This is a genomic window from Roseateles oligotrophus, from assembly GCF_025717515.1.
Taxonomy (GTDB): Bacteria; Pseudomonadota; Gammaproteobacteria; order Burkholderiales; family Burkholderiaceae_C; genus Paucibacter_A; species Paucibacter_A oligotrophus.
The window spans coordinates 568,804-623,760 of record NZ_JAJIRN010000003.1 but is presented as its reverse complement, the minus strand read 5'-3'; the positions used below and the strand labels follow the sequence as shown (position 1 = coordinate 623,760).

Sequence of the window (54,957 nt, the reverse complement as noted above, 5' to 3'; positions counted from 1 at the left end):
TTGCTGCCCGAACTGGCCAGCCTGACGGACTTGATCGACCTGTCGGAAGATGCCGCGGGCCCGCATTACCAAGCCGCCATTGAGGCCGCCGGCCGAGACAAACAAATTGACGGCGTGCTGGCCATCTATTCACCCAAGCCGGGCGCCGACACCACCGCCGTCGCCCGTGCGCTGGCCGATATGAAGCGCAACCTCAGCAAACCTCTATTGGCCTGCTGGATGGGGGATGCCTCGGTGGGCGCTGCCCGCAACACGCTGAACGAAGCCTCGATACCCAGTTTTCGCACGCCCGAGGCGGCCGTCGGCGCCTTCGGCAATATTGCGTCCTTCTATCAAAACCAGAAGCTCTTGCAGCAAACGCCGCCGCCACTGTCGACCTTGGCCAAGCCCGATATCGAGGCCGCCCGCTTGGTGATCGAAAGCGTGTTGGCCGAGCGCCGCAAGGTGCTGACCGAGATGGAATCCAAGACCCTGCTGTCGGCCTTCCAGATTCCCGTCACTCACACCATCCTGGCGCGCTCGGCCAACGAGGCAATGATGATCGCCACCCAGCTCGGCTACCCCGTCGCGTTGAAGGTCGACTCACCAGACATAACGCACAAATCAGATGTACTCGGGGTGGTACTGAATCTGAGCCACGGCGCCGCCGTCAAAGAAGCCTATACCGACATGATGGAGCGCGTCGCACGCTTGGCGCCGCAGGCGCGCATCAACGGCGTGACCGTGCAAAAAATGGCCACCGCCAAGCGTGGCCGCGAAATCTATATCGGCCTGGTGACGGACGACCCGTTCGGCCCGGTGATCGTGTTTGGCGCCGGCGGCACCATGGTCGAACTGCTCAACGACCGCGCGATGGAATTGCCACCGTTGAACCAATACCTGGCTCGCCGCCTGATCGAACGCTCGCGCGTGGCCGAGACCTTGGGCGAATGGCGCGGCGCCAGTGCGGTCGACATGGACGCGCTGGAGCAATTGCTGCTGCGGGTGTCCGAAATGGTGTGCGAACTGCCGCAGCTGCGCGAGATGGACATCAACCCCATCATCGTCGACGAGTCCGGCGCCGTCGCGGTGGATGCGCGCATCGTCATCGACAGCACGCCGCTGTCGATCGGCGCCGGCGCTGGGCCGGCCTCACAACGCTATGGCCATCTTGCCATCCTGCCCTACCCGGCCCGCCACGAGCAGGTGTGGCCGATGCGCGGCGGCGGCGAATACACGGTGCGGCCGATCCGGCCCGACGACGCACAGATGCTGCAGGCCTTGGTTCACAGCCTCTCGGCCGAGAGCCGCTACTTCCGCTTCATCTCATCGATGACCGAGTTGCCGCCGGCCATGCTGGCGCGTTTCAGCCTGATCGACTATGACCGTGAAATGGCCCTGGTGGCGGTGTTCAAGCAACGCAGTACGGACGCCAAGGGCAATCCGGTGGAGACCGAACGCGTCATCGGCGTGTCGCGCTACATCACCAACCCCGACCAGTCGAGCTGCGAATTTTCCTTGGTGGTGGCCGATGACTTCAGCGGCAAGGGGCTGGGCTCACGCCTGATGGAAAGCATCATGGATGTGGCGCGCGAAAAGGGTCTGAACGAGATCAACGGCATCGTGCTGGCCAAAAATCCCGGCATGCTCAAGCTGATGAAGAGCCTGGGTTTTGCCATCAAGCCATTTGACGAAGACCCGGATTTCAAGTGGGTCACACATGGCCTGTAAAGCCCGGCTTCAAGCGCTCAAACCGCTTCGCCCAGCGCCGGCGCCACCAAGGGCAACAAGATCTCGAAGTGGGTGCCCCGCCCGATTCGACTGCTGACCGAGATGCTGCCGCCGAGCAGATTTCGCACGATGTTGTAGCTGATATGCAGGCCCAGGCCACTGCCGCCTTGGCCCAGCCGGGTGGTGAAGAAAGGCTCAAAGATCTTGCTCAGATGCTCGGCCGCAATGCCGTGGCCATCGTCATCGAAGCTCAGGAGTACCTGCTGCGCACCCTGCGCATGAGCGCTCAGCCGCATCTTGCCGCCTTGCCTGCCGTCGAAGCCGTGCAGCGTGGCATTGATGATGAGGTTGCTGATCACCTGCCCCAATGGGCCGGGGTAGCTGTCGAGTGCCAGGTCCTCGTCAACCTCCATCGTCAAGCTATGGCCGGCCCGCGTCAGAACATGCGCCAAGGTCAGCGCGACCTCCTCGCAAGTTTGCTGCAGGCTGAAGGGGCGGCGGCGGTCCGAGGTCTGGTCAACTGCTAACTGCTTGAACCCGCTGACCAGCTCGGCCGCTTTTTCAAGGCTGCGCATCAACAGGCTGCTGGATTCCTGGGTGCTGCGGCAGTACTGCTCCAATTGCGACTTGCGCAAGCCCCCTTGAGCGAGTTCCGTCAAAAAGTCCTGACTGCTGTCCCTCAGCGTGCTCGCCACCAGCAGGCTATTGCCGATCGGCGTATTCAGCTCATGCGCGACTCCGGCCACCAGCGAACCCAGCGCCGCCAGCTTCTCGCGCTCGATCAAATCTCGCTGCATCTGGCGCAGCTCCATCAAGGCCGCATGGGTCTGCTGCTGGGCGGCTTCGGTGAGGGCGTAGGCGGCGGCGTTGTCCAGAGCGATCGCTCCATAGGCACATAGCGCCTTGAAGATAAAGCGCTCGCGGTCACCATAGGCATGCGGGTGCGTCGACTGAATCGACATCACGCCCAGCAGCCTGTCGCCAGCAAGCAAGGGGCCAAATAGCAGGCTCAGGGTGACCAAGGTACCCGGGACCAGACTCGCGCCATCGCTGCCCTCGGATTCAAGATTGATCAGCAGCTCCTCGCGATCACGGGCGCAGCGGGCGAGTACCGAATCGCCGTCCATCACGAGTATCTTGGGTTCCAGCTGCTCGCCGCCTTCAACACCATAGGCCAATGCCAATTGCCCCGGCCCTGCCATCCCTGCGGGCGGTGGCTCCGCCATGAACACCACAAAGCTGGCCGCATCCAGCAACTGATCGACATGCCGGTACAAGGTCTGAAAAATGCTCTCGGCCTGCAAACAAGCGGTTATTTCACGCCCCATCACGCCGAGAATTTCCAGCGTAGTGGTGGTCTCCCGCAAAGCCTCGGCCGCTTGCTGGTGCAACACCGTTTCTGCCTGCGCTTGCTCCAACTCATGTTTGACTTGCATCGCCACCGCACGCTGTTGCACGGCGACGGTCTGCACCTTGCGGTAGGCACTCTGCGCCGCCAGACCATATTCGTAGGCAGATTTGTAGTTGCCGGCCTTGGCCTCGGCCGCCGCCAATTGCTGCCACAAATCGGGTGCCGGTTCATAGCCCTTGATGGTGGCGGCCAACGCCTCCGCTCGCCGCAAATAATGCAGGGCGAGCGAGGGCTCATGCATATCGTCAGGGTAAGGCAGGCCGGCGTCATCCGGCATTTGCGCCAAGACCTGCAGCGCCTTCATCTCGCCCAGCACATCACCCAAGGTGGCAGCCAAACCCAAAGCGGCCATGGCCGCTTCGCCGGCCGCCTGTTTGTGGCCGACCTTCAGCAAGGCCGCGGCCCGGCTGCACTGCACCAGCAAGAGCAAATCGGGACTCAACTTCAGGTCAAGCTGGGCCGCCAGATCGGTGAAGGCCTGCGCCGCGCTCGCATAGCGGCCATCGGCGAGTTCCAAGTCCGCCAGGTCGATCATGATCTGAGCCTGGTTGCGAGAACCGGGCAGCAAGGCCATTTGCTTGGTGCTCTCCAGCAAGAAGGTGCGCGCCTCGGCATAGCGACCCAACTGCCGCATTGCCGTGCCGATCTTGCCCAGACACAAGCCCAGACTGACCGGCCAGCCGAGCTCGCGCGCCAGCAGCAGATCACGCTCATGCATGGCCAAGGCGGTATCCAAATCACCCAGGCGTAAAAACGACTCGGCCGCATTGCTGCCCGCCACCAAGGCCCGCCGCAACTGGCCAATGTCCAGCGCGATCTCATGGGCTCGCAAAAAATGTTTGATCGAAGCTGCGGGATCGCCGGCCATGGCTGCGCACAGGCCCCTTGTGCTGCTGAGCCAAAAAGCAACCGGCAACTGGCCCTGCTGATCGAGCGGAAAGGTCTCAAGCGCTGCCGCCACCGCCACCGGGTCCGAGAACACAGCCATGGTCAGACGACGAGCTTGCAAAGCATCTTGCCGAGCTTTGTCACCGGCAGCCAGATAGACCGCCTGCGCAGCGTCCAGGATGAGCTTGATCTGCCCATGCTGACCGCTGTCCTCCAGCACCTGCCCCTGCAGCCAATAAGCATCCCCCAGGCCCACCATGTCCTGGCAAGTCTCGAACTGCGCCGCCGCATCCAGCGCCATCTGCAGCGCCACCTCAAGCTCGGCAGCCAACTGTTTGGTTTCGGCGCGCACCAGCAGCAGACGTGCGGCAAGGCGGATCTTTTCCACTGCTTGCGCCGGCTCCACCGATGCCTGAAGGCATCGTTCACCCTCCTCGACCCAGTACATCGCCTGCCGGCTGTTGCTTTGGCGCCAGTACCAAGCCAGCGCTACCAAGGTTCGCGCACGCGCGATGCCCGATTGGCTGGGCAACTGCTGCTCCAGCGCGAGCAATTCAATTTTTGGCAGGAACAGTTCCATTGGACGGACCTATCGATTCCCCCTCGCTCTAGCCCTAGTGTCGAATGACGATCGAAGCCTCAAGCCAGGAGCAGGGCCTGAACATAGCAGATTCAAGCCGCAGATATTCAGCCTTTGTCTTCGCCAAAGCTCGGCTCCCGTCAACTTTGCCGCGCTGCCTCGGCGCTTTGCTCGGGCCGAACATGCAAGTAGCCACGAGGCCGCCCGGTCGAGGCATCCTGCGCCGCCATCGCCCGCCACAACAGCTCAAGAGGCAGCCAATGGGGTGGATATTTGAAGCGCGCCACATCAAGCAGCAAGACCAGATCGCGCGCTGCGTGATAGCCGCCAATGGGTGAAAAATGGCCATCTCCGGTCTGGCCCAGCAGGGCACGCGAGTAGGACGCGATCAAGGCCACGCCACTCGGCTGCTCGCTCACTTGGCGCACGCTGGCGCGGAATTGCGCGATGCCGGCATCGGCATCAAGGTCAACATGCCGGGCATCAACCAGCAAACCGTTGCAACGCCCCATCTCGGCCAGACGATCCAGCGTGACGCCTTCTTTTTCGATCACGCTGAGTTGCTCGCAGCAATCGGCCATATCTTCGCTGAACCAGCGCCAGACGCCCTTCCACAAGCGCTTCGGGTCGACCTCCAGCGCGTTCAGCACCATCACCAGGCTGCTGATACCGCAAAAGCTCGGCTCCACCTGGGTATGAAACTGTTCGGCCAAAGGGAAGTAACTCTCCATGTCACCGGCCAACAAGGCCTCGCGGAACAGCAGGCGCCCGGCCGCTGACGACAGCGCAATCAGCTCGGCCGGCAAGGGGCGCCGATAGTGGCCTTCTGGCACCAAATCCGGCGCGAGACTTTTTCTACAAGGCAATTCAGGCTCCTTTTTTGGACCAGGCCGCTGGCGCGCGAGTTGAACCGCAAGCGGCGGGTGAACAATCCCCCTCCGCCCGTCGTGGCCGGAAGTCCAGCACCATGCCGCTAGCGGCCAACTCCAGCTGACAGCAGGCCAGCAGGCTGGCGCGCAGCAGCTTGCGGCCACGACTGGCGCGGCTCTTGACGGCCGACAGCGAGATCTGCATGTCGTCGGCCAGCGACTGCAAGGACCTGCCCTCAAAATCGGTCGCCAGCAAGGTGTCGCGGTAAAGCGCGGGCAGTCGCTTGGTCACCGGCAGCAGGCAGGCGGCCAAGGCCTGGCCGGCCAACTCGGCGTCGGCATCGTCGCTGCCTTCGTCCACCAAGTCCTCGGGCAGCTCATCCATGATGCGCCTACTGCGGTAATGATCGATCACCGCATTGCGGGCAATGGCGTACAGCCAGGCCGACATATTGCTTGGCACCGCGCCCTTCTGCCCGGCTGCCAAGGCCTTCAGAAACACCTCATGCAGCAAGTCCTCGGCCGTCGCGGCGTCGCCGACCTTGCCTCGCAAATAGGCCAGCAAGGCCCGGCGCAGCGATTGATAGGTCTCGGCAATATCTTGCTCGGCGATGGGCGCAATAGTCATGGAATGCTTGTCTCGGTGAACTGGAAGCTTGGACACGAAGGCTAAGACGGGCAAGTTTAAAAAAAGTTGCAACCTTTTTGCGCGGCCATCGTCTAAATACAGGAGCGGCCCCCAAAACCTTCCTTCCACCCCCTCGAAAGACCAAGCCATGAATGACATCAGCACAGCAGCAAACCCGGCTTCACTGCCGATCGCCATCATCGGCGCCGGCCCGGTCGGCTTGGCCGCGGCAGCCCAATTCATACAGCGTGGCTTGCCGGTGGCCATTTTCGAGGCCAGCGCCTCGGTGGGCGGCAACCTGCAGAACTACCGCCATGTGCGCCTATTCTCGCCCTGGCAATACAACATCGACCCGAGCGCCGCAGCCTTGCTGGCCGGCACGGGCTGGCTGCGGCCCGATGCGGCCGATTTGCCGACCGCTGGCGAGTTGGTCGACGACTATCTGCTGCCGCTGAGCCGTTTGCCTGCCATCGACGCCAAGCTGCGCTTGAACAGCCGGGTGCTGGCCGTCTCGCGCCTCGGTTTCGACAAGGTCAAGACCCGCGGTCGCGAGGCCGCACCCTTTGTCCTGCGCGTCGCCGGCCCGGCGGGCGAAAGCGAGATCCAGGCAAGGGCGGTGATCGACGCCTCGGGCACCTGGTCGCAGCCGAATCCGCTCGGCGCCCATGGCTTGCCGGCGCTGGGTGAACATGCCTTCGCCGAGCGCATTGACTACGGCATGCCCGATGTGCTGGGCGAGCAGCGCGGCCGCTATGCCGGCATCAAAGTGCTGGTGGTCGGCGCCGGCCATTCGGCCATCGGCAACCTGATCAATCTGGCGACGCTGGCCGAGCAGGAGGAGCAGACCCGGATAGTTTGGGCGCTGCGAGGCCATGAGCTCGGCAAACTCTTTGGCGGCGGCGAAAACGACGGCCTGGCGGCACGCGGCGCGCTCGGCCAGCGCCTGCGTCAACTGCTTGAGCGGGGACGACTCGAGTTGCACCAGGGCTTTCAGGTGCACAGCATTGGCGAGCTCAATGGAGGCATGCGCGTGATGCCGCTGGACGCCGGCCTCGCGCCGATCGACGGCATAGATCGCATCATCGCGGCCACCGGCGCTCGCCCCGATCTGAGCCTGACGGCCGAGCTGCGCACTCGCCATGACGCCTGGCTGGAAAGCACCGAATTGCTGGCACCGCTGATCGACCCGAATGAGCATAGCTGCGGCACGGTACGGCCCCATGGGCACCGCGAGCTGGCCCATCCCGAGCCGGGTTTCTATGCCATTGGCGCCAAGAGTTATGGCCGCGCGCCCAATTTTCTGATGGCCACCGGCTACGAGCAGGCGCGCTCGGTGGCGGCAGCCTTGGCCGGCGATCTGGCGGCGGCCGACGAGGTGCGGCTGGAGCTGCCCCAAACAGGGGTCTGCTCGAGCCGCCCCGCCGGTGCAGCCAAGGCTGCCGCGGCACCCTGTTGCGGCACCAGCGCGGCGGTGGCCGCCGCCCCGTCCCGCTGCGGCCCGGCGGCGGCTCGCGCAAGCTGCTGCGGCTGAACGGCTGCCGGTCAAGACGGCCGCCACAATATGCGTGGCACCACTCCTTCTTTCACCTTCGCATTCGGACCCCGTTTTGACCGATGACTCCACCTACCGGCCCGGCCTTGTCGGCTGGCTCTCGCTCGCTCAGTTGATCAACTGGGGCAGCATCTTCTACACCTTTGCGCTGCTGATGGGGCCGGTTGAAAGCGAGTTGGGCCTCAGCCGGGTCGAGGTCTCGCTGGCTTTCAGCATCGCCATCCTGGCCGAAGGATTGCTGGCCTATCCGGTCGGCCGCTGGATAGAGCGGGGCCTTGAGCGGAGGGTGATGACCGGCGGGTCACTGCTGGCCGCCGCCTGCTTGGCGCTGCACAGCCTGGTGAATTCCCAGCTGGGTTTCTACGCAGTTTGGGCCGGTCTGGGCGCGGCCATGGCAATGGTGCTCTACACGCCGGTGTTTGCCGTGGTGACGCGGCGCTTTCCCGCCGACTACCGGCGCGCCATCATCACGATGACCTTTCTGGGCGGCCTGGCCAGCACCGTCTTCATCCCCTTGAGCGCGGCCCTGATTGCGCAGCTGAGTTGGCGGCCCGCGCTGCTCTGTTTGGCGGCTCTGCACCTGTTGGTATGCGCGCCGCTGCACGCATTGGCGCTGCGCAATGCGCCGGCCAAAGCCTTGCGGGCCGCCGGCGAAGCGACAGCAGGGTTAACGCCCAATTTACGCAGCACCATGCGCGGCAAACCCTTCTTGCTGGTGGCCGCCTTTATGGTGCTGATGACCGCCGTATCGACCGCCTTGCCGGCCCACATGATCAGTCTCTTGCGCGAGCGTGGTCTGAGCGAGGCCTGGGTCATCGCCGTGCCCGCCAGCCTGGGCGCGTTCCAGGTTCTTGGGCGCTTGTTTCTATTCTTCTTCGAGCGCCATTTCGATTTGCATCTGGCCAATCGGCTGATCCCCGCGCTGATCCCGCTCGGCTTGCTGGTGCTGCTTGGCGCACCATTGCTGGCGCCAGATCAGAGTTGGTTGATGCTGCTCTTTGTCTTGCTGTTCGGCGTCGGCAACGGCATGCTGACCATCGTCAAGGGCACTGCCTTCGCGCAATACGTCAACCGCGATCAAGTGGCGCGTTTGAATGGCGCCTTGGGTCTGCCGCTGGCCTTGGCGCGCGCCGCCGCCCCGCTATTGCTGGCCGGGCTATGGACCCAGCAAGCGGGCTATAGCTATGGCCTGTGGCTGCTATTTTTCGCCGCCTCACTGGGAGTGGCGGCGCTGCACCGGGCGGCAGAAAAAACGGCCGAGCACCGAGGCGGGTGATCGACCGATTTACGCAAGCGGGGCCGGAACGGCCGCCGCATTACAGACTTACTTCTTGGCGGCCTTAGCTGCAGGCTTGGCTGCTGGCTTGGCTGCGGCCTTGGCGGCTGGCTTGGCAGCGGCCTTGGCCGGGGCGGCTGCGACCTTGGCGGCCTTGCGGGCAGCGGCCTTTGGATCAACGGCGGCCTTGAAACCTGCGCCTGGAGTGAACTTGGGCAGCTTGGCGGCAGCGATCTTGATCTTGTCGCCGGTGCTTGGATTCACACCGGTGCGGGCCGCGCGAGCATGCTGTTTGAAGGAACCAAAGCCGGGGATAGCCACGGCGCCGCCCTTTTTCACGGTACTAACCACAGCATCAAGCAGGGTCTCGAGGATGCGACCGGCTTCAGCCTTGGTCAGTTCATGCTTGGCGGCCAGGTGTGCAATCAGTTCGGTTTTGTTCATTCCGGAATCTCGTCTTTTGGTTGAGCCCGACGATCTCGGGCGGCGCCATTTTCACCTAAACCGAGCGATTGCCGATGGGGAGCGGCATAAAAGGCGCTGATAAGGCAAAAAAAGTCCGCGCCGCCTCCTCCTGAATCTATATCGCCCCACCTCAAACGCCGGCAATCAAGTAAGCTGCGGCGGTAATCGGGCGCGAGCCTCAAAGCAGACGCCCCTCGAAATCAACCAGATAGTGCCCATGAAACAGGCCATAAACACCGGCGCAGATGATTGGCTGAATCAACTCGACTGCTCGGCGTTGGACTTGCTCGACGCCTTGCCGTCGCTGGTCTGGATCCTCGATACGCAGCTTCGCCCCCGATTTGCCTCCGCGGCGCTGCTGCGTTATGCCGGTTGCACCCGGGCCGAGCTGCGCAGCCTCGGTGGACAAGCGCTCGTGCACCCGCATGACTGGTCCGGTTTTGAGCAGGCCTGCCGCCAACATTTGTTCGCCGAGGATCCGCGACCATTCACGCGCGACTACCGCCTGAGAGCCGCAGACGGCAGCTACCGCTGGCATCTGCTGCAGGCCGATCTGGCGCCGGTGGGCCGAGTCGGCTCGGAGCGCATGCTGCTGGGCACAAACAGCGACATTGACGAGCGCAAACGGATCGAGGCGCGCTTGCAAGACACCGATGACCTCTGGAAGCTCGCCCTGGAAAGCAATGGCGACGGCGTCTGGGACTGGTATGTGCAAAGCGGGGTCGAGCTGTATTCGGCCCGCTACCTGCAAATTTACGGTTATACCGAGACCGACGTCCGACCGACCCCCGCCGAGTTCGATGCCCGCACGCATCCCGATGATCTGGCGAAAATGCAGGCCGACCGCGAAGCACATTTCTCCGGCCGAGTAAGCAGTTACAGCAATGAACACCGCGTCCGCTGCAAAGATGGCAGCTGGAAGTGGATCCACAGCCGAGGCATGGTGATCAGCCGCGATGAACAGGGGCAACCTCTTCGCATGGTGGGTACGCACACCGACATCAGTCACCGCAAGGCAGCCGAGGCGCTGATCTGGCAGCAGGCTCATTTCGACCCCTTGACGGGCCTGCCCAATCGGCGCAGCCTGCGCGAACGACTCGAGCAGCAATTGCTGGAGGCCCAGCAGCGCGGCGGCGGGCTTGCGGTGCTCTTCATCGATCTCGACCATTTCAAAGAAGTCAACGACACGCTCGGCCATGACATGGGCGACACGCTCTTGATTGAAGCAGGCGCACGCATCAGCACTTGCCTGCGCCCCGGGGACACGGTCGCGCGGATGGGCGGCGATGAATTCACGGTGCTACTGAACTCAGACGGTAGCGCCGCGCAGCTTGAGCCCCAGGCACGCGAAGTAGCCCGGCAAATCATTGCATCGCTGGCCAGCGTGTTCCAGTTGGGCAATGAACGGGTCTTCGTCTCGGCCAGCATAGGCGTCAGTCATTACCCCAGCGATGGCGTGCAAATCGAGGCGCTGTTCAAGCACGCTGATCAGGCCTTGTATGCAGCAAAAGCCGCCGGGCGCAACCGCTTGGGCTACTTCACGCCCGAGTTGCAAGAGGCAGCCCAGAACCGCATGCGACTCGGCAATGACTTGCGCGATGCGCTGAGCCTGCAGCAATTCTTCATTGAGTACCAAGCGATTGTCGACCTCGCCAGCGGGCATATCCACAAGGCCGAAGCCTTGCTGCGCTGGCGTCACCCGCGCCAGGGCGTGATCGGCCCGACCATCTTTATTCCGCTGGCCGAGGCCAGCGGAATAATCATCGAGATTGGTGAATGGGTGTTTCGGCAGGCCGCAAACCAGGTCAAGCAGTGGCGTGCCCGGTTTGACCAGAATTTTCAGATCAGCGTCAACAAATCGCCGGTGCAGTTTCGCAGCGAGATCGGCAACACGCCGGCGAGCGTCAGCTGGGCCGAAGCGATGACGGGGCTGGGCTTGGCGGGAGAGGCCCTGACGATAGAGATTACCGAAGGCCTGCTGCTTGAAGCCGACACCGAGGTGGAGTCCAATCTAGCCGCGCTGCACGCTGCCGGCTTTCAGGTTTCCCTGGATGATTTCGGCACTGGCTTCTCATCACTCGCCTATCTGCAGAAGTATTCGATTGACCTGCTGAAGATCGATCAGCGTTTTGTACGTCATCTGCACGCCGATGCCAAAGACTTTGCGCTGTGTTCGGCCATCATCACCATGGCCCACGCGTTGGGGATGAAGGTGGTTGCCGAAGGCGTCGAGACGATCGAGCAGCGAGATCTGCTGATCGCAGCCGGTTGCGATTACGCCCAGGGCTATTTGTTCGGCAGGCCTATGCCGGCCGAGGCGTTTGAGGCCTTGCTGGCAAGACCTGACCCTTGAGCAAGCACGCAAGGCCCTTGCTTCCCGAGCCCCAAACGCAAAAGGCCAGCACTTGCGTGCTGGCCTTTCTTGTTTGGTGCCCAGGAGAGGACTCGAACCTCCACGGAGTTACCCGCTAGTACCTGAAACTAGTGCGTCTACCAATTCCGCCACCTGGGCAAGGTGTCTTCTTGAGAAGAGGCCGGACTATAGCATCAGTTTTCGGGGAATCGAGACAAGACTCATAAAACCGACCAAAACTCCGCCAGGCCCGGCCTCATGCGCGCCGAAAACCAAGCCGGGCCGCTTGCCACGCTTTGCCGCCAAACCCGTTGACGATCAAGCCAGTCAGAATCAACAACAGCGCAGCCAATTTGTAAGCCGGCAGAGCCTCATCGAAGATCAGCATCGCGCTCAACATGCCAAACACCGGCACCAGCAAGGCCAGCGGCGCAACGCTCGAGACCGGATACTTTCGGAGCAGATGGTTCCAAATCGCATAGCCGAAGAGTGTGGTCGGATAAACCTGAAATGCAATCGAGAACAGCGCCATCCGATCAATGCTCGCCAAGGACAAGACTATTTTTTCGGGCCCGGAAAACAACCAGGACAAGAGCAGCAAGGGCAGTGGAGCGGCCAGACTGGCCCAGACGATGAAGCCGAACATCTGGCTCGACTTCGTGCCCGACTTCTTTACGGTCACATTGGCGAATGCCCAAGCGAGTGCGCCCAGCAGCACCAGACTCAGGCCCAGCAAGCTGCCCCGACCCTCGGTATGCCAGGCAATCAGCGCAACGCCCGCAAAGGCCAGCGTCGTGCCTGCGATCAAGGGGGCTGCGAGCTTTTCTCGGAAGAACATGATGCCGCCGGCCATGCTGAAAAACACCGCAAGCTGCAACACGACCGAGGCCAACCCTGCGCTCAGGCCGAAATAGATACCGGCATACACCAGGCCCCATTGCAAGACCCCGAAGAACAAGCCGTAGATCGCCAGATAGCCCCAATGCACGGCGGGGCGAGGAACGAAGAAGACCGCCGGCAAGGCACATAGCGCGAAGCGCAGCGCGGCCAGTAGAAACGGGTCCATGCTGCCCAAGCCCAACTTGACGATGGAGAAGTTCAGGCCCCAGATGGCGGTCACCAACAGGGCCAAGGCAAGTTCAATAGCTTTCATCTGCGGCTTTCTTTTCATTTCCACCGTGCAGCAAACGGCCTCGCCATGCTATGGTCGATTGGACCGAACAGAGCAATCCAATTGACGAGCACTGGACTTGAACAAGCAGATCAACTTGCCACGGCAACTGCGCACCGCAATGCGCAGCGGCTTCAATGCCGCTCCACGCTATGCCTTGCTGGCCGACGCGTTGCGGGGCTTGATCCTGAGCGGCGATCTGCTGCCCGGCGACCGTTTGCCGACGGAGCGCAGCCTGACGGTCGATCTGAGCCTGAGCCGCAGCACCATCGTGGCGGCCTACTCGCGCCTCGCCGAGGGCGGCTGGATCACAGCGCGCCAGGGTCAAGGCACATCGGTCAGCAGCGGGCCGCCCGGCCATATCGCTTCCGCCAAACGGCATACCCGCATGGGCAGCCCCGCATTGGCACGCCCCCGCGCTGCCGATCTGCTGCCCTGGATCGATTTTTCGCTGGCGACCGCCGTGCCCGATCCGGCTTGGCTAATGCCCAGTGACAGCGGCATGCGCCTGATCTTGCGCGAGGGCGCCTACCAGCCCGAAGGCATGCTGGCCCTGCGCAAACGCATCGCGGCGCGCTACTGCGCCCAGGGCCTGCCGACGACGCCGGAGCAGTTGCTGGTGTGCACCGGCGCGCAACAAGCGATCAGCCTGCTGGCCCTGCAATACCTTGGGGCGGGCGATCTCGTCTTGCTCGAGGACCCCAACTACTTTGGCGCGGTTGATGTTTTCCGAGCCAGTGGCGCGCGCCTGCTCGGCGTGCCGGTGCGCCCTCGGGGCGCCCATGCGCAGGGTTTTATCGATACGTTGGAGCGACTGCGGCCCAAGCTGAGCTATGTCTGCCCCGGCCTGCACAATCCGACCGGAACCACTTGGTCGGCCAGCGCCTGCGCCCGCTTGGGCCGCGCCGCAGCGCGCAGCGGCAGTCTGTTGCTGCTCGACGATTCGCTCGCCGACCTGCATTTCAATAGCGCGCCAAGGCCGCTGCTGCCGGCCCCGGGTGCTGCGGTCATACACATTGGCAGCCTGTCTAAAACGCTCTGGGCGGGTCTGCGGATTGGCTGGCTGCGTGCGCCCACTGCCGCCCTCTACGAGCAACTGCGCCGAGCCAAGGTTTGCGCCGACATCGCCAGCAGCAGCTTGTCCGGCGCCATCGCTTGCGACCTATTCGACCGCCTGGACGCGCTGATAGCCCCGCGTCGCTCCGGCCTGCAAGAGCAAAGTCAGGCCATGCTGCAAGCACTGCATGAGCATCTGCCCGATTGGCAGGCGCGCGCGCCGGAGGGTGGCCTGTTCCTGTGGGTCAAGCTGCCGGCGCATGGGCCGCGCGCGGGCGAGCTGGTCGCGCGCGCCGAAACACTCAATGTTCGCCTGACGCCGGGCAGCGCCTTGGCCGTGGATGGGGGCGGCGATGATCACCTTCGGCTCGCCTTCACGCTGCCCTCGACCTTGGCGACCGAGGGTATCAGGCGATTGGCCGCGCTGGCCTAGACATCAAACCTAACGCCTTGCGCCAATGGTAAATCGCGCGAGTAGTTGATGGTGTTGGTGGTCCGGCGCATATAGGCGCGCCAAGCATCGGAGCCCGATTCGCGGCCGCCGCCGGTTTCCTTCTCGCCGCCGAAAGCACCGCCGATCTCGGCCCCCGAGGTGCCGATATTGACGTTGGCAATGCCGCAGTCGGAGCCGCCCGCCGCCATGAAGATTTCAGCCTCGCGCAGATCATTGGTGAAGATGGCCGATGACAAACCCTGCGGCACATCGTTTTGCAAGGCAATGGCTTCTTCCAGGCTCTGGTACTTCAGCACATACAAGATCGGCGCGAAGGTCTCCTGCTTGACCACCGCCGTTTGCGCCGGCATGACGGCCAGCGCCGGCCGCGCATACCAGGCTTGCGGATAGGCTTGCGCCAGGGCACGGCCGCCTCCATGCACCTCGCCGCCCTGCTCGCGCGCGGCGGCCAAAGCCGATTCCATCGCAGCAAATGCGGCGCCATCGATCAGCGGCCCGATCAGTGCGCCCGCCTCAAGCGGATTGCCGACAAGCAAGGACGCTCGAGCCCGCTCCAGCCTCGCCAGCAGTTCGGCATGAATGCTGGCGTGAATGATGACGCGCCGCGTCGTCGTGCAACGCTGGCCGGCTGTGCCATAGGCGCCGAACAAGATGCCGCGCAGGGCCAGATCCAGGTCGGCTGAGGGGGCGACGATGATGGCGTTATTGCCGCCTAGCTCCAACAGGCAGCGGCCAAAGCGCGCCGCCACGCGGGGCCCGACGGCGCGCCCCATGCGCGTCGAACCGGTGGCCGAAACCAAGGCCACGCGGGCGTCATCGGCCATCGCCTCGCCGAGCGCCGCCCCGCCATTCAACACTTGAGACAAATGCGCCGGCGCGCTGCCGAACTTCGCCACCGCTCGCTCGAACAAGGCCTGCGTCGCCAAGGCCGTCAGCGGCGTTTTCTCGCTCGGCTTCCAGACGCAGCTATTGCCGCAGACCAGCGCCAGCGCGGCGTTCCAGGCCCATACCGCGACCGGAAAGTTGAAGGCCGAGATGATGCCGACGACGCCCAGCGGCAACCATTGCTCCATCATCCGGTGGCCGGGTCGCTCGGAGGCAATTGTGAGCCCGTGCAGCTGACGACTTAGCCCCACGGCGAAGTCGCAGATGTCTATCATCTCCTGCACCTCACCCAAGCCCTCGCTCGTGACCTTGCCGGCTTCGATCGCCACCAAGGCAGCCAACTCGCTTTTGTGGGCGCGCAACTCGGCGCCGAACAGCCGCACCAATTCACCGCGGCGCGGTGCCGGCAGATGGCGCCATTCTTGCTGGGCTTGCAGGGCACAGCCGACCGCCACATGCATAGCGGCAGCGCTGGCCTCTTGGACCAAGCCGATCCGGGCACCATCGATCGGCGAGTGCACCGGCAGCGTGCCCTCGGTGTAGGAGGCGCCGGCGATGCCCAGCGTGGTCAGGAGGTTTTTGCAGGTTTCATTCATGCGCAGATTCTCGCAAGTCTTTTGATTCGCCACTGGGCCAGGTCAGTCGATCTTGCGCAGCGCTTCAAGAACGTTTTGTCGGGCCCGCTCTATTGCCTGTCACCGGCGAGCTTGATCGCCAGCGGCACAGGTAATTCGGCCCTGAAGTCCACCGTGAAGACGGCCTGCGGCCCCTCGCCCACCTGTAGCTTGCCGCCCATCTGACCGGCCAGATCGCCCACCAGTTGCAGGCCCAAGGACCGACTGCGCCTGAGCTCCAAATCGGCGGGAAAGCCGAGCCCGTTGTCGCTCAGTCGCAATCGCCAATGCCGTTCTTCTTCCAAGGGGTTCAGCGAAATGCAGATCTCGCCGCAGCGGCCTTCGGGGAAGCCATGCTTGAGGCTGTTGGACAGCAGTTCATTGATCAACATGGCGCAGGGCGTGGCCTGATCCAGCCCGATCAGCACCGAACCCAACTCGAGCCGCAATTGAACCGCTCCCGGCGTCAGCTGCTGCATTTTCAAGGCGTCTGCGGCGATTTCCCGCACATAGCTGCCCAGGTCGATGGCCGCGAACGTGCCCTTGCGGTAAATGGTTTCATGCAACAAGGCCATGGCGCGCACCCGGCCCTGCATGTCTTGCAGCACGGTCTTGGTCGGCGCATGTTTGCTGCGCCCGCTCTCCAGACGAAGCAGGCTGCTGATGACCTGCAAATTGTTTTTGACCCGGTGATGGACCTCGAGCAGCAGCGCATTTTTCTCTCTGAGCGAGGTTTCCAAATCTTGTTGCGCCTGTATGCGTTCGGTGACATCGCATGTCAGCACCACCAGCGCCTCGGGTTCGCCCGGCAACGCTGCCTTGCGTGCCACCGAAAGCCCGAACCAGCGCAAGCCCTCGCTCGACACCAGCGCCATTTCGCGGCCATAAGAAAAGCCACGGCTAAGTGCCTCTTGCAACGCCGCGCTCAACTGCCCGACGCTCTCGGCAGGCAGCAGCTCATCGAGCGTGCAGGCAATGATTGAGCCCCGCCCCGGCGGCGCCAACAGCATCGCGTCCACATGTGCCGGCGTATGGTGCTCAAGCACGCGGCCCGTCAGGTCCACCTCGAAGACCTGATGAGGCACCGCCGCCAGCGTCGCCTGCAGCCGACCATGCAAGGCGTCGAGCTCGAGGTAAGGGCGTTCGATCGCAGCCACCACGACCGCCTTGTACAAGAACAGATAGGAGACGATTTTGTAGAGGTGCCCCATTAGATTGAAGCCATCGGTGACATCACCGTAGAGCGTGAAAAAAAACTCGCTCATGGCCATCGCGAGCACCACGCCGAGAAAAGCCGGCGCGTTAACCATCGACGGGCTGCTCATACGCCGCAACAACAGCGCGGCGGTGAGCAGATTGATGGCGATCAGCGTGTACTCAAAACCCAGCTTGAAGGCGCTCAAGCCCTGGCCGACGATGAAGGTGCGGGGCATCCATTCGGGTCGAAACAGAAACACCCCGTGGACCACGCCCACCCAGCCAATCAGCGCCAGCAAGATGGCATAGCGGCCTGCCTTGGTGGCCGGCGCGGGCCAGCGGCGGGCGGCCACCGCCAGCAAAGCCAAGGCCGCCATGCTGCGGGCGGCTAGCCAGAAATTGATGGCTTTTTCGGCGCCATTGGGCGTCACAAAGTCGGGCATACCGGCATACGACAACATATGCGCGAGATCAAGCAGGCCGACGCCGAGGAAGGCACAGGCCAACAGGAATAGATTGCCGGAAGCCCGACCGGCACTGTATGCATTCCAGGCTGTCGCGAAGACCAAACCCGCGACACAGATTGCGGCCGTTTCAAGCATGGTGTGGATCGGCGGGTAGCCCGCCAGACCCTTGAACATCTGCTGCGAGGGCGCAAGCCAGCATAGAAGCAGTAGCGCCGACAGCACCGCCAGCGCCAGCCCATGCTTGCGCAACTCACGATGGAGACTGGGGTGAATATAGTCAGAGAACACCATTGCTTGGGCCTTGCTCACTGGTCGTTCGTTCAGGTTCACACTGTTTGGCATGAACGCTCAGTGGCCAAGCGAAAATAGAACAGCAGCTGCTAACTGATACTCAAAGCGCATCAGCCATCCTGGTTGATCTTCGCGATCAGTTCCCGCAACACCGTATCGGCACGGTCATTGTCGATTTGGCAGGTACCGGCCGCGTGATGGCCGCCGCCACCATATTCAAGCATCAGCTCCCCCACATTGCTGCGGCTGCTGCGATCCAGGATCGATTTGCCGGTAGCGAAGACGGTGTTCTGCTTTTGCACGCCCCACAACACATGGATGGAGATATTGGTCTGCGGGTACATCGCATAGATCATGAAACGATTGGTTGCCCAAATGGTTTCTTCGCGGCGCAGGTCCAGTACCGCCAGCTTGCCATGCACGGTCGTGCAACGGCCGATCTGCTCCTTGGCGCGGGCCGTTTGTTCGAAGTACAACTCGACCCGCTCCTTCACATCGGGCAGGGCCAGAATTTCGTCGATGTCGTGGTCGGCGCAGTACTTGATCAGATCCATCATCAACGTGTAATTGCTGATGCGGAAGTCACGAAACCGACCCAGCCCGGTGCGCGAGTCCATCAGATAGTTCAAGAGCGGCCAATCGCTCGGATTGAGGATTTCCTCGCGGCTGAACTGCGCCGAATCGGCCTTGTCAACGGCGTCCATCATTGCGTCGCTGATGCGGGGGAAGGTCGCCTTGCCGCCGTAATGGTCATAGACCACGCGCGCCGCCGACGGGGCATCGGCCAAGATGATGTGGTTCGGGCGCTCGCCGGTATTGCGGACCGTCTCCGACTCGTGATGATCAAAGACCAAATGCGCTGCCGCCACATAGGGCAGATTGGTGGTGATGTCGCGTCCGGTAATCGGCACCTTGCCGTCTTGCATGTCCTTGGGATGGACGAACAAAATGTCGTCAATCAGTTGCAACTCATTCAGCAGCACGGCGCAAACGAGTCCGTCAAAGTCGCTGCGGGTGACGAGGCGAAACTTCTGCTTGGCTGATTCCATGGAACGCTCCGGCTTCAATAAGAGGTGCAAGACTTGCCCCTATGCCTGCAATGATAGGCAAAGCTGCCTGCCTGCGGAAACAAAACTTTCTGATCTTGGTCAAGGTAGCAGAATCGGGCGCAGCTGATTCGCGTGGTGCGCCAGTCAATAGCTGTGCACCAAAAGCAAGCGTTAGGTGTCCGGCAGCGCCCAAAAAAGAAGCCCCAGGCACAAGGCCTGAGGCTTAAATCCACCCAGGGGCGGTGGAGGAGACAACCGTAGTTGGTTAGCTTTAGCAGATTCCGTGCCAACTCTGCATTACTGAGCGAAGCTTGGCGGCCCACCGGGCTTTGAAACCCCTCAAACCGCCAAGCCGAAGGGATCGTCGATCGAGTGCGCCGGCTGGCTGAACCAGCGTGGCCCGGCGGCGGTCATATAGACATGGTCCTCATGCCTAATTCCGAATTCGCCCGGCATGCAAATCATCGGCTCGTTGCTGAAGCACATGCCTTCGGCCAGCGGAGTTTCATCGTTATCGACCAGGTAGGGCCACTCATGGATATCGAGGCCGCAACCATGGCCGGTGCGGTGCGGCAGGCCGGGCAGTTCATAGCCCGGGCCTAAGCCTGCGGCTTTGATAACCGCTCGCGCGGCGCGGTCGACGTCTCGGCACGGGGTGCCCAATTGCGCGGCCGCAAACGCTGCGGCCTGTGCCGCTTTTTCCAGCACCCAGATCTCGCGCTGGCGCGCGGTCGGCTCGCCATAGACATAGGTGCGCGTGATGTCCGACATATAGCCATGCACCAGGCAGCCGGTGTCGATCAACACCACATCGCCGTCGCGCAGGGTCTGCGCGTCCTTGACCCCGTGCGGGAAGGAACTGGCCACGCCGAACAGCACGATGCAAAAGTAAGAGCCGCGCGCCCCAACTTTGCGATGCGCCTCAGCGATGAAGGACTCGACCTCGGTCGTCGTGATGCCCGCCCTCAGCATGCTCGCTGTGGCACGGTGCACGGCCATGGTCATATCGTGGGCTCGCTGCATCAAGGCGATCTCGGCGCCTGACTTGCGCATCCGACAAGCGGCGGTGATCGGTTTGGCATTCACCCAAGGCAGGCCCTCGCGCTGCAGGCCGTCGATCACAAACAAGGGCGTGTCCTCGCTGATAGCCAAGCGAGACGCGCTGTCCATTCCCGCCTGCGTCAACACGCGTCGGCACAGCGCATAAGGGCTTTCATGCTCCTGCCAAACATGCAACTGGCCCGGCAGTTGCATGTACTCTCGCAGCGTGCCCTCCTCAAACGCCGGGGCAACATACTGCGGCTCGCCCTCGGCCGGGATGATCAAGCCGACCAAGCGTTCGCTCGGGTACCAAACGGTACCGCTGAAGTAACGCATATTCGTGCCGGCATGGGCATACAGCGCGCCAAGCCCCTGCTCACGCAACAAGGCCTGTGCAGCAGCCACGCGGGCGCGGTACTCGGCCAGCGCAATCGGTTCAGCGCCGTCCATCATGTCGCTCAAACCCGCCAAGGCGTCCTCGGCACTCTTTCCACCAACACCAATTGTCATCACGCACTCCGTTAAATATATTTGAATAATATCTTAATTGAGTAAGCCAACATCGCGTACAAAGCGAGGCTGCGGCAGCGTCGCCGCTCGGAGAGATTTTGATGCTCGAATTGGTCTTGGGTCTGTTGATTTTTTTGGGTGTGCACTCGGTACGCATCTTCGCCAATGATTGGCGCAGTGCGCAGCTGCGGCAGCGCGGTGAGGCGACGTGGAAGCTAGGCTATACGGTGCTGTCCATCCTCGGTTTTGCTTTGATTGTTTGGGGATACGGCTTGGCGCGGCAGAGTCCGCAGATCTTGTGGGTCACGCCCAAAGGCATGAATCATCTGGCCGCGCTGCTGACGCTGATTGCCTTCGTCATGCTGGCCGCCGCCTATGTGCCGCGCAACGCGATCAAAACCAAGTTGCGTCACCCGATGGTGCTGGGCATCAAGGTCTGGGCATTGGCGCACCTGTTGGCCAACAACAATCTGGCCGACTTGCTGCTGTTTGGTGGCTTTTTGGTCTGGGCCGTGCTGTGCTTTCGGGCCGCCCGCCAGCGTGATCGCGCCAATCCGCCCGCCCTGCTGGCGGCCAGTTCCAGCGGCACCGCAGTAGCGATCGGGATAGGCGCGCTGGCTTGGGCAGGCTTCGCGTTTTGGGGTCACGCGGCCTTGATTGGCGTCCGTCCGATGGGCTGATGGGGGCTGGAACATTCCAACAAGGTCGCGGAACCCGCCTTGAATACGCCCTCGAGGTTCAGGCTGCTGACGCAGCGGTCACCATTTATCCGGACAAGACGCCAAGGAGGCGGTCCAGCTCGCGCAACAAGAAGCCAGCCCGCTCGGGCGAAACTTCCATGATGCCGAGGGGTGGCGACGTTTAAGATCAGCCGATAAAGGGAGCACAGTCATGGCAGAGGTCTTCGGTCTGGACGCTTACTCGCCCAGAGAGATAGCCGAGCGGGTCAACGAGTTCTGCGTCGTCAAGGCGCGGCTGCCGCTGCTAACGCTGTTGCTGCTCGGCATGCTGGCCGGCGCATTCATCGGTCTGGGTGGATTGGTGTACACGCTGGTGCTCAGCGACCCGACGCTCGGCTTTGCGGCCTCGCGGCTCTTGGGCGGGCTGGGGTTTTCGCTCGGGCTGATCTTGGTCACGGTGGCCGGGGCCGAGCTCTTTACCGGCAACAACTTGCTGGCAATGGCCTGGGCCAGCGGCCGGGTCAGCACGAGGCAGGTGCTGCGCAATTGGCTGGCGGTGTCGATTGCCAATTTTGCCGGCGCGGCGGGCTTGGCCATGCTGGTGTTCCTGTCCGGGCACGGCGCCCTGAATGGCGGCGCCGTGGCCGAAACAGCGATACGCATAGCCACCAACAAGGCCGCATTGCCTTGGAGCGAGGCCTTTTTTCGGGGCGTGCTTTGCAATATATTGGTCTGCATGGCGGTATGGATGGCGCTGGCCGGCCGCAGCGTGACCGACAAGGTGCTGGCCATCGTGTTCCCGATCAGCGCCTTCGTGGCGGCGGGCTTCGAGCATTCAATCGCCAATATGTACTTCTTTCCGCTCGCGATGGCGCTCGGTGCGCCACTGGCCTGGGCCGACTTGTTCCGCAACTTGCTTCCCGTCGTGCTGGGCAATTTGGCCGGAGGCACGCTGCTGGTGGCCGGCGTCTACTGGGTGATCTATTTGCGGGGAACGCGGCGGCCAGCGGGTTGAAGGCGTTCCAGTTGCTTGCTTGTCATTGCGGCGGGGATGCAGCCCTCTGCCGCATTCCGCCATAAGGCCCGGAGTCCTTGAGGCCAAAGCGGCGCAGATCGTTCTGCGCGGTAAGCGGCAGGTTGGCCTCAAAGGCCGCGTAACTGAGGTCGATCGCAAAACGTTTGAGCAGCCCGCCCGGTTTGGGTGCGGTCATTGCGCCGGCTCAATTCTTTTCAGGATCGGCGCTCCAAACTGCTTTCAGTTCGCATCGACCCAGGTGACTCAGGGTCGGTATTGGGTGAGGCCAGTTCAGCCGGTTTAGCAACTTTGCTTGCCATCCGGTCATCCGCCGCATCAACTGTCTCGGAGGCATGCTCGTGATCAACATCATCTTCACCGACCTGAGCCGCTGCAAAGACGCACGGAACTATGTGCGTCAGAAGCTGACTGCCGCATTCGAAGGGTTGCCTACCGCCGATCTTGAACGTTTGACCTCGGCCGCATGTGCCCCTGGGCACTCGGCGGCCCTGCCGCTGCTGCCGCGCGAGGGGCAGCAGCGGCTGACCGAAGCCCAGCAGCGCTCGGTGGCGCGCAAGGTGCGCCTGTTCACCGCCGCTGTCGACCGCTTGAGTCCGCTGCTGGATGATGAAACTCGGCGCGCCGACGACTTCTGCACCTACCTCGCACATGACTCCGGCCACTACCCGAAGGGCACCCCCGTGCTGGTGCGCGACACCAGTCAAGCAACGATCTGCTATGTATTCGAGAAAGCTTCGGTGGATGCGGGTACGGGGGCGGTGTCCTATCACACGATGCCCATGCTGATGGCCACCCTGGATCAGACGCCAGAAGTTGAACGCCATGTCAGCAGCTGGATGCAGGCCAACTTCGCTTCCGCCACCGCGCCTTCGGCCGAGCAAGTGCTCGGCGGTTTAGCCAAGGGCTTGGTGGGGCTGCTGCCAGGGGCCTACGGCAAGATTGGCGCCGCGCTTCTAGGTTTCTTGATTCCCTCGGGTGGTGGCATCGACTACAAGCAGTTGCTGGATGATTTTGGCACCATCATTCGCGATGCCAACCGGCGCCAGACGCTGTCGGAGCAGGGCGGGGTGCTCAACGGTGTGGTCGGCTATATCAACGGCAATTACGCGCCACAGCGCGACAGCGGCCGTTCGAGCAAGGCGGAATTATTTGCCCTTCTCAACCCGCAGTTGGCTGACATTTACAAGGTAATCGGCGTGCTTAAGCAACCCGAGTTCGAGCAGGGCGGCATCTCGACATTCGTGAGCGCAGTCACGCACAAATACCTCGTTTACCAAGAGATGGCGCTGCAAGATCCGAGCGTGAAGCATCCAATGGCCTCGTCGAAAGCCATTTCGATCAGCCACGATGCGGTCGAAGATGTGCGCCACGCCACCCGCGTGCTCGACGCCTTGCTGACGCAGGCCGACGCCGATCTGGCCGCGTGGATCGGCCAGATCTCGGGCATCAAGATTCGCATCACAGATTGCCCGAAGAGCGAGTGGTTCTTCGAAGACTACAAGAGCGGCTACCACAGCCAGTATTTTCAGCAATCTGGCTGCAAGGATGACCCGCATGCGCGCGCTGAAGCTGCGCGTGCCGACTATATTGCCACCGTCCGACGCAATTTCCGCGCCCAGCACCAGGATCAATTGCCATGGATGCGCGAGGTGGTGCAGCAGTGGCAGACGATGATTGAGCAACCCTTGCCGCTGAAGTAAGCATCCGTCACCCGGCTTTATGACCTGCCGACATCCGCTACACAACCGGTGTCATCTTAAGTTATGTCGCTTCTAGGCTGGCAGCAGTCGCTCGATTTTGGTGAGCAAACAACCGCTGCAGTCGAAACCGGCCATTGAGCATTTCGTTGGACGAATGTCTGCAGCACGCCTTCATCGGGCAGCAGTTTTCCCTGTTTAGTTTCACAGGCTTTAGCGGCTCTTTTGGTACGACTCAAGACAACTATTCGCACATTACCGTCGATGGTTTTGAACGCTCCAAGCTGGACTTCTCCCATCTGGCCTTCTCCCATCTGGCCACTGATGGCACCCTGCGGGTGGCCGTAACAGCCGTGCCGGAGCCACAAACCTACGCCCTGATGCTCGCCGGTCTTGGCCTCATTGCTGGTGCGACTCGCCGTCGTAGCAAGCAGAATTGATCGCTGGCTTCGGCCTCAAGACAAAGCCGGCTCAAGTGGCCGGTTTTTTTTTGGGCGGGTGTGAGTTGTATGACTGCTCCGGGCACCGAGTTGCTACGCGGGCAGTGACCTCGAAATGTCCGGGCCTGCTCCAAGCCGACAGTTCGAACAGGCGCCGCAAAGCTGACGTTCGGTTCGCCGACCGTTTTGGTCAACGTCGGCTTACGGGCGATGTTGCGGCCTCACGCTCCAGGTCAGCTGCTGTCATTCGGATACGCAGTGAGTGGCGCCAGCACGGTGCCCATTGCTGTCGCTCATTTCGCGAGATCGCCCGACGATAGCCGGCTGGCAGTTGCCCTTCGATTTTGGCAAGTCGACGACCGTTGCTGCCGACACCGGCCATTGAGCATTTCGTTAGACGGATGTCTGCTGTAAAGCCCGAAGCTGACGATCGACGAATTCGCGGCGCAAGAGGCATCGCGGTGCTGTCACATGCGCTTGCGCGCGATGCGGTGAACGCGGGGCGCTTGGTTCCGGTGCTGCAGGGGTGGGCCCTGCCGCCGCTGCCGGTGCATGCCGTGATGTCCTCGCGTCTACAGCCGGCCAGCGTGCGAGCCTTTGTCGATTTCCTCGCGGCACGGCTGTCCTTGGTCTGACCGAATCGCCTACCCAAGCGAGTTGGATCACAGCACATGATTCCAGATCCACGAACGCGCGGATCTGTTGCTTGAGACATCTTGACGTCGGCCTGGTATTCGGGATTGAGAACTCTCCGAATTGCGAGAGCCCGATCTGTGTTTGAATTCATCATCTGCTTGCTGTCGGAGCGTTTGACATGAATTCTGCTGCTGACTCACCATGTGTCGATGACCTGCTGATACAGGTTCACGGGGCTCTGGCTGACTACGATTTCGAGCGAGTGACGGCCTTGCTTGATCAACTTCACATGCAGGCTCACAGCCCAATTCAGGCCTTGCGTCTCAAGCTCTTGGGGGTGGCCGCAAAGACGGGCGGCAAGGAGCGTTCCAGCGTCGATCAGTTCACCGAACTCCATGAACTCCAGGCGAAGGTCAGAGAATCCGGTAATGCAAAGGCCGCAGTTGACGCTTGTTTGGTGTTGGTTCGACTGAAGATGGCCTATGGCATGTACGCCGCTGCAGTCGTGGATTGCGTCGAAGCGGTTGAACTTTGCCTTCGGCATCAACTCACAGAACTGCTCGATTACGCGGTTCGAGCTCAAAGCTTGGTACTGAGTCTAGCCGGCCTTCATGCCAAGGCCAAGGTGCTCGCCCTGCATTGGTTGGACCACCAACCCGCCTTGGCCGATCATGCGCTATGCAGGCTGTGGGGCTCACTGGGAACCGCTGAATACCATCACGCCAACGAACAGCAATGCATGCAGGCACGACTTCGGTCGATCAATGCCCATCAGCGCACGTTGGCCATTGCCAAAGCCATTGGCGATCGCAGGTTGACCAACAACGCACTGGGAAATTTGTGCATTGCTCACACGCTGGCTGGGCACCTGGAGGCTGCCGAGCAATATTTGAGTGAGTCGCGGCAGTTGGGTATCGCCCCTGTTGTGTCGATATTTTCTAATGGCAACGAAACTATTTGGGACGCTTATATAGAAGCCCTCTTGATGTTTGCCAGGGGGCGAATCTCGGCCGGCAAGTTGCTTCTGACACACGCTTGCATGGAGGCTGAATCCAAACGCAAGGAATGCCTTGAGCCTTTGATCAAGATCTATGAACTGCTGCTGCAGCATCCAGATCCGGTTCAGGCGGGCCAGGACGTCCGTGCCTGGGCCGCCGAGTTGGCGCGCTTGCACGAACAGCGATCAACACTGCAGATGGAAGTGGTGGCGCGGGGTTTCGAGGGGATGGTGCAGTCGGCCGAAATTGCCGGGCAAAACCGGGCGCTTCGCCAGCACGGCGACGAGTTGACGCGGGAGCTTGCTGGGCGCAATCAGGTCTTGAGTGAAACCGTCGCGGAGTTGAGCGCGCAAGGCTTGCGACGAGAGCGCGCCGAGGCCGCTTTGCAACAAGCCCACGACGAGTTGGAGCTGCGCGTGGTGCAACGTACCGAGCAGTTGCACGAAGCTCGGCTCGGTTTGGCCAGGGCTGAGCGGATGGCATCCTTGTCGCGTTTGGTATCCGGGGTTGCGCATCGCCTCAACACGCCACTTGGCAATGCTCGCATGGCGGTCAGTTGCGTCGGCGCTGCTAACGCCCAATTCAAGCAAAGAATGACCAAACCGATGACGCGCCATGAACTGGCCGAATTTGTGGAGTCCGGCAGCCAGGCCGCAGCCTTGGCGGAAAGTTCCTTGGCGCGAGCGACCGAGCTGATGACGGTATTCAAGCAGGTCTCGACCCTGGAACATGTGGAATCGGCCAGTGCCTTTGATCCGGCCGCCTTGGTTCGAGATGCGGCGCTGTTGGCCGGCGAATATGTGGGGACGAAGAAGGTCGAGATCCACTTCGACATGCCGGCCCTGCCTGTTTGCCAAGGCTATCCGCAAATGTTGTTGCAGGTGTTGAAGCAACTCTTGGTCAATGCGCTGGTCTATGGCCAAAAACCCGGAGAAGACGGCGGAGTTTGGGTTGCCGTACGAGCCGATTCAGGATCGCTATGCATCAGCGTCAGAGACCAAGGGCCGGGCATTTCAGCGGCCAAGATGGAGTGTATTTTCGAGCCCTTCAACAGCGATCTGAGCGGCGTCGGCTTGGGTCTGGGCCTGCATATTGCCCGCAATCTTGTCACCGACCTGAGTCAGGGTAGCTTGACGGTAAGCAGCACTCCAGGCCAAGGTGCTTGCTTTACCTTGCAAGTGCCACTGAATGCAGTCTGAATGGCCGGGGGGGCGAACTGACACCTTGAAGTTCGCCACATTATTTTTTGGGTGGGCAGTTCAATTGCGAAGCGGGCCCGGTCCTTGCAGACTTGACGGGCTCATTCAGGACGTACCCCGGGGGGGCTCAGCGCGCCTTCGCGGCAGGCGTAGGCCTGCTGCGAAGCCGCCCGGCCATACGAAGCCCGTCGCGAGCGTTCAAGCCCATCAGCGTGAGGTTGATCGCGCCAGCGATCAGTTCGATGGCCTGGACGACGTAAAAAGTCGTGTCGAACGTACCGGCTGAAGCCCAGCGGTTCAGCACGACCGCGCACGGCACCAGCACCAGCAGTCCGTTGGCGGCGATGAAGGGCATGCGCTTCTTCTTGCTGTCGACAAGACGCCCCTTGCGCGATTTGGCGAGAAACATGCCGCTGCCGCCTGCCACCGCCATCAGCGAGACCATGATCCACAGGCCCGGCGTGACGATGAGCGACTTCAGCTGCGCCACTGCAGCGTAGGAGCCAAACAGCTCGGTGAGGATGGTGGAAATGAAGAAAGTGGCAATGCACAGCGGGGCGAGCAGCCCCGCGATCATGTGGGCACGTTTGGGCATGACAGTTCTTTCGGCAGGGGTGCGAATCAAGCCGCGCAAAGATTGGGTACGGCGACTTTGGCGAAGAGGTGCGGCTGCGCGACCGCGCTCGACGGGTAGGCCGCCAGCGCGCTGACAAAGTCCGGGTGCGTGAACGCATCGCGGAAGCTTTCCACTGACTCCCAAACGGCGTAGTTCATGAACATGTGGCTGCCGCCGATGGCTCGGTGCAACTGCGTGGATAGGAATCCCGGCTGCTGCTTCATCCAGTTTGCATCTTTCTCCCAAGCGGACATCAATGCCGGGATGTCGGCCTCGGCCACGCTGAACAGGTTCACGAGGACGACCGGGTCGGCCGTGCTCTGTAATTGTTGGTCGATTGGGCATGCGGGGTCGAGCGGACGAAGATTCAGCATGGCTTGCTTCCGAAATGTGGTTGATGCCTGAACTTTAAGAGGCGCGCCCTGGCCTGCCTAGATCGAAGGCCGAGACACACTGTTTGGCGATCGTTGACAATCGCGAGTCATTTGACCGGAGTTTTCTGATGGACCGATTCGATGCCATGCGCGCATTCGTGCAGGTGGTGGAAAGCGGCAGTTACACCAAGGCGGCCCTCCAGCTGAACTTGCACAAGGCGACTGTCAGCCAGCAGATTCAGCAGCTCGAAGACAAGCTCGGCACGCGACTACTCACCCGCACCACCCGCTCAGTCACACCGACAGAAGAGGGCATGGCGTACTACTTGCATGCGTGCACCATCCTGCAACAGGTGGACGAGATGGAGTCGCAGTTGCGTAAGGGCTCCAGCTCACCAGCGGGGCACTTGCGCGTTGACGTGCCCGTTGCCATGGGGCGGCTGATCTTTGCGCCCGAGATTCGCGGATTTCTCGAACGCTACCCCAAGGTCACGATCGAGCTGGGGTGCACCGATCGGGCCGTCGATTTGGTGCAGGAAGGGGTGGACTGCGCGCTGCGCGGTGGCCAGTTGCCGGACTCGCGACTGGCGGCACGCCGCGTCGGCGATTTGCGCTTTACCCTGTGTGCCGCGCCGCGCTACATCGAGCAGCACGGGTTGCCGAGCACACCCGAGGACCTGGCCCGCCACCATCAGGTCGGGTATGTGCTCGCGTCGACCGGCAAGGTGCGCCCCGTGACCTTGATGCGTGAAGGCATAAAAGTGGAATTCGATGTGCCTGTGCGCCTTCAAACCACGGACAGCGCGGCAGCCTTGAGTGCGGGCCTGGATGGGCTGGGCATCGTTGTGCTGGCCGAATTCGTAGCCAGTCACTACCTGACCAGCGGCGCCCTGGTGCGGGTCCTGCCGGACTGGAAATGCCCGTCGCTTCCACTGCACCTTGTGACGCCCACCACTCGCAAGCGCGCCGCGCGCGTGCAAGCCTTTATGGAGTGGGCGCATGCCCTGCTGCTTCGGCGCCTGGGCTCGCAACTAGACTCCCACTGAAGCTGCGCAATAACAATGATGGCGCCCAGCTTTCGGGCTGCATAGCGGCTGATTCTGATTTAACCTTGAAGCGGCCTGGGCCGCATGGGTGTTGCTTTGGGCAATAGCTCCTGGGGTTGTAGGTGGGCGCAAGCGCCAAGCGCCAAGCCGCCACAGCGGCTGCGGGCTGCTTTGGCAGGCTCGATACAAAACGAAACGAAGCGATACCGCCGTGAAAACACCGCCTGAGTCAGACGCTGGAGACTGCAATCCTCATCAACGCATTACGGAGTCTCTCCTCATGAAGTTCTACCAAAAACGTTTCTTCAAGCGCGGCTTGCTGGCTTTGACCGGCGTCGGCCTGATCGCCTTTGGCGCCTCGGCCTTTGCGCATCGCATGGGCTCTTGCCGCCACGGCGTTGATGCCACCGAGTGCCGAGCCCAGATCGTCGCCAAGGTGGGTGCGAAGCTGGAACTGGATGCCAATCAAAAACAGCAGCTGGACAAGCTGGCCCAGACCCTGCAAGCCCAGCGCGAGGCCATGATGGGCGCCAAGGGCGAATCCCGCCAGGCGGTTCAAGCTCTGGTGGCCGGCCCCAAATTTGACCAGGCGGCGGCCCAAGCCCTGCTGGACAGCAAGACGGCGGCCGTGCACGAAAAGGGCCCGGCCCTGATCGCCGCGATGGCGGGTTTTTACGACTCTCTGCGGCCCGAGCAGCAAGAAAAGCTGCGTGGTTTCATGAATCGCCATCATGGTCATGCCTGAGGGCGGGCGGGGCACAATGAGTCAGATTCTTCGCTGCTGAAACACCATGCCCCATCTGCTCCTGATCGACGATGACCAAGCCCTGGGCCCGCCGCTGGCCCAGTATCTGGCTCGGTTTGACTTCAGCCTGGAGCAGGCGCTCAAACCCAGCCTGGGCCTGCAAGCCCTGCAGACACAGGCCTTTGACGCGCTGATTCTGGATGGCATGCTGCCCGAGATGGACGGCTTTGAGCTGTGCAAGCGCATACGCGCAGGAGACTGGGCCTTCCGTCACATCCCTATCTTGATGCTGACGGCGCGGGGTGATCTGACCGACAAGGTGGTGGGTCTGGAGTTGGGGGCGGACGACTACCTGGCCAAGCCTTTCGAACCGCGCGAACTGGCGGCTAGGCTGCAAACCATTTTGCGCCGAGCCGTGCCGGCACAAGTGCCGCAGACTGTGCCAACGCCTATGCATGTGCAACGTTTTGAAGGCCTGGAAATTGACAGCCTGCGCCGCGAGGTGCGACGTGGCGGCACGGTGCTGGACCTCACTGGCACCGAATTCGAGCTGCTGCTACTACTGGCTCGTGAGCCTGGCCGCGTCTTGCACCGGGACGACATCCTCAACCAGCTGCGCGGCCAGGACGCCGATCTCTACACCCGCGCGGTGGACATTCTGGTTAGCCGTCTGCGCCGCAAGCTGGAGCCGCTCGACGCCATCAAGACCCTGCGTAATGTGGGCTACAGCTTTGCCCTGGCAGCTTTGCCTACATGAAGACTCCCACCGCTGTTTTGAAGACCAAGCGCCTGCGCCACCGGCTGGGCGCCCGCATGGTGCTGGTCTTTGTGCTGCTTGCCGCGCTGAGCAGCCTGATTCTGATCAGCGGCGTTCGCCAGCTCTTGGACCAAGGCTGGCGCAGCTGGGTTCAGCCCTTGATGAGCGACTATGTCGACCGGGTGGTGCTGAACCTGGGTTCGCCGCCCCAGATCGAGCGCGCTCGTGCGCTGACCCAGCGCCTGCCGCTGGAGGTGTCGATTCGCGGGCCGGTGGTGAACTGGAGCTCGCAGCAAGACCGGTCGGATGGGGCGCTCGGGTCGCCCAACTTCGACCCCTGGCAGAGTCGCCATAACGCCTGGGCCGAGCAGCTCAGCCGCCGCAGCGCGGATGGGCATGAGGTACGCATCGGCCTGTCCCGCCTAGCCTGGAATCAGCATCCCAGCCGCAAGGCTTGGTGGATGTTGGGGGGGCTATTGCTGGTGACTTCCTTGGCTTACGCCAGCGTGCGCTGGATGCTGCGCCCCTTGCAAGCCATGGCCCAGGGCGCCGAGGCCTTTGGGCGAGGCGAGTTTGAGCACCGCATCCCCATCATGCAAGGTTTGAAGGGCCCGCGCCACCTCGACGAGCTGGGTGACCTGGCCCTACGTTTCAACCAGATGGCGGCCGACATCCAGCAGATGCTAGACGGCAAACGCGCCTTGCTGCTGGCCATCAGCCATGAATTGCGCAGCCCCCTGACCCGGGCGCGCCTGAACGCCGAGCTGGTGGAGCCCGGCCCGGCCCAGCAGGCCTTGTTGAATGATTTGGGTGTGATGGGCGAGCTGATCAGCGATTTGTTGGAAAGCGAGCGACTGGGCGCTGGGCACAAAGCCTTGCAACTGCAGACTGTCGATTTGAACGCCCTGGCCCGCGAGGTAGTTGGGCGTCAGCCCTGCCCGGTGGAGCTGTCCTTGGCGAAGGACTTGCCCACGCTGCAGCTGGACCCCATGCGCATCCAGTTGCTGCTGCGCAATCTACTGGACAACGCCGCCCGCCATCAGCGGCCGGAGCTGAGCCCCTTGCAGCTGAGCACGCGGGTCAGCGAGCAGGGTGTGGAGATGCGGGTGCGCGACCAGGGCCCGGGCGTGGCGCCTGACTTGCTGCATCAGCTAGGCCAGCCCTTTTATCGCACCGATGCAGCGCGCAGCCGCAGCGAGGGCGGCGCCGGACTGGGTCTGAGCCTGTGTCGTTTGATTTCCCTGGCCCATGGTGGGCAGCTGCACTTTGCCAATGCGGAGCCTGGCCTAGCGGTGACCCTGGTTCTGCCAATTTCCACAGTCCCCCCATTGTTTGCTGACGTTGCGCGTTAGAGCATCATCAAGAATGTGCAGCGCGGGAACGAAATCCTATCCCGCGCTAACTGCAAAACCGGTAGGAGCCCTCGATGGGGACGGTCAATGCGAGCCAAGGCGGCCCGCACGGGCCGGGAGTGCGCCCCTCTACTCAACACCGACGTGCAGGTCTTCGGCCTATTCAGGTGGGCAACATAGTGAAATCCCGAACACCAACAATGGCAATAGAGACAGCAGGACTCCAACTGAAAGCTCGACACTTCGAGCAGCTGACGTTCAAGGCGGGTTGACGGGGCCACCTACCGCCTCCAGGCTGGATGACCGCATCGTCATCGACACCGGTCATTGGAGCCGCAGAGCTGCAAGGTGAGCCAATGACGGCTTGATGACTCTCACCGTAAACCCAGCTCACGGCCGCGAAGGGCGGCACCCGCTGCATCGCAGTAGGTCAGATATCCCGCAGTCAGTCTGGTGAGGCGACATTGCGACTACAGATACCGCAAGACTTAACCGCCTAGAGTGGGATTCAGCACCTTGCCTGCTTTGGACGCCATTTGGGGCGGGAGATTGCCCAATGGTCAAATCGAGGTATTTCTTGAACCAAAGAATTCCTGCGCCGTCACAAGACTCGTCACAAACCTCGTCACAGTGACGACATGGTCGCAAAAAAGCCCTCTCAAGGAGGGCTTTTCTTTATATTGGTTGCGGGGGCAGGATTTGAACCTACGACCTTCGGGTTATGAGCCCGACGAGCTACCAGACTGCTCCACCCCGCGCCAGATATGGTGTTCCGGGCGATCTCGCCACAGCGAGCCCGAAAGGAAAGTGGTCATTCAGACCGGCGACAACTTCCCAAATTTTTGGTTGCGGGGGCAGGATTTGAACCTACGACCTTTGGGTTATGAGCCCAACGAGCTACCAGACTGCTCCACCCCGCGACTGAAGCTAGCAGTATAGCCGACTTTTTACGTTACTGTCAAAGACCCGCAACACTCAAAGAGGAAAGGAAGCGCTGCGCGTCTTGGAACCCGATCACCCTTGCCTCCCCAAGCTCTTTACCCGATGCATCAAAGAAGATCGTCCCCGGTGGACCGAACAGCTTGAAACGCTTGAGTAAAGCCCGATCAGCGGCGCTGTTGGCTGTAACGTCTGCCTTCAGCAATAAGGCCCCCGTCAGACGAACCCGAACCGCCGGGTCGGCGAAGGTAAACCTCTCCATTTCCTTGCATGAAACACACCAATCGGCATAAAAATCGAGCATCACCGGTCGGCCAGCTTGCGCGAGTATTGCATCCAATTCAGCAACGGTTTCGACGCGCTTGAACACCAACCCGGTTGCAGGCGCCTCAGGCAATGGCCCCGCCTCAGCCCTCAGGAGTCCGGACAATGGCTTCAGGGTGTCCGTGCCTCCGCTAGCTGCGCCGACTACTTGCAAGAGGCCGTAACTTACTGCAATCAATGCAGCAGTTTTCCGCAACCATGTTCGAGGACGATGAATGGCATGCGGCGCTTGAAACAATCCCAACATAGCAGCGATACCAATCAGCAGACCGCCCCACGCCAATTGAGCCAATGCAGCAGGCAACACCGGCTGCACAGTCCAAAGTGCGACACCCAACAACAGCATGCCAAAAAAGTGCTTCACTCCGTCCATCCATGCCCCCGCTCTAGGCAGCAAACTGCCCGCAGAGATACCCAACAAAAGCAGAGGCACGCTCATACCGCCGGCCAAAGCAAACAAAGCGCTACCACCAAGCACGACATCGCGAGTCTGGCTTAAATACACCAATGCGCCCGCCAGGGGAGCCGCCACGCAAGGGCTAACAATCAGCGCAGAAACGCCCCCCATGACAAACACACCGAGCAGGTGCCCAGCTGGCAATTTTTGGGATGCCTGCGACAAGCCGCCCGTCAGGCCGCCCGGCAAGCTCAGCTCATAAGCACCAAACATCGACAGTGAAAACAGCACCAGCGCCAAGGCAAAGGCCGCCAACACCCAGGGTTTTTGCAGAACAGCAGCCAAGCCTTCGCCTGCCAAGCCCGCCGCCACACCCAGGGCGGTGTAAACGAGAGCCATGCCCAGCGAATAGCTAAGCGCCAGCATAAATCCACGACTCCGAGTTGTTTTCTTTCCGGATTCGCCCACAATGATGGAAGAAAGTATCGGCAGCATGGGTAACACACAGGGTGTCAACGAAAGCAGCAAGCCGGCAAGGAAAAAGACTCCTACTACGGTCCAAAAACGCCCGGTCTTCAAGGCTGCATCCAAGCGGCCCATTTCGGTCGAGGCAGACACAGTCGGCTCAGTGGGCTCGGACGGCGATGAACCAGGCTCTCTTTGAACGCTATCTACAGCAGATTTTTCGCCGACTTCACTCTGTATTCGCGAGATGGATGGCCCCGAAGCACCAGCATCAAGCCGCACATTAAAGTTAGCGGTGATTGGCGGATAGCACAGGCCCTTGTCGGCGCAGCCCTGGCCTGTTACGGCCAGCTTAAAGCTACCATCGGCCTGCTGAACAGGTATCGAAGCAGTCAGTGCGTCCCGGTGTATCTCCACCTCCTTTTGAAATGTCTCGTCAAACTTGACCTTTCCCTTGGGCACAACAGGTTCGCCCAAGGTGGCTCCTTGGGCCGCGACCTTGAATTGTTCGCGATACATATAGTAGCCAGGGGCGATCTCGAAGCGCGCCTGCAAGGTCTGTCCATCCAAAGCAACAAGTGCCAACTTGAATGCTTGCTCAGGCTCAAGGAAGTCGTCAGCCCAAACCGACGGTAACGGATTTAGCAAACAAAGGAGGGAGATTGCGAAGAAGGTCGCTGACCGAAGGAGTCGTGGCATATGCAGGGTAAGTAGAAGCGATTGACCTTGAGACAAACAAACACTACAGAAAACGGGACAAAGCGTAACTGCAAATTCTGAGAGCGCTACCGGGGCCTGAGCAAACAAGCAATTGCACGGCAAAAACAGGCGAAAAAAAGGCCAGCAAAAGCTGGCCCTCCTACTGAATTGCTTTAGCTGCTCGCAGCCCAGCAAGTCAATCTATTTACTCAACAGCCTCGCCTGCGGTCTCGCCTTCGGCACGATCAACCAACTCGACAAAAGCCATAGGTGCGTTATCGCCAACACGGAAACCCATTTTCAGGATACGTGTATAGCCGCCCGGCCGGGCCAAGAAACGGGGCCCCAGTTCGTTGAACAGCTTGGTAACGATGTCGCGATCGCGCAGGCGATCAAATGCCAAACGACGATTTGCCAATGTAGGAACCTTGGCCAAAGTGATCAAGGGCTCGACGACGCGGCGGAGTTCCTTGGCCTTGGGGACGGTAGTCTTAATGGCTTCGTGTTGCAGCAACGAAACGCACATATTACGCAACATTGCCTTACGGTGAGCGCTGGTACGGTTCAGCTTACGGAGTCCGTTACGGTGACGCATGGTGCTTATCCTTTCTTTGATTAATCGCCAGTGGCCGTATCAGGTACCACCGGGTGCACCGGACGACGCAATGAAACAGCGCCGTCCTATTTCTTACAAACTAATTAACGCTTATCAAGCCCTTGTGGGGGCCAGTTTTCGAGTCGAGCGCCCAGCGTCAAGCCACGCGAGGCCAGCACTTCTTTGATCTCATTGAGCGATTTGCGGCCCAAGTTTGGAGTCTTCAGAAGTTCCGTCTCGGTACGCTGGATCAGGTCGCCGATGTAATAGATGTTTTCGGCCTTCAAGCAATTGGCCGAACGCACCGTCAACTCAAGCTCATCGACAGGACGCAACAGAATTGGATCGAACGAAGAGCTGCGCTGAGGCTGCTGCGTATCGAACATATCGCCCACATCGGTGCCTTGCAATTGAGCAAACACCGCCAGTTGTTCGACCAAAATTTTGGCCGAAGCACGGATCGCTTCCTCCGGCGAAATAGCGCCGTTGGTTTCGATTTCCATGACCAACTTATCCAGATCGGTGCGCTGCTCAACACGCGCATTCTCGACTGCATAACTGACTCGGCGGACGGGAGCAAACGAAGCATCCAGCACAATACGACCAATCGACTTGGTCGGCTCGTCGCCATAGCGGCGCATCGAACCTGGTACATAGCCCCGGCCCTTCTCGACCTTGATCTGCATATCCAGCTTGCCGCCTTGCGACAGATGCGCAATGACGTGGTCAGGATTGATGATCTCAACGTCGTGCGGAGTCTGGATGTCAGCAGCGGTCACAGGACCTTCGCCTTCCTTGCGCAGCACCAGCGTGACTTCTTCGCGGTTATGCAGGCGGAAAACCACGCCCTTCAGGTTCAGCATGATGTGAACGACATCTTCCTGAACACCATCAATGGCCGAGTACTCGTGCAGCACGCCAGCGATGGTCACTTCTGTCGGCGCATAACCCACCATCGACGACAACAGCACCCGACGCAGAGCATTGCCCAGCGTGTGGCCATAGCCACGCTCGAAAGGCTCCAAGGTCACCTTGGCACGGTGGCCGCCGAGCGGCTCCACATTGATGGATTTGGGTTTGAGCAGATTGGTTTGCATGAAGTCTTTCTTTCAATACCCTCGGTTCGTTACACCGATAAGGCTGAGGGACCAACCGGGCGTCGCCACGATTGGGCCGACCCAGACGAGGGAAAGCCGACCACACCCAGAGAGGGGGCTGCCGGCAACTGCAAAACGATTAACGCGAGTACAACTCGACGATCAACGATTCGTTGATCTCAGCGCCGAACTCATCACGGTCAGGCGCCTTCTTGAAGACACCTTCCAACTTCGCAGTGTCAACGGTCACCCAGGCTGGCAGGCCGATCGATTCAGCCAACTTGACCGCGTCGATGATGCGCAATTGCTTCTTAGCCTTCTCGCGGACGGAGACGTTGTCACCGGCCTTGACCATGTAGGAAGCGATGTTGACCACGGCGCCATTCACGGTAATACCTTTGTGCGAAACCAACTGGCGGGCTTCAGCACGGGTCGAGCCGTAGCCCATCCGGTACACGACGTTGTCCAGACGCGACTCGAGCAGCGACAACAAGTTGGTACCGGTCGAGCCCTTGCGGCGCTCGGCTTCAGCGAAGTAACGGCGGAACTGGCGCTCCAAAATGCCGTACATGCGCTTGACCTTCTGCTTCTCACGCAGCTGCAGACCGAAGTCCGACGTACGCTGGCCAGAGGTGCGGCCATGTTGGCCTGGCTTGGAATCAAACTTCGCCTTGTCCCCGATGGCGCGACGTGCGCTCTTCAGGAACAGGTCCGTGCCTTCGCGACGGGAGAGTTTGCACTTGGGGCCTAGATAACGTGCCACTTTAGATGTCCTTTTTCATTCTGACGCACGGCCCGTCGGCGCATGCGCGAGTCTGGCCCAGTTGTTGTCGGCTCAGACGGTGGTGTTGAAGAACGCCATTGCAAGAATGGCATTCAACGAAACGGCCGGCGCGGCACTTTCGTGCCCGCCGGCGCGGGGTAACTCGTGATTATCGCATCATTCGCATCTTTGGCAAAAGCCTTAGATACGGCGACGTTTCTGTGGGCGGCAACCGTTGTGCGGAACCGGAGTCACATCAGAGATCGAATTGATCCGGATGCCGAGAGCACCCAGTGCACGAACCGACGACTCACGGCCAGGACCAGGTCCCTTGATCTTGACATCAAGATTCTTGATGCCTTGATCTTGAGCCGCGCGTCCGGCTACTTCTGCCGCGACCTGAGCGGCGAAGGGAGTCGACTTACGCGAACCCTTGAAGCCCTGACCGCCACTGGAAGCCCAGGACAGCGCGCCGCCCTGACGGTCAGTGATCGTAATGATCGTATTGTTGAACGACGCGTGAACGTGAGCGATGCCATCGGCAACGTTCTTACGAACCTTCTTACGGACGCGTTGTGCAGCCGAGTTATTGGGTGCTTTTGCCATCTTGATCTTCTTTCTGTGCTAGCCGCAGATCACTTTTTACCCGTAGCAGCCGACTTGCGCGGGCCTTTACGAGTGCGAGCGTTCGTACGGGTGCGCTGACCGCGCATAGGCAAACCACGACGATGACGGAAACCACGGTAGCAACCGAGATCCATCAAACGCTTGATGTTGATAGACATCTCGCGGCGCAGGTCGCCCTCGATGGTCATCAAACCCACTGTTTCACGAATCTTTTCGAGATCGGAATCGGTGAGGTCTTTGACCTTCTTGTCGAATGGAATACCGCAAGAAGTACAGATCTTCTGTGCCGTCGTACGGCCTACGCCGTAGATGGATGTCAGACCGATTTCTGTGTGCTTATGCGGCGGAATGTTAATACCAGCAATGCGTGCCATGTGGTTCCTCTAAATCGCTCGTGTCGTGCTGCAATCAGCCCTGGCGCTGTTTGTGGCGGGGATCTGTACAGATCACACGCACCACGCCCTTGCGGCGGATGATCTTGCAATTGCGGCACATCTGCTTGACGGATGCCGAAACTTTCATGGTCTACTCCTTGACCTACAAAAATGCGCTCAATGCGCGTAACCGGGGAATAGAAATGCTCACTTCGCCCGGAACACGATGCGAGCACGACTCAAGTCGTACGGGGTTAATTCAACGGTGACTTTGTCGCCGGGCAAAATGCGAATGTAGTGCATACGCATCTTTCCGGAGATGTGGCCGAGAACGACATGCCCGTTCTCCAGCTTCACACGAAACGTGGCATTGGGCAGATTCTCGAGAATCTCACCTTGCATTTGAATGACGTCGTCTTTCGCCATGCCTTCGTTTCTGTTCTGATGGATCTTGGTTGAACAATGGTTCAGCTTTTCAGCTGGCCTTGAAATTTGCCTTCTTCAGCAGTGAATCGTACTGCTGACTCATCACGTAAGACTGCACTTGAGCCCAGAAGTCCATGGTGACCACAACAATGATCAACAAAGATGTACCGCCAAAATAGAACGGAACGTTGTACTTCAAGGTCAAAAACTCTGGCAACAAACACACACCTGTGATGTAGATGGCGCCAGCCAATGTCAAACGGGACAATATCTTGTCAATATGCTTTGCAGTCTGCTCACCTGGACGAATACCGGGAATGAACGCGCCACTCTTCTTCAGGTTGTCTGCGGTCTCGCGGCTGTTGAAAACAAGCGCGGTATAGAAGAAGCAGAAGAACACGATAGCACTGGCGTAGAGCAACACATATATAGGCTGCCCCGGGCTCACCATACCAGCGAGGTCTTTCAACCAGCGAAGGCTATCACCCGTCGCAAACCAGCTAACCACGGTCGTGGGAAGCAGAATTATTGACGAAGCGAAGATAGGCGGGATTACTCCCGACATATTCAATTTCAGCGGCAAGTGTGAGCTCTGACCACCATAAACCTTGTTCCCAACCTGCCGCTTGGCGTAGTTCACCAAGATTTTCCGTTGACCACGCTCAACGAACACCACCAAATAGGTGACGGCCACGACCACAGCAACGATAAACAGCGAAGAAACGGGGCCCATAGCGCCGGTCCGAACCAACTCAAGCAAACCACCAATTGCGCCAGGCAAACCAGAAGCGATACCGCCAAAGATCAGGATCGAAATCCCGTTACCCAATCCACGCTCGGTAATTTGTTCACCCAACCACATCAAGAACATCGTTCCAGCCACCAGGCTCGACACCGCCGTGAGACGGAAGCCAAAACCCGGGTTGATCACCAAGCCGGCGGAACTCTCCAAGGCAAGAGCAATGCTCAAGGATTGAAAGAGTGCCAAACCCAACGTGCCGTAACGCGTGTACTGTGTAATCTTGCGACGCCCGGACTCACCTTCCTTCTTCAACGACTCCAAGGTCGGCACCACATACGTCATCAACTGAATAACGATGGAGGCCGAAATGTAAGGCGTAATGCCAAGCGCGAAGACGGTAAAGCGCGACAGCGCACCGCCAGAGAACATATTGAACAGACTCAGGATGCCACCCTCCTGACCCTTGAAGAACTGCTGCAACTGAGCCGGATCGATACCTGGGACAGGGATATGAGCCCCTATCCGAAACACCACCAGCGCCAGTAACAGAAACACAAGCCGACGACGCAAGTCGCCGAACTTGCCGCTCTTGGCCAGTTGGTTTGCGTTGGTAGCCACTGTGCCTAGTTCCTGCTAATTAGGCGACCGAGCCGCCAGCGGCTTCAATCGCTGCCTTGGCGCCGACAGTCGCGCCGACACCCTTGAGTGTCACCTTGCGGCTGATCGAACCAGACAGAATCACTTTGACATTCTTAGCCAGCTCAGGCACGAGGCCCACGGCCTTCAAAGTCAGCATGTCGACTTCGTCTGCCACCAGCGCCTGAAGGTCGTCGAGGTTGATCTCGGCGTTGAACTTCAAGGTTTGCGACTTAAAGCCGCGCTTTGGCAGTCGACGCTGCAAAGGCATTTGACCGCCTTCGAAGCCGACCTTGTGGTAGCCGCCAGCACGGGACTTTTGCCCCTTGTGACCACGACCCGCTGTCTTACCAATGCCGGAACCGATGCCACGGCCCACACGGCGCTTATAGTGCGTCGCGCCGGCTGCGGGCTTGATGGAATTTAATTGCATCTTCTTGTCCTCAGTTCGTGGAAGTGCTTAGAGCACTTGCACGAGGTAGGCGATCTTATTGATCATGCCGCGAACCGCAGGCGTGTCTTCCAACACGCTGGTGCTGTTCATCCTGCGCAGGCCCAGGCCCACTACCGTAGCGCGGTGCGAAGTCCGCGTACCGATCGGGCTGCGAACCAGCTTGACCGTCAGAGTTTTCTTTTCAGACATATGTGTCTCCAGTCCGGCTTCAGTTGAAGATGTCTTCAACGTTCTTGCCGCGCTTGGCTGCAACTTGTGCGGCCGTCGTGGAACGCTTCAAAGCGTCCAACGTGGCACGAACCAAGTTGTACGGATTGGTCGAACCGTGGCTCTTCGTCACGATGTCGGTCACGCCCATCACTTCAAAGACAGCGCGCATTGGGCCGCCTGCAATCACGCCGGTACCAGGCTGAGCCGGAACCATCATGACGCGCGAAGCACCATGCTCGCCCACCACGTTGTGGTGAATGGAACCGTTGCGCAGGTCAACTTTGACCATATTGCGACGTGCGGACTCCATCGCCTTTTGCACGGCGACAGGCACTTCCTTGGCCTTACCTTTACCCATGCCAATACGGCCTGCGCCATCACCGACCACCGTCAGCGCTGCGAAGCTAAGCGTGCGACCGCCCTTCACAACCTTGGTGACGCGGTTGATCGCGATCATCTTCTCTTTCAGGCCGTCGTCATTTGCTTCGGCCTGGACGCGGGGTTGAAACTTTGCCATTTCGAAATCCTTTTAGCGTCAGAACTGCAAACCAGCTTCACGAGCTGCTTCGGCAAGAGCCTTGACCCGACCGTGATAGGCAAAGCCTGCACGATCAAAGGCAACTTTCTCAACACCAGCTGCTTTCGCCTTTTCGGCGATACGCTTGCCAATCAAAGTAGCCGCAGCTACGTTGCCACCCTTGCCCGAGCCGCCGAGTTGCTCGCGAACAGCCTTTTCGGCTGTCGAGGCGCTGGCCAGGACACGAGTGCCGTCGTCTGAAATGACGCTGGCGTAGATGTGAAGGTTGGATCGGAACACCGACAAGCGCACGACGCGCTGGACTGCAATCCGAGCACGGGTCTGACGCGAGCGACGGATGCGCTGTTCTTTTTTGGTCAACATTGCGCTGCTCCTTACTTCTTCTTGGTCTCTTTGATGGAGACCTTTTCGCCGGTATAGCGGATGCCCTTGCCCTTATAGGGCTCTGGCGGACGGAAGGCGCGCACTTCAGCGGCCAACTGACCCACCACTTGGCGATCCACACCCTTGATCAGAATTTCCGTCTGGGTTGGGCACTCAACCTTGATGCCTTCAGGCATGTCTTTCACCACGGGGTGAGAGAAGCCGATTTGCAGGTTGAGCTTTTGACCCGTGGCTTGCGCCCGGAAACCCACGCCGACCAGACTCAGCTTGCGCTCGAAACCCTTGCTCACGCCGTTGACCATATTGGCCACCAGCGCGCGCACGGTGCCGCTCATAGCGCCAGCTGCAGTCGAATCGTCGGATGGAGCGAAAGACAGTTTGCCGCCTTCGCTCGTGATTTTGACAAGCGCATTCATTGGACGCACGAGTGTGCCCAGACTGCCCTTAACGCTGATCTTGTCAGCTGTAACGGTTACGTCCACACCCTGAGGGATGGCGACCGGCATTTTTCCTACGCGGGACATTGTTTGTCTCTCCTTGCGCTTAGGCGACGTAGCAAAGCACTTCGCCGCCGATACCGGCTTGACGTGCTTTACGGTCGGTCATCACACCTTGCGGCGTAGTGACGATCGCCACACCCAGGCCATTCATGACCTGTGGAATATCGTGACGGCCCTTGTAGATGCGCAGGCCGGGACGGCTCACGCGCTCGATGCGCTCGATCACCGGCTTACCGGCGTAGTACTTCAGCGCGATCTCCAACTCTGGACGGGCGGCTTCGCCACGTACAGCGAAACTGTCGATATAACCTTCGTCCTTGAGGACTTTGGCGATCGCCACTTTCAATTTTGAGGAAGGCATCACGACGTTGACCTTCTCGACGCTCTGGGCGTTTCGAATGCGGGTCAACATGTCGGCGATAGGATCACTCATGCTCATTTGCGATATCTCCTAATCGTGCCGATTACCAGCTGGCCTTGACGACACCAGGGATGTCGCCTTTGAAGGCCAGCTCACGAATTTTGTTACGGCCCAAGCCGAACTTGCGGAACGTACCGCGGGGACGACCAGTCAACGCGCAGCGATTACGCTGACGAGTTGGATAGGCGTTGCGAGGGAGCTTTTGCAGCTCCAAGCGCGCCAAGTAACGCTCTTCGTCAGACTTCTTAGCGTCGTTGATGATGGCCTTCAGATTCGCGTACTTTGTCGCGAATTTGGCAACCAGCGCATCGCGCTTCAGTTCACGTTGGATGAGAGAAGTTTTAGCCACAAGTCACCTCAGTTCTTGAACGGAAACTTGAATGCTGCCAACAAGGCCTTGCACTCATCGTCCGTCTTGGCAGAGGTGGTGATGCTGATGTTCAGCCCACGCAGCGCATCCACCTTGTCGTAATCGATCTCGGGGAAGATGATTTGTTCTTTGACGCCGATGTTGTAGTTACCGCGGCCGTCGAACGAGCGACCGGAGATACCCCGGAAGTCACGCACACGCGGCAAGGCGATCGTTACAAAACGGTCCAAGAACTCATACATCTGAACGCCACGCAGCGTCACCATGCAACCGATAGGCACTGAGTCACGGATCTTGAAACCCGCGATCGCCTTTTTCGACTTGGTAACAACCGGCTTTTGACCAGCAATTTTTGTCAGGTCACTGACAGCGTGATCCATAACCTTCTTGTCAGCGACGGCCTCGCTCACACCCATATTGAGTGTGATCTTGGTGATGCGCGGCACCTGCATGACCGACGTGTAACCAAACTTCTCAGTCAGGCCGGGCACAACTTTTTCGCGATAAAACTCTTGCAAACGAGCCATGTTGAACCCCTTAGGCCTTGATCTCTTCGCCGGTCGACTTAAAGACGCGCACCTTCTTGCCATCGGCGAGCAACTTAATGCCCACACGATCGGCTTTACCGGATGCAGCGTTGAAAATCGCCACGTTGGATTGATGGATAGGCATCGTCTTATCGACCACGCCGCCAGTAGTACCCTTCATTGGGTTTGGCTTGACGTGCTTCTTGACCATATTCACACCGTCAACAACGATGTGATCAGCGTCAATACGCTGCGCTACTGCGCCGCGTTTGCCCTTGTCGCGACCGGTCAAAACAATGACCTCGTCGCCTTTGCGAATCTTGTTCATGGCAATACCTTTTACTGTGGCCGCGCTCAGAGCACTTCAGGCGCCAGCGACACGATCTTCATAAACCGCTCGGTACGCAATTCACGCGTCACGGGGCCGAAGATGCGGGTGCCGATTGGCTCCAGCTTGGCGTTCAGCAGCACAGCAGCATTGCCGTCGAACTTGACCAACGAGCCGTCCTGACGACGAACACCCTTGGCGGTACGAACGACCACTGCACTGTAAACCTCGCCCTTTTTCACTCGGGAACGAGGCGCAGCTTCTTTGATGCTGACCTTGATAATGTCACCAATCCCTGCATACCGGCGCCTGGATCCACCAAGCACTTTGATGCACATGACGGATTTAGCGCCAGTGTTGTCCGCGACGTCGAGTCGCGATTGCATTTGAATCATGTCTATCCCCAACTTTTCCCAAATCACCACCAAGCCTAGGCCAGGGAGTTCATCGGTCAGTCTTGGGCCCGTTGACCAAGTGAAAACCCATCACACCCGTGATGACCTTGCACCCAGCAGTAGAGGGCGGATCCGAGGCCTTAACGCATCATAAAATGCGCCTTGCGTTCGGCGAAGCTTTAGATTGTGCACCAAAAGCTAGGCAGGCGTCAAGCCTCGGGGTGAAATAACTTTGAAGCTGCCGTAAAAAAGGATTTTTACGGCCATTGATGGCTGCTCTCGGCGACTCAGCGCGCGGTAGCTTGCGCCAACATCGTGGTGGCATCGCTAACCTCAAACTTGCCAGCAGCCTCGACATTGAGTGTCTTGACCTGGCCATTCACTAGCAACATCGAATAACGTTGCGAGCGCAAGCCCATGCCGCGAGCCGTCAGATCAAGCGTTAAGCCCGTTGCCTTGGTGAAGTCTGCGCTTCCATCGGCCATCATGCGCACTTTGCCTGACGCGGCCAGGTCGCGACCCCAGGCGCCCATGACAAAGACGTCATTGACCGACACGCACCAGATTTCATCAACACCAGCCGCTTTAAGCGCTTCGGCTTGAGCGATATAACCAGGCACATGCTGTGCAGAACATGTCGGCGTAAAGGCGCCAGGCAGGGCAAACAAAGCAATAGTCTTTCCAGCCGTCGCGGCAGACACGTCGATCGCATTTGGGCCAACGGAACAAACGCCGCCCTCAACGTCGACAAACTCTTGAAGTGTGCCCGGCGGGATTTGATCACCAATTTTCAGCATGAGAGTTCTCCAAAAAAGCAACGCATTTACATAGACCCCACGAAAAAACGGCCGGGCGCCAGTTCCCCAGCACTCCGACCGTTCTGCGCAATCAGGCCTGAGGCCGTTTTGCGTCTATGCCGCTAGTCCAAATCAAACGATTTGAGCCTTCTCGACCAAGCGAGTCACAACCCAGCTCTTGGTCTTCGAAATTGGCCTGCCTTCAGCGATTTCAACGACATCGCCCATTTTGTACTCGCCATTTTCATCATGAGCGTGGTACTTGCGGGACAGCGCGACGATCTTGCCGTAGAGCTCGTGCTTGGCACGGCGCTCAACGAGCACGGTTACTGTCTTGGAACGCTTGTCGCTGACCACACGACCCACCAGGGTACGTGTGTTCTTCTCTTGAGCTTGCGTCATTTCGCGGCTCCCTTCTTCTTCTCGGCCAAAACAGTCTTGACGCGAGCAATGTCACGGCGCGTGTTGCCCAACACAGTGTGGTTGGTCAACTGTTGCGTCGCTTTTTGCATGCGCAGACCGAAATGGGCCTTCAGCAGATCGGTCACTTCCTTTTCCAAGGCCGCGACATCTTTGCTACGCAGTTCAGATGCATTCATGGTGTTCTCCGCTTCAGGTGCCGACCTGGCGAGTCACGAAGGTGCAACGCAGTGGCAGCTTTGCAGCAGCCAACGTGAACGCTTCGCGAGCCAAGGCTTCTGGCACACCGTTGATCTCGTAGAGCACCTTGCCTGGCTGAATCTCAGCGACGTAGTACTCTGGATTGCCCTTGCCGTTACCCATCCGGACTTCAGCAGGCTTCTGGGAGATCGGCTTGTCTGGGAAGATGCGGATGAAGATGCGACCACCGCGCTTGATATGGCGCGAGATTGCACGACGTGCAGCTTCAATTTGACGAGCCGTCAGACGGCCGCGTTCGGTAGCCTTCAGGCCGAAGTCACCGAAAGACACGGCGGCGCCGCGGGTTGCAACACCAGTGTTACGACCCTTTTGCTCCTTGCGGTATTTGCGACGAGCTGGTTGCAGCATTGTTATTCTCCTTTGGCCTCGCCACCCACGGGCGCGACCTTGCGGACCACGCGCTTGGCAGCGGGCTGGGCTGCGTCACCTGCTGCGGCCGGCTTGTCGCCGCCCTCACCAGGAGCGCCACTCGAACGTGGACCGCCACGGCTGTCACCAGGACGGCCACGGCCGGCTGGAGCGCCTGGGCGAGCATTGCGACGTGGGCGACGATCATCGTCACCCGCCTCGCTCTTGATCACCGGCGCATCGCCATTGGCCAAACGGTCACCACGGTAAACCCAGACCTTCACGCCAATAATGCCGTAAGTGGTGCTGGCTTCCGAGAAGCCGTAGTCAATGTCAGCCTTCAGCGTATGAAGAGGCACGCGGCCTTCGCGATACCACTCGCAACGAGCGATTTCGATACCGTTCAAACGGCCCGAAGACATGATCTTGATGCCCTGGGCGCCAAGACGCATCGCATTCTGCATCGCACGCTTCATGGCGCGGCGGAACATGATGCGCTTTTCCAGCTGCTGGGTGATCGAGTCAGCGATCAGTTGAGCATCGATTTCAGGCTTGCGCACTTCTTCGATGTTCACTGCCACTGGCACGCCCAGACGCTTGGTCAGCTCGGCCTTCAGGTGTTCGATGTCCTCGCCCTTTTTGCCGATCACCACACCCGGACGAGCCGAGTAAATAGTGATGCGTGCATTCTTGGCTGGACGCTCAATCAGAATGCGCGAAACCGCAGCATTCTTCAGCTTCGCCTTCAGGTATTCGCGAACTTGCAGATCTTCGGCCAACATGGTGGCGAAGTTCTTGTTCGACGCATACCAGCGCGACGCCCAGTTACGAGTGACAGGCAGGCGAAAACCGGTCGGATGTATTTTCTGTCCCATAGTCTTCCTTCAGCCTTCAGTTGCCGACCGACACGAAGATGTGGCAAGTAGGCTTGCTGATGCGGTTGCCACGGCCTTTGGCCCGGGCAGAAAAACGCTTCAGCGTAGCACCTTGCTCCACATAGATCGTGGTGACTTTAAGCTCATCAATATCGGCGCCGTCGTTATGCTCGGCGTTGGCGATCGCAGATTCGAGCGCCTTCTTGATGATGCCAGCGGCCTTTTTCTGGGTGAATTCCAGGATGTTGAGAGCCTGGTCCACCTTCTTGCCGCGGATGAGGTCCGCCACGAGCCTGCCCTTATAGGCAGACAAGCGGACTCCGCGAACGATTGCACGGGTTTCCATCGTCTCAGTCCTTATTTCTTCCCGGCCTTCTTGTCGGCCGGATGGCCTTTGAAGGTGCGGGTCAGCGCGAATTCGCCCAGTTTGTGGCCGACCATTTGGTCAGAAACATAAACCGGCACGTGTTGCTTGCCGTTGTGCACAGCGATCGTCAACCCGATGAATTCGGGCAAGATCGTCGAGCGACGCGACCAAGTCTTGATAGGCTTTTTGTCCTTGATGGCAACCGCTTTCTCGACCTTAGCCAAGAGGTGGTGATCAATGAACGGGCCCTTCTTCAGTGAACGAGTCATGGCCTACCCTTTACTTCTTGCGACGCGAAACGATGAACGTCTGCGTGCGCTTGTTGCTACGAGTGCGGAAGCCCTTCGTGAGGGTATTCCACGGCGACACAGGCGCCTGGCCTTCACCGGTACGACCTTCACCACCACCGTGCGGGTGATCCACCGGGTTCATCGCTGTACCGCGAACGGTTGGGCGAATACCCTTCCAACGGATCGCACCGGCCTTGCCGTACTGGCGCAGTTGGTGTTCTTCGTTGCTGACTTCGCCAATGGTTGCGCGGCAGTCGATATGGATCTTGCGGACCTCACCGGAGCGCAAGCGCAGCTGAGCGTAAACGCCTTCGCGCGCCATCAGCACCACAGACACGCCAGCGGAACGCGCAATTTGCGCACCCTTGCCAGGTTGCATCTCGACGCAGTGAATGGTCGAACCCACCGGGATGTTGCGGATTGGCAATGTGTTACCGGCCTTGATGGGAGCCTCGGCTCCGCTCAAAACGGTAGAACCCACTTCCAAGCCACGCGGTGCAATGATGTAGCTGCGCAAGCCGTCGGCATAGCACACCAAAGCGATGTGAGCCGTGCGGTTTGGGTCGTATTCAATGCGCTCAACCTTGGCCGGAATACCGTCCTTGTTGCGCTTGAAGTCAACCAGCCGATAGTGCTGCTTGTGACCACCGCCCCGATGGCGAACCGTGATGTGACCGTTGTTATTACGGCCGGAATTTTGCTTTTGTGGCTCAAGCAACGATGCTTCGGGCGCGCCCTTGTGCAGATGCTTGTGCACCACCTTCACGACGGCACGGCGGCCAGGTGAAGTAGGTTTGACTTTAACGACAGCCATTACGCAGCCTCCCCGGTGAAGTTGAGCTCTTGGCCCGCCTTCAGCGAAACATAAGCCTTCTTGATGTGGTCACGGCGACCGATCGAGCGGCCAAATTTCTTGACCTTGCCCTTCACGTTCACCACGTTCACCGCCTCAACCTCGACCTTGAACATCAGTTCAACAGCGGCCTTGATTTCTGGCTTGGTGGCGTCACGCATCACCTTGAACAAGACTTGATTGTGCTTTTCAGCAACCGCCGTGGCCTTTTCGGACACGATGGGAGCGAGCAACACCTGGGCCAAACGGCCTTCAGAATACTTTACGGCGCTCATGCCAGCATCTCCGTCAGTTGTTCCATTGCAGCCTTAGTCACCAGGACCTTCTTGTAGAAAACCAGTGACAGCGGATCGGCGTAGCGTGGCTCGCAAACCAGCACATTGGCCAGGTTGCGCGAGGCCAACAGCAAGTTATCGTCCACTTGGTCAGCAATGACCATCACAGATTCGAGGCCCATGGCCTTGAACTTAGCGGCCAACAGCTTGGTCTTCGGGGCTTCGAGAGTGATCGAATCCACCACAGCCAGGCGACCTTCACGAGCCAACTGCGAGAGGATCGCAGCCATACCGGCGCGATACATCTTCTTGTTGAGCTTGTGTGTGAAGTTCTCGTCGGGCATGTTCGGGAAAATCCGACCGCCTCCGCGCCACAAAGGCGAGGAAGTCATACCAGCACGAGCGCGGCCAGTTCCCTTTTGACGGAAAGGCTTCTTCGTCGAGTGCTTAACTTGTTCGCGATCCTTCTGGGCGCGGGTACCTTGGCGGGCGTTGGCCTGGAAGGCCACGACCACCTGGTGAACCAGGGCTTCGTTGTAGTCGCGAGCAAACAGCGTGTCAGGAGCGTCCACCTTGGCGGTGGCCTGACCTTGTTCATTCAGGAGCTCGAGCTGCATCAGATGGCTCCCTTCTTGAGCTTGACCTTGACGGCAGGGCGAACGACAACGTGGCCGTTCTTGGAGCCCGGCACAGCACCACGGACCAGCAGCAGTTGACGAGCTTCGTCAATGCGCACGATGTCGAGGTTTTGTGTTGTCACGGACTCATCACCCATGTGACCGCACATCTTCTTGCCTGGGAAAACCCGGCCAGGATCCTGAGCCATCGAAATGGAGCCAGGAACATTGTGCGACCGACTGTTACCGTGCGAAGCACGCTGCGAGTGGAAGTTGTGACGCTTGATGGTACCGGCGAAGCCTTTACCGATCGAAGTTCCTTGAACGTCAACCAACTGACCAATTGCAAACAAGGAGATCGGCACTTGCACGCCAGCCTTGTATTCAGCTGCAACATCAGCAGTAACGCGGAATTCGCTCATGACTTCACCAGCCTCAACACCTGCCTTGGCGAGGTGTCCGGCTTCCGGCTTGGTGACGCGCGATGCTTTGCGCGTACCGAACGCCACCTGAATGGCGGTGTAGCCGTCGGTCTCTACGGTCTTGATCTGGGTCACGCGGTTGTTGGACACATCCAGCACCGTCACAGGAACGGCGTCGCCGTCGTCTGTGAAGATGCGCATCATGCCCACCTTGCGGCCCAGCAATCCGAGACGATTGCTTAGACTCATGTTTTTCTCCAGCCCCTCAGGTTTACCCTGGAAGCCATTTACATACACCCGACATCGATTGGCCGGGCTGACCAGTGCAACACTTGAGTGGCTTAACCCTTGCGGGCTAAGCCTGTGCTGCGCCAAATTCCGCGCAGGAAATTCCTACGCGGAAAAGCTGGCGAGTATAGCGTGAAAGTTGCGACTAGCGCAAGTGCCACCTATCTCGCCAACAAAAAAGGGCCGCCTTAACGGCTGCCCCGGCCATCAATCCACCGAAGTGGATGGATGTTTTTACTGCAACTTGATCTCGACGTCGACGCCGGCAGGCAGGTCAAGCTTCATCAAAGCATCAACTGTCTTGTCGGTAGGATCAACGATGTCCATCAGACGCTGGTGCGTACGGATCTCGAATTGGTCGCGCGATGTCTTGTTGACGTGCGGCGAACGCAGGATGTCGAAGCGCTGCATGCGTGTCGGCAAAGGCACTGGACCCTTGACGATCGCGCCGGTGCGCTTGGCGGTTTCAACGATTTCAGCTGCCGATTGATCGATCAACTTGTAGTCAAACGCCTTCAGGCGGATGCGGATCTTTTGCTTTTGCATGACGATTCCTTCAAAGAGCGAGCGGCGAGGAGCCGCGAAGTTGGTGAAGCCCTGCCGGCAGCAAGAAACTGCAAGCGGGGCTGGTCACGCAAAAGTCTTAAGCGATGATCGTAGCAACCACGCCCGAACCAACGGTACGGCCACCTTCGCGAATCGCGAAGCGCAGACCTGTTTCCATCGCGATCGGAGCGATCAGCTTGATCGTCATGCCGACGTTGTCGCCAGGCATAACCATTTCCTTGTCCTTCGGCAATTCAACAGCACCGGTCACGTCAGTCGTACGGAAGTAGAACTGTGGACGATAGTTGTTGAAGAACGGCGTGTGGCGGCCGCCCTCTTCCTTAGACAAGACATACACCTCAGCCGTGAAGTGGGTGTGTGGCTTGATCGAACCTGGCTTGCTCAGCACTTGGCCGCGCTCGACGTCTTCACGCTTGGTGCCGCGCAGCAAGATGCCGACGTTGTCACCGGCTTGACCTTGGTCCAGCAGCTTGCGGAACATTTCCACGCCGGTCACGGTTGTCTTTTGGACATCACGGATACCAACGATTTCAATTTCTTCGCCGACCTTGACGATACCGCGCTCGATACGGCCGGTCACCACGGTGCCGCGACCCGAGATCGAGAACACGTCTTCAACCGGCAGCAAGAAGGCGCCGTCCATGGCACGCTCAGGCTGAGGGATGTAGCTGTCCAGTGCATCGGCCAGCGCGAAAATCGCCTGCTCGCCCAATGGACCCTTGTCGCCTTCCAGCGCCAGCTTGGCCGAACCTTTGATGATCGGTGTGTCATCGCCAGGGAAGTCATACTTGGACAAGAGCTCGCGCACTTCCATTTCGACCAGCTCCAGCAACTCGGCGTCGTCCACCATGTCGCACTTGTTCAGGAAGACGATGATGTACTTCACACCAACCTGACGAGCCAGCAAGATGTGCTCGCGAGTCTGTGGCATCGGACCGTCAGCGGCCGAGCAAACCAGAATCGCGCCGTCCATCTGAGCCGCGCCGGTGATCATGTTCTTCACATAGTCGGCGTGGCCTGGGCAGTCCACGTGTGCGTAGTGACGGCCAGCCGTCTCATACTCAACGTGAGCCGTGTTGATCGTGATACCACGGGCCTTCTCTTCCGGTGCCGCATCGATCTGGTCATAGGCCTTCGCCTCGCCGCCGAATTTAGCTGCCAGCACGGTTGCGATAGCCGCCGTCAGCGTGGTCTTGCCATGGTCAACGTGACCGATCGTGCCCACATTGACGTGTGGCTTGGTACGTTCAAATTTGCTTTTTGCCATTTGTATTCTCCGAAAAGAGCATCTTGCCAATCTACTGGTTTAGCGTTTCCGTAGCACCCTGATTCCCCGGCGATTGGCAACCGGGGAGGCGTCTGCGAAGACGGATTCAATTCACAAAAAGCAGGCCCACCCAAGAGGCAGGCCCACCGAATGTTTTTTACTTGCCGCGAGCGGTGATGATCGCCTCGGCCACGTTCTTAGGAGCTTCGCTGTAATGCTTGAACTCCATCGTGTACGTAGCGCGACCCTGGGTCGCGGAACGCAGCGTGGTCGAGTAGCCGAACATTTCCGACAATGGAACTTCGGCCTTGATGACCTTGCCGCCACCGACCATATCATCCATACCTTGAACCATACCGCGGCGGCTGGACAGATCGCCCATCACGTTACCGGCATAGTCTTCGGGAGTCTCGACTTCCACAGCCATCATTGGCTCCAGAATCACCGGCGAAGCGCGGCGGCAGCCTTCCTTGAAACCAAGGGAAGCAGCCATCTTGAACGCGTTTTCGTTCGAGTCAACTTCGTGGTAGGAGCCGAAGGTCAATGTAACCTTCACATCCACAACCGGAAAGCCGGCCAAAACGCCGTTAGGCAGCGACTCAAGCACACCCTTCTCAACCGCAGGGATGAATTCACGTGGAACCACACCGCCCTTGATCGCGTCGACAAACTCAAAGCCCTTGCCTGGCTCTTGCGGCTCGACGGTCAGAACCACGTGGCCGTACTGACCCTTACCACCCGACTGGCGAACGAACTTGCCATCCACATCGGAAACCGACTTGCGGATGGTTTCGCGATAGGCCACTTGCGGCTTGCCGACGTTGGCCTCAACGCCAAATTCGCGCTTCATGCGGTCGACAATAATTTCCAGGTGCAACTCACCCATCCCGGAAATGATGGTCTGACCCGACTCTTCATCGGTACGCAGGCGGAACGAAGGATCTTCCTTGGCCAAACGGCCGAGCGCGATACCCATCTTTTCCTGGTCAGCCTTGGTCTTAGGCTCAACGGCTTGCGAAATCACCGGCTCAGGGAACACCATCTTTTCCAAGGTGATGATCGAGTCCGGATCGCACAGTGTTTCGCCAGTGGTCACGTCCTTCAAGCCCACGCATGCTGCGATGTCGCCGGCCAGAATTTCCGAGATTTCCTCACGCTGGTTGGCGTGCATCTGCAAGATACGACCGATACGCTCTTTCTTGCTGCGGATCGGGTTGTAGACCGAGTCACCCGACTTCAAGACGCCCGAGTACACACGAACGAAGGTCAATTGGCCGACGTACGGGTCGGTCATCAACTTGAATGCCAATGCCGAGAACTTGGCGGAATCCGAGGCCTCACGAGTCGCCGGCTTGTCGTCTTCATCAGTACCCGGAACAGGCGGCACGTCGAGTGGCGAAGGCATGAAGTCAATCACACCGTCCAGCATGCGCTGCACGCCCTTGTTCTTGAACGCGGTGCCGCAGAACATTGGCTGAATTTCGGCAGCCAAGGTGCGCGTACGGATACCTTGCATGACTTCAGCATCGCTGAGTTCACCGGTTTCCAGGTACTTGTTCATCATGTCTTCGTTCGACTCGGCGGCGGCTTCAACCAGGTTGTCGCGCCACTTTTGAGCTTCTTCCAGCAGTTCAGCAGGAATTTCACGGTAGTCGAACTTCATGCCCTGAGACGCTTCGTCCCAGTAGATGGCCTTCATCACGGTCAAGTCGATGACGCCCTGGAAGTTGTCTTCAGCACCAATCGGCAGCACCACGGGTACTGGATTAGCCTTCAAACGCGCCTTCATCTGGTCGTAGACCTTGTAGAAGTTGGCGCCAGTACGGTCCATCTTGTTGACAAAGGCAAGGCGCGGGACCTTGTATTTGTTAGCCTGCCGCCAAACGGTCTCGGACTGCGGCTGCACGCCACCGACCGCACAATAGACCATGCAGGCGCCGTCAAGCACGCGCATTGAACGCTCAACTTCAATCGTAAAGTCAACGTGCCCAGGGGTGTCAATAATGTTGATGCGGTGCTCGGCGCGCGATGCGTCCATGCCCTTCCAGAAACAAGTCGTGGCAGCCGACGTAATCGTGATGCCACGCTCTTGCTCTTGCTCCATCCAGTCCATGGTGGCAGCGCCATCATGGACTTCACCGATCTTGTGGTTCACACCGGTGTAGTAAAGGATCCGCTCTGTCGTCGTTGTCTTGCCGGCGTCGATGTGCGCCGAGATACCGATATTGCGGTAGCGCTCGATAGGGGTCTTGCGTGCCATGATGTCACTCCAAAAAGGCAGGAGCCGCCAGCGGGTTAGTATTAACCCGAGGCGGCCGGAACTTGGTAGTTTAGAAGCGGAAGTGCGAGAACGCCTTGTTGGCTTCTGCCATGCGGTGAACTTCGTCACGCTTTTTCATGGCGCCGCCGCGGCCTTCAGCGGCCTCGAGCAACTCGTTAGCCAAACGCTGGAACATCGACTTCTCACCGCGCTTGCGGGCCGACTCCTTCAACCAACGCATGGCCAAAGCCATCCGGCGGACGGGGCGAACTTCCACGGGAACTTGGTAGTTTGCACCGCCGACACGGCGTGACTTCACTTCAACCATTGGCTTGACGTTGTTCAGGGCGACCATGAACACTTCCAGCGGATCTTTGCCGGCCTTCTTTTCGATCTGCTCCAAAGCGCCATAAATGATGCGCTCTGCAACGGCCTTCTTGCCCGATTCCATGATCACGTTCATGAATTTGGACAGGTCAACATTACCGAATTTTGGATCGGGCAGGATTTCCCGCTTGGGTACTTCGCGACGACGTGGCATGGGATTCTTCCTCTTGCTTCAGTTGGTACGGGCATATGCCCTGCACCGTTGGATGGCCACCGACTTCTGGGGCATCCACTTACTCGATCTATTGCCACTCTTGAGAGCGACATGAGTCGAAAAAATCGAGCGCCAGCAAAATGCCGGGCCGATAGGGCTTGTATTACTTGTTCTTTGGACGCTTCGCGCCGTACTTGGAACGCGACTGCTTGCGGTCTTTCACGCCCTGCAAGTCGAGTGATCCGCGCACGATGT

At 59.7% G+C, this 54,957-nt stretch carries 64 protein-coding genes and 3 tRNA genes (2 of these 67 cut by a window edge); 15 read left to right on the top strand and 52 right to left on the bottom strand.

What is annotated here, in order from left to right:
* A protein-coding gene (locus LNV07_RS09030; protein WP_263570823.1) for a bifunctional acetate--CoA ligase family protein/GNAT family N-acetyltransferase crosses the window boundary here: on the top strand, positions 1–1,710 show its 3' portion. 993 nt of this gene lie to the left of the window's left edge; only the last 1,710 of its 2,703 coding nucleotides appear in the window; the start codon falls outside the window, past its left edge; the stop codon is at positions 1,708–1,710.
* A 17-nt stretch (positions 1,711–1,727) separates the two neighbouring features.
* Here the strand turns inward: LNV07_RS09030 and LNV07_RS09025 are convergent, their stop codons facing one another.
* The 3 genes from LNV07_RS09025 to LNV07_RS09015 all read right to left on the bottom strand — a co-directional run bounded on the left by LNV07_RS09025 (position 1,728) and on the right by LNV07_RS09015 (position 6,086).
* Complete coding sequence (locus LNV07_RS09025) at positions 1,728–4,589, bottom strand: ATP-binding protein (protein ID WP_263570822.1); 2,862 nt, start codon at positions 4,587–4,589, stop codon at positions 1,728–1,730.
* Between the two features lie 140 nt (positions 4,590–4,729).
* Positions 4,730–5,455, bottom strand: coding sequence for a phytochelatin synthase family protein (locus LNV07_RS09020; RefSeq protein WP_263570821.1), 726 nt, complete (start codon positions 5,453–5,455; stop codon positions 4,730–4,732).
* Position 5,456: 1 nt separating this feature from the next.
* The gene (locus LNV07_RS09015; RefSeq protein ID WP_263570820.1) at positions 5,457–6,086 is read right to left on the bottom strand and encodes a sigma-70 family RNA polymerase sigma factor; all 630 of its coding nucleotides are present in this window, start codon (positions 6,084–6,086) and stop codon (positions 5,457–5,459) included.
* A gap of 148 nt (positions 6,087–6,234) precedes the next feature.
* Here LNV07_RS09015 and LNV07_RS09010 point away from each other — a divergent pair, with 148 nt between their 5' ends.
* Positions 6,235–7,617, top strand: coding sequence for an NAD(P)-binding protein (locus tag LNV07_RS09010; protein ID WP_263570819.1), 1,383 nt, complete (start codon positions 6,235–6,237; stop codon positions 7,615–7,617).
* Between the two features lie 76 nt (positions 7,618–7,693).
* Entirely contained in the window at positions 7,694–8,914 is a 1,221-nt protein-coding gene (locus tag LNV07_RS09005; RefSeq protein WP_263570818.1) for an MFS transporter, read from the top strand.
* Positions 8,915–8,962: 48 nt separating this feature from the next.
* Here the strand turns inward: LNV07_RS09005 and LNV07_RS09000 are convergent, their stop codons facing one another.
* Positions 8,963–9,358 (bottom strand): HU family DNA-binding protein, encoded by a 396-nt coding sequence (locus LNV07_RS09000; RefSeq protein ID WP_263570817.1) that lies wholly within the window; start codon positions 9,356–9,358, stop codon positions 8,963–8,965.
* Between the two features lie 238 nt (positions 9,359–9,596).
* Here LNV07_RS09000 and LNV07_RS08995 point away from each other — a divergent pair, with 238 nt between their 5' ends.
* Positions 9,597–11,732: a putative bifunctional diguanylate cyclase/phosphodiesterase gene (locus tag LNV07_RS08995; RefSeq protein ID WP_263570816.1), complete on the top strand. Its 2,136-nt coding sequence runs from the start codon at positions 9,597–9,599 to the stop codon at positions 11,730–11,732.
* Positions 11,733–11,806: 74 nt separating this feature from the next.
* Here the strand turns inward: LNV07_RS08995 and LNV07_RS08990 are convergent.
* Positions 11,807–11,891, bottom strand: a tRNA-Leu gene (locus tag LNV07_RS08990).
* A 97-nt stretch (positions 11,892–11,988) separates the two neighbouring features.
* Complete coding sequence (locus LNV07_RS08985; RefSeq protein ID WP_263570815.1) at positions 11,989–12,885, bottom strand: EamA family transporter; 897 nt, start codon at positions 12,883–12,885, stop codon at positions 11,989–11,991.
* A 97-nt stretch (positions 12,886–12,982) separates the two neighbouring features.
* Between LNV07_RS08985 and LNV07_RS08980 the strand changes: the two genes are divergently transcribed.
* The gene (locus LNV07_RS08980; RefSeq protein ID WP_263570814.1) at positions 12,983–14,392 is read left to right on the top strand and encodes an aminotransferase-like domain-containing protein; all 1,410 of its coding nucleotides are present in this window, start codon (positions 12,983–12,985) and stop codon (positions 14,390–14,392) included.
* On the opposite strand, the gene amaB is transcribed toward LNV07_RS08980, so the two are convergent.
* The 4 genes from amaB to LNV07_RS08960 form a co-directional block, all read right to left on the bottom strand.
* Positions 14,389–15,894: an L-piperidine-6-carboxylate dehydrogenase gene (gene amaB / locus LNV07_RS08975; protein ID WP_263570813.1), complete on the bottom strand. Its 1,506-nt coding sequence runs from the start codon at positions 15,892–15,894 to the stop codon at positions 14,389–14,391. The genes LNV07_RS08980 and amaB overlap by 4 nt on opposite strands.
* A gap of 89 nt (positions 15,895–15,983) precedes the next feature.
* Positions 15,984–17,885 carry an MASE3 domain-containing protein gene (locus LNV07_RS08970; protein ID WP_263570812.1) on the bottom strand — a complete coding sequence of 634 codons (1,902 nt, stop codon included), beginning with the start codon at positions 17,883–17,885 and terminating at the stop codon, positions 15,984–15,986.
* A gap of 92 nt (positions 17,886–17,977) precedes the next feature.
* On the bottom strand, positions 17,978–18,916 hold the full coding sequence (locus tag LNV07_RS08965) for an exopolyphosphatase (protein WP_263570811.1): 939 nt from the start codon (positions 18,914–18,916) through the stop codon (positions 17,978–17,980).
* Between the two features lie 339 nt (positions 18,917–19,255).
* Positions 19,256–20,467, bottom strand: coding sequence for a M24 family metallopeptidase (locus LNV07_RS08960; RefSeq protein WP_263570810.1), 1,212 nt, complete (start codon positions 20,465–20,467; stop codon positions 19,256–19,258).
* 101 nt (positions 20,468–20,568) lie between these two features.
* Here LNV07_RS08960 and LNV07_RS08955 point away from each other — a divergent pair, with 101 nt between their 5' ends.
* Positions 20,569–21,147 carry an NnrU family protein gene (locus LNV07_RS08955; protein WP_263570809.1) on the top strand — a complete coding sequence of 193 codons (579 nt, stop codon included), beginning with the start codon at positions 20,569–20,571 and terminating at the stop codon, positions 21,145–21,147.
* A 211-nt stretch (positions 21,148–21,358) separates the two neighbouring features.
* Entirely contained in the window at positions 21,359–22,162 is an 804-nt protein-coding gene (locus LNV07_RS08950; RefSeq protein ID WP_263570808.1) for a formate/nitrite transporter family protein, read from the top strand.
* Between the two features lie 22 nt (positions 22,163–22,184).
* On the opposite strand, the gene LNV07_RS08945 is transcribed toward LNV07_RS08950, so the two are convergent.
* A complete protein-coding gene (locus LNV07_RS08945) occupies positions 22,185–22,358 on the bottom strand; it encodes a hypothetical protein (protein ID WP_263570807.1) in 174 nt (57 codons plus the stop codon).
* A gap of 163 nt (positions 22,359–22,521) precedes the next feature.
* Here LNV07_RS08945 and LNV07_RS08940 point away from each other — a divergent pair, with 163 nt between their 5' ends.
* The 3 genes from LNV07_RS08940 to LNV07_RS08930 all read left to right on the top strand — a co-directional run bounded on the left by LNV07_RS08940 (position 22,522) and on the right by LNV07_RS08930 (position 24,955).
* A complete protein-coding gene (locus tag LNV07_RS08940) occupies positions 22,522–23,883 on the top strand; it encodes a hypothetical protein (RefSeq protein ID WP_263570806.1) in 1,362 nt (453 codons plus the stop codon).
* 134 nt (positions 23,884–24,017) lie between these two features.
* Positions 24,018–24,320: a PEPxxWA-CTERM sorting domain-containing protein gene (locus LNV07_RS08935; RefSeq protein ID WP_263570805.1), complete on the top strand. Its 303-nt coding sequence runs from the start codon at positions 24,018–24,020 to the stop codon at positions 24,318–24,320.
* 401 nt (positions 24,321–24,721) lie between these two features.
* On the top strand, positions 24,722–24,955 hold the full coding sequence (locus LNV07_RS08930; protein ID WP_263570804.1) for a LysR substrate-binding domain-containing protein: 234 nt from the start codon (positions 24,722–24,724) through the stop codon (positions 24,953–24,955).
* A gap of 197 nt (positions 24,956–25,152) precedes the next feature.
* Here LNV07_RS08930 and LNV07_RS08925 read toward each other — a convergent pair whose 3' ends face one another.
* Both LNV07_RS08925 and LNV07_RS08920 read right to left on the bottom strand, forming a co-directional pair.
* The gene (locus LNV07_RS08925; protein ID WP_263570803.1) at positions 25,153–25,539 is read right to left on the bottom strand and encodes a hypothetical protein; all 387 of its coding nucleotides are present in this window, start codon (positions 25,537–25,539) and stop codon (positions 25,153–25,155) included.
* A gap of 111 nt (positions 25,540–25,650) precedes the next feature.
* On the bottom strand, positions 25,651–26,067 hold the full coding sequence (locus LNV07_RS08920) for a hypothetical protein (RefSeq protein WP_263570802.1): 417 nt from the start codon (positions 26,065–26,067) through the stop codon (positions 25,651–25,653).
* Between LNV07_RS08920 and LNV07_RS08915 the strand changes: the two genes are divergently transcribed.
* Positions 26,035–27,153: a sensor histidine kinase gene (locus LNV07_RS08915; protein ID WP_263570801.1), complete on the top strand. Its 1,119-nt coding sequence runs from the start codon at positions 26,035–26,037 to the stop codon at positions 27,151–27,153. The genes LNV07_RS08920 and LNV07_RS08915 overlap by 33 nt on opposite strands.
* A 127-nt stretch (positions 27,154–27,280) precedes the next feature.
* Here the strand turns inward: LNV07_RS08915 and LNV07_RS08910 are convergent, their stop codons facing one another.
* Both LNV07_RS08910 and LNV07_RS08905 read right to left on the bottom strand, forming a co-directional pair.
* The gene (locus tag LNV07_RS08910; RefSeq protein ID WP_263570800.1) at positions 27,281–27,748 is read right to left on the bottom strand and encodes a hypothetical protein; all 468 of its coding nucleotides are present in this window, start codon (positions 27,746–27,748) and stop codon (positions 27,281–27,283) included.
* A 26-nt stretch (positions 27,749–27,774) separates the two neighbouring features.
* Complete coding sequence (locus LNV07_RS08905) at positions 27,775–28,143, bottom strand: antibiotic biosynthesis monooxygenase family protein (protein ID WP_263570799.1); 369 nt, start codon at positions 28,141–28,143, stop codon at positions 27,775–27,777.
* Positions 28,144–28,226: 83 nt separating this feature from the next.
* Between LNV07_RS08905 and LNV07_RS08900 the strand changes: the two genes are divergently transcribed.
* The 4 genes from LNV07_RS08900 to LNV07_RS08885 all read left to right on the top strand — a co-directional run bounded on the left by LNV07_RS08900 (position 28,227) and on the right by LNV07_RS08885 (position 32,043).
* Complete coding sequence (locus LNV07_RS08900) at positions 28,227–29,189, top strand: LysR family transcriptional regulator (RefSeq protein WP_263570798.1); 963 nt, start codon at positions 28,227–28,229, stop codon at positions 29,187–29,189.
* A gap of 280 nt (positions 29,190–29,469) precedes the next feature.
* Entirely contained in the window at positions 29,470–29,934 is a 465-nt protein-coding gene (locus LNV07_RS08895; protein ID WP_263570797.1) for a Spy/CpxP family protein refolding chaperone, read from the top strand.
* Positions 29,935–29,980: 46 nt separating this feature from the next.
* A complete protein-coding gene (locus LNV07_RS08890; protein WP_263570796.1) occupies positions 29,981–30,691 on the top strand; it encodes a response regulator transcription factor in 711 nt (236 codons plus the stop codon).
* Complete coding sequence (locus LNV07_RS08885; RefSeq protein ID WP_263570795.1) at positions 30,688–32,043, top strand: ATP-binding protein; 1,356 nt, start codon at positions 30,688–30,690, stop codon at positions 32,041–32,043. The genes LNV07_RS08890 and LNV07_RS08885 overlap by 4 nt, the downstream gene beginning before the upstream one ends.
* 681 nt (positions 32,044–32,724) lie before the next feature.
* Here LNV07_RS08885 and LNV07_RS08880 read toward each other — a convergent pair.
* From LNV07_RS08880 to rpsL, 37 genes are all read right to left on the bottom strand, one after another.
* Positions 32,725–32,801: transfer RNA gene (locus tag LNV07_RS08880), tRNA-Met, on the bottom strand.
* A gap of 85 nt (positions 32,802–32,886) precedes the next feature.
* Positions 32,887–32,963, bottom strand: a tRNA-Met gene (locus LNV07_RS08875).
* Between the two features lie 38 nt (positions 32,964–33,001).
* A complete protein-coding gene (gene dsbD, locus LNV07_RS08870) occupies positions 33,002–34,867 on the bottom strand; it encodes a protein-disulfide reductase DsbD (RefSeq protein ID WP_263570794.1) in 1,866 nt (621 codons plus the stop codon).
* Between the two features lie 205 nt (positions 34,868–35,072).
* Positions 35,073–35,462 (bottom strand): 50S ribosomal protein L17, encoded by a 390-nt coding sequence (rplQ, locus tag LNV07_RS08865; protein WP_263570793.1) that lies wholly within the window; start codon positions 35,460–35,462, stop codon positions 35,073–35,075.
* A gap of 104 nt (positions 35,463–35,566) precedes the next feature.
* Positions 35,567–36,559, bottom strand: a complete 993-nt coding sequence (locus tag LNV07_RS08860) for a DNA-directed RNA polymerase subunit alpha (RefSeq protein WP_263570792.1) — start codon at positions 36,557–36,559, stop codon at positions 35,567–35,569.
* Positions 36,560–36,698: 139 nt separating this feature from the next.
* Positions 36,699–37,322, bottom strand: coding sequence for a 30S ribosomal protein S4 (rpsD, locus tag LNV07_RS08855; protein WP_263570791.1), 624 nt, complete (start codon positions 37,320–37,322; stop codon positions 36,699–36,701).
* 201 nt (positions 37,323–37,523) lie between these two features.
* Positions 37,524–37,928: a 30S ribosomal protein S11 gene (gene rpsK, locus LNV07_RS08850; RefSeq protein WP_058721926.1), complete on the bottom strand. Its 405-nt coding sequence runs from the start codon at positions 37,926–37,928 to the stop codon at positions 37,524–37,526.
* A gap of 29 nt (positions 37,929–37,957) precedes the next feature.
* The gene (gene rpsM, locus LNV07_RS08845; RefSeq protein ID WP_263535971.1) at positions 37,958–38,323 is read right to left on the bottom strand and encodes a 30S ribosomal protein S13; all 366 of its coding nucleotides are present in this window, start codon (positions 38,321–38,323) and stop codon (positions 37,958–37,960) included.
* Positions 38,324–38,357: 34 nt separating this feature from the next.
* Positions 38,358–38,471 carry a 50S ribosomal protein L36 gene (rpmJ, locus tag LNV07_RS08840; RefSeq protein ID WP_056194202.1) on the bottom strand — a complete coding sequence of 38 codons (114 nt, stop codon included), beginning with the start codon at positions 38,469–38,471 and terminating at the stop codon, positions 38,358–38,360.
* A 59-nt stretch (positions 38,472–38,530) separates the two neighbouring features.
* Complete coding sequence (gene infA, locus LNV07_RS08835; protein ID WP_009855680.1) at positions 38,531–38,749, bottom strand: translation initiation factor IF-1; 219 nt, start codon at positions 38,747–38,749, stop codon at positions 38,531–38,533.
* Between the two features lie 49 nt (positions 38,750–38,798).
* The gene (gene secY / locus LNV07_RS08830) at positions 38,799–40,109 is read right to left on the bottom strand and encodes a preprotein translocase subunit SecY (protein WP_263570790.1); all 1,311 of its coding nucleotides are present in this window, start codon (positions 40,107–40,109) and stop codon (positions 38,799–38,801) included.
* A gap of 19 nt (positions 40,110–40,128) precedes the next feature.
* Positions 40,129–40,560 carry a 50S ribosomal protein L15 gene (gene rplO / locus LNV07_RS08825; protein ID WP_263570789.1) on the bottom strand — a complete coding sequence of 144 codons (432 nt, stop codon included), beginning with the start codon at positions 40,558–40,560 and terminating at the stop codon, positions 40,129–40,131.
* A 27-nt stretch (positions 40,561–40,587) separates the two neighbouring features.
* Entirely contained in the window at positions 40,588–40,770 is a 183-nt protein-coding gene (gene rpmD / locus LNV07_RS08820; RefSeq protein WP_263535974.1) for a 50S ribosomal protein L30, read from the bottom strand.
* Between the two features lie 19 nt (positions 40,771–40,789).
* Positions 40,790–41,308: a 30S ribosomal protein S5 gene (gene rpsE / locus LNV07_RS08815; RefSeq protein WP_263570788.1), complete on the bottom strand. Its 519-nt coding sequence runs from the start codon at positions 41,306–41,308 to the stop codon at positions 40,790–40,792.
* 18 nt (positions 41,309–41,326) lie between these two features.
* Positions 41,327–41,692 carry a 50S ribosomal protein L18 gene (gene rplR / locus LNV07_RS08810; protein ID WP_263535976.1) on the bottom strand — a complete coding sequence of 122 codons (366 nt, stop codon included), beginning with the start codon at positions 41,690–41,692 and terminating at the stop codon, positions 41,327–41,329.
* An 11-nt stretch (positions 41,693–41,703) separates the two neighbouring features.
* Positions 41,704–42,237 carry a 50S ribosomal protein L6 gene (gene rplF, locus LNV07_RS08805; RefSeq protein WP_263570787.1) on the bottom strand — a complete coding sequence of 178 codons (534 nt, stop codon included), beginning with the start codon at positions 42,235–42,237 and terminating at the stop codon, positions 41,704–41,706.
* Positions 42,238–42,256: 19 nt separating this feature from the next.
* Positions 42,257–42,652 carry a 30S ribosomal protein S8 gene (rpsH, locus tag LNV07_RS08800; RefSeq protein WP_263570786.1) on the bottom strand — a complete coding sequence of 132 codons (396 nt, stop codon included), beginning with the start codon at positions 42,650–42,652 and terminating at the stop codon, positions 42,257–42,259.
* Between the two features lie 25 nt (positions 42,653–42,677).
* Complete coding sequence (rpsN, locus tag LNV07_RS08795; RefSeq protein ID WP_263535979.1) at positions 42,678–42,983, bottom strand: 30S ribosomal protein S14; 306 nt, start codon at positions 42,981–42,983, stop codon at positions 42,678–42,680.
* Positions 42,984–42,991: 8 nt separating this feature from the next.
* Positions 42,992–43,531 carry a 50S ribosomal protein L5 gene (gene rplE, locus LNV07_RS08790; protein ID WP_263558990.1) on the bottom strand — a complete coding sequence of 180 codons (540 nt, stop codon included), beginning with the start codon at positions 43,529–43,531 and terminating at the stop codon, positions 42,992–42,994.
* Positions 43,532–43,541: 10 nt separating this feature from the next.
* Complete coding sequence (gene rplX, locus LNV07_RS08785) at positions 43,542–43,859, bottom strand: 50S ribosomal protein L24 (protein WP_263570785.1); 318 nt, start codon at positions 43,857–43,859, stop codon at positions 43,542–43,544.
* Between the two features lie 26 nt (positions 43,860–43,885).
* Positions 43,886–44,254: a 50S ribosomal protein L14 gene (gene rplN, locus LNV07_RS08780; RefSeq protein ID WP_263535982.1), complete on the bottom strand. Its 369-nt coding sequence runs from the start codon at positions 44,252–44,254 to the stop codon at positions 43,886–43,888.
* A 287-nt stretch (positions 44,255–44,541) separates the two neighbouring features.
* Entirely contained in the window at positions 44,542–45,051 is a 510-nt protein-coding gene (locus LNV07_RS08775) for a peroxiredoxin (RefSeq protein WP_263570784.1), read from the bottom strand.
* 132 nt (positions 45,052–45,183) lie between these two features.
* Positions 45,184–45,453 (bottom strand): 30S ribosomal protein S17, encoded by a 270-nt coding sequence (gene rpsQ, locus LNV07_RS08770; protein WP_263535984.1) that lies wholly within the window; start codon positions 45,451–45,453, stop codon positions 45,184–45,186.
* Positions 45,450–45,650: a 50S ribosomal protein L29 gene (gene rpmC / locus LNV07_RS08765; RefSeq protein WP_263535985.1), complete on the bottom strand. Its 201-nt coding sequence runs from the start codon at positions 45,648–45,650 to the stop codon at positions 45,450–45,452. Before rpmC ends, rpsQ begins: the two co-directional genes overlap by 4 nt.
* Before the next feature lie 13 nt (positions 45,651–45,663).
* A complete protein-coding gene (gene rplP / locus LNV07_RS08760) occupies positions 45,664–46,080 on the bottom strand; it encodes a 50S ribosomal protein L16 (RefSeq protein ID WP_263535986.1) in 417 nt (138 codons plus the stop codon).
* Between the two features lie 2 nt (positions 46,081–46,082).
* Positions 46,083–46,955: a 30S ribosomal protein S3 gene (gene rpsC, locus LNV07_RS08755; protein WP_263570783.1), complete on the bottom strand. Its 873-nt coding sequence runs from the start codon at positions 46,953–46,955 to the stop codon at positions 46,083–46,085.
* Between the two features lie 16 nt (positions 46,956–46,971).
* Positions 46,972–47,301 carry a 50S ribosomal protein L22 gene (rplV, locus tag LNV07_RS08750; RefSeq protein ID WP_263535988.1) on the bottom strand — a complete coding sequence of 110 codons (330 nt, stop codon included), beginning with the start codon at positions 47,299–47,301 and terminating at the stop codon, positions 46,972–46,974.
* Between the two features lie 11 nt (positions 47,302–47,312).
* On the bottom strand, positions 47,313–47,591 hold the full coding sequence (gene rpsS / locus LNV07_RS08745; protein WP_263535989.1) for a 30S ribosomal protein S19: 279 nt from the start codon (positions 47,589–47,591) through the stop codon (positions 47,313–47,315).
* A gap of 10 nt (positions 47,592–47,601) precedes the next feature.
* Positions 47,602–48,426 (bottom strand): 50S ribosomal protein L2, encoded by an 825-nt coding sequence (gene rplB / locus LNV07_RS08740; protein ID WP_263535990.1) that lies wholly within the window; start codon positions 48,424–48,426, stop codon positions 47,602–47,604.
* Positions 48,426–48,740 carry a 50S ribosomal protein L23 gene (gene rplW, locus LNV07_RS08735; protein WP_263558994.1) on the bottom strand — a complete coding sequence of 105 codons (315 nt, stop codon included), beginning with the start codon at positions 48,738–48,740 and terminating at the stop codon, positions 48,426–48,428. Before rplW ends, rplB begins: the two co-directional genes overlap by 1 nt.
* Complete coding sequence (gene rplD / locus LNV07_RS08730) at positions 48,737–49,357, bottom strand: 50S ribosomal protein L4 (protein WP_263535992.1); 621 nt, start codon at positions 49,355–49,357, stop codon at positions 48,737–48,739. Before rplD ends, rplW begins: the two co-directional genes overlap by 4 nt.
* Positions 49,357–50,028: a 50S ribosomal protein L3 gene (rplC, locus tag LNV07_RS08725; RefSeq protein WP_263558996.1), complete on the bottom strand. Its 672-nt coding sequence runs from the start codon at positions 50,026–50,028 to the stop codon at positions 49,357–49,359. The genes rplD and rplC overlap by 1 nt, the downstream gene beginning before the upstream one ends.
* Before the next feature lie 273 nt (positions 50,029–50,301).
* Positions 50,302–50,613 carry a 30S ribosomal protein S10 gene (gene rpsJ / locus LNV07_RS08720; RefSeq protein ID WP_058721902.1) on the bottom strand — a complete coding sequence of 104 codons (312 nt, stop codon included), beginning with the start codon at positions 50,611–50,613 and terminating at the stop codon, positions 50,302–50,304.
* 97 nt (positions 50,614–50,710) lie between these two features.
* On the bottom strand, positions 50,711–51,901 hold the full coding sequence (tuf, locus tag LNV07_RS08715; RefSeq protein WP_263570773.1) for an elongation factor Tu: 1,191 nt from the start codon (positions 51,899–51,901) through the stop codon (positions 50,711–50,713).
* A gap of 157 nt (positions 51,902–52,058) precedes the next feature.
* Positions 52,059–54,161: an elongation factor G gene (fusA, locus tag LNV07_RS08710; protein ID WP_263570782.1), complete on the bottom strand. Its 2,103-nt coding sequence runs from the start codon at positions 54,159–54,161 to the stop codon at positions 52,059–52,061.
* Positions 54,162–54,231: 70 nt separating this feature from the next.
* The gene (rpsG, locus tag LNV07_RS08705; protein ID WP_263535996.1) at positions 54,232–54,702 is read right to left on the bottom strand and encodes a 30S ribosomal protein S7; all 471 of its coding nucleotides are present in this window, start codon (positions 54,700–54,702) and stop codon (positions 54,232–54,234) included.
* A 163-nt stretch (positions 54,703–54,865) separates the two neighbouring features.
* Positions 54,866–54,957: the end of a 30S ribosomal protein S12 gene (gene rpsL, locus LNV07_RS08700; protein ID WP_058721899.1), read on the bottom strand. It continues 286 nt past the right edge of the window; the window shows 92 of its 378 coding nt (coding positions 287–378); its start codon lies beyond the right edge, outside the window; it ends in the stop codon at positions 54,866–54,868.

Coding starts and splice junctions, on each gene's coding strand:
- LNV07_RS08885 (WP_263570795.1), top strand. CDS start 30,688: ATGAAGACTCCCACCGCTGTTTTGAAGACCAAGCGCCTGCGCCACCGG.
- rplW (WP_263558994.1), bottom strand. CDS start 48,740: ATGAGCGCCGTAAAGTATTCTGAAGGCCGTTTGGCCCAGGTGTTGCTC.
- rplF (WP_263570787.1), bottom strand. CDS start 42,237: ATGTCCCGCGTAGGAAAAATGCCGGTCGCCATCCCTCAGGGTGTGGAC.
- rplO (WP_263570789.1), bottom strand. CDS start 40,560: ATGCAATTAAATTCCATCAAGCCCGCAGCCGGCGCGACGCACTATAAG.
- rplD (WP_263535992.1), bottom strand. CDS start 49,357: ATGCAGCTCGAGCTCCTGAATGAACAAGGTCAGGCCACCGCCAAGGTG.
- LNV07_RS08860 (WP_263570792.1), bottom strand. CDS start 36,559: ATGCAAACCAATCTGCTCAAACCCAAATCCATCAATGTGGAGCCGCTC.
- rplB (WP_263535990.1), bottom strand. CDS start 48,426: ATGGCTGTCGTTAAAGTCAAACCTACTTCACCTGGCCGCCGTGCCGTC.
- LNV07_RS08905 (WP_263570799.1), bottom strand. CDS start 28,143: ATGCTGAATCTTCGTCCGCTCGACCCCGCATGCCCAATCGACCAACAA.
- rpsK (WP_058721926.1), bottom strand. CDS start 37,928: ATGGCAAAAGCACCCAATAACTCGGCTGCACAACGCGTCCGTAAGAAG.
- rpmC (WP_263535985.1), bottom strand. CDS start 45,650: ATGAATGCATCTGAACTGCGTAGCAAAGATGTCGCGGCCTTGGAAAAG.
- rpmD (WP_263535974.1), bottom strand. CDS start 40,770: ATGTCTGAAAAGAAAACTCTGACGGTCAAGCTGGTTCGCAGCCCGATC.
- rpsJ (WP_058721902.1), bottom strand. CDS start 50,613: ATGCAAAAGCAAAAGATCCGCATCCGCCTGAAGGCGTTTGACTACAAG.
- fusA (WP_263570782.1), bottom strand. CDS start 54,161: ATGGCACGCAAGACCCCTATCGAGCGCTACCGCAATATCGGTATCTCG.
- LNV07_RS08995 (WP_263570816.1), top strand. CDS start 9,597: ATGAAACAGGCCATAAACACCGGCGCAGATGATTGGCTGAATCAACTC.
- rplV (WP_263535988.1), bottom strand. CDS start 47,301: ATGGAAACCCGTGCAATCGTTCGCGGAGTCCGCTTGTCTGCCTATAAG.
- LNV07_RS08895 (WP_263570797.1), top strand. CDS start 29,470: ATGAAGTTCTACCAAAAACGTTTCTTCAAGCGCGGCTTGCTGGCTTTG.
- rplX (WP_263570785.1), bottom strand. CDS start 43,859: ATGAACAAGATTCGCAAAGGCGACGAGGTCATTGTTTTGACCGGTCGC.
- LNV07_RS09000 (WP_263570817.1), bottom strand. CDS start 9,358: ATGAACAAAACCGAACTGATTGCACACCTGGCCGCCAAGCATGAACTG.
- rplR (WP_263535976.1), bottom strand. CDS start 41,692: ATGTTGACCAAAAAAGAACAGCGCATCCGTCGCTCGCGTCAGACCCGT.
- dsbD (WP_263570794.1), bottom strand. CDS start 34,867: ATGCCACGACTCCTTCGGTCAGCGACCTTCTTCGCAATCTCCCTCCTT.
- rpsC (WP_263570783.1), bottom strand. CDS start 46,955: ATGGGACAGAAAATACATCCGACCGGTTTTCGCCTGCCTGTCACTCGT.
- LNV07_RS08965 (WP_263570811.1), bottom strand. CDS start 18,916: ATGGAATCAGCCAAGCAGAAGTTTCGCCTCGTCACCCGCAGCGACTTT.
- rpsH (WP_263570786.1), bottom strand. CDS start 42,652: ATGAGCATGAGTGATCCTATCGCCGACATGTTGACCCGCATTCGAAAC.
- amaB (WP_263570813.1), bottom strand. CDS start 15,894: ATGAATGAAACCTGCAAAAACCTCCTGACCACGCTGGGCATCGCCGGC.
- rpsM (WP_263535971.1), bottom strand. CDS start 38,323: ATGGCACGCATTGCTGGTATTAACATTCCGCCGCATAAGCACACAGAA.
- rplN (WP_263535982.1), bottom strand. CDS start 44,254: ATGATTCAAATGCAATCGCGACTCGACGTCGCGGACAACACTGGCGCT.
- LNV07_RS08775 (WP_263570784.1), bottom strand. CDS start 45,051: ATGCTGAAAATTGGTGATCAAATCCCGCCGGGCACACTTCAAGAGTTT.
- LNV07_RS08910 (WP_263570800.1), bottom strand. CDS start 27,748: ATGCCCAAACGTGCCCACATGATCGCGGGGCTGCTCGCCCCGCTGTGC.
- rpsG (WP_263535996.1), bottom strand. CDS start 54,702: ATGCCACGTCGTCGCGAAGTACCCAAGCGGGAAATCCTGCCCGATCCA.
- rplC (WP_263558996.1), bottom strand. CDS start 50,028: ATGAGTCTAAGCAATCGTCTCGGATTGCTGGGCCGCAAGGTGGGCATG.
- LNV07_RS09025 (WP_263570822.1), bottom strand. CDS start 4,589: ATGGAACTGTTCCTGCCAAAAATTGAATTGCTCGCGCTGGAGCAGCAG.
- LNV07_RS08945 (WP_263570807.1), bottom strand. CDS start 22,358: ATGACCGCACCCAAACCGGGCGGGCTGCTCAAACGTTTTGCGATCGAC.
- rpmJ (WP_056194202.1), bottom strand. CDS start 38,471: ATGAAAGTTTCGGCATCCGTCAAGCAGATGTGCCGCAATTGCAAGATC.
- infA (WP_009855680.1), bottom strand. CDS start 38,749: ATGGCGAAAGACGACGTCATTCAAATGCAAGGTGAGATTCTCGAGAAT.
- rplQ (WP_263570793.1), bottom strand. CDS start 35,462: ATGCGTCACCGTAACGGACTCCGTAAGCTGAACCGTACCAGCGCTCAC.
- rpsE (WP_263570788.1), bottom strand. CDS start 41,308: ATGGCAAAGTTTCAACCCCGCGTCCAGGCCGAAGCAAATGACGACGGC.
- rplE (WP_263558990.1), bottom strand. CDS start 43,531: ATGGCTCGTTTGCAAGAGTTTTATCGCGAAAAAGTTGTGCCCGGCCTG.
- LNV07_RS08920 (WP_263570802.1), bottom strand. CDS start 26,067: ATGCTGCAGCAGCAGTTCATAGATCTTGATCAAAGGCTCAAGGCATTC.
- LNV07_RS08960 (WP_263570810.1), bottom strand. CDS start 20,467: ATGACAATTGGTGTTGGTGGAAAGAGTGCCGAGGACGCCTTGGCGGGT.
- rpsQ (WP_263535984.1), bottom strand. CDS start 45,453: ATGACGCAAGCTCAAGAGAAGAACACACGTACCCTGGTGGGTCGTGTG.
- rplP (WP_263535986.1), bottom strand. CDS start 46,080: ATGCTGCAACCAGCTCGTCGCAAATACCGCAAGGAGCAAAAGGGTCGT.
- LNV07_RS09015 (WP_263570820.1), bottom strand. CDS start 6,086: ATGACTATTGCGCCCATCGCCGAGCAAGATATTGCCGAGACCTATCAA.
- LNV07_RS08890 (WP_263570796.1), top strand. CDS start 29,981: ATGCCCCATCTGCTCCTGATCGACGATGACCAAGCCCTGGGCCCGCCG.
- LNV07_RS08985 (WP_263570815.1), bottom strand. CDS start 12,885: ATGAAAGCTATTGAACTTGCCTTGGCCCTGTTGGTGACCGCCATCTGG.
- LNV07_RS08930 (WP_263570804.1), top strand. CDS start 24,722: ATGTCTGCTGTAAAGCCCGAAGCTGACGATCGACGAATTCGCGGCGCA.
- tuf (WP_263570773.1), bottom strand. CDS start 51,901: ATGGCAAAAAGCAAATTTGAACGTACCAAGCCACACGTCAATGTGGGC.
- LNV07_RS08950 (WP_263570808.1), top strand. CDS start 21,359: ATGGCAGAGGTCTTCGGTCTGGACGCTTACTCGCCCAGAGAGATAGCC.
- LNV07_RS08955 (WP_263570809.1), top strand. CDS start 20,569: ATGCTCGAATTGGTCTTGGGTCTGTTGATTTTTTTGGGTGTGCACTCG.
- LNV07_RS09010 (WP_263570819.1), top strand. CDS start 6,235: ATGAATGACATCAGCACAGCAGCAAACCCGGCTTCACTGCCGATCGCC.
- rpsS (WP_263535989.1), bottom strand. CDS start 47,591: ATGACTCGTTCACTGAAGAAGGGCCCGTTCATTGATCACCACCTCTTG.